The sequence below is a fragment of the Streptomyces litchfieldiae genome (assembly GCF_031845365.1).
Classification (GTDB): Bacteria; Actinomycetota; Actinomycetes; order Streptomycetales; family Streptomycetaceae; genus Streptomyces; species Streptomyces litchfieldiae.
The window spans coordinates 115,128-165,747 of record NZ_JAVREL010000017.1 but is presented as its reverse complement, the minus strand read 5'-3'; the positions used below and the strand labels follow the sequence as shown (position 1 = coordinate 165,747).

The window sequence follows — 50,620 nt, the reverse complement described above, 5'->3', positions numbered from 1 at the left end:
CAACCGCCGCCCCGTCCCGCCATCGATCCCCCACCAGACATGGATCAACAACCCCGCCAAGCGACACCAAATCGAACAACAGAGTTCATAGCATCACATTCGTTTCATTTGACTTGACAGGCACCGCAACGCCGACCACGCCCTGATGAACCAGGAGTCCCAGGCCGTCGACTCCCGCAATCTGCCGCACGCGCTGGTCTCCTACGTCCCGGGCCGATTCGGCCAGTGTGTCGCCGACTACGTCACTGGCCGCATCGCCTACGCCCGCCCGTTCCACGTGTGGCGCGACGCCTCCGGCGCCTGGCACAAGACGGAGGTGCCGGTGCCGATGAACTCCAGCCAGCGCTCCCAACTCGTGCTGGACGTCCACGACAACGCGTACGTCGTCCTGCCCTACGGCCGGATCGCCGCCGCCTCGGCCGCCAGCTCCTGGAGCGCCTGGGCGCTGCTCCACGACGGCGGCCACACGCGCAACGCGTTCGGCGAGGTCGTCGTCGACCGCACGCGGGTGGCCGTGGACGGCGTGCTGTCGTTCCTCTACCAGGAGCGCTCCAGCGGCACCACGCCGTCGGCGCTGCGTGTGGTCGACTTCCAACTGCCGCGCTGAGTCCGCCCGTTCGCCCGCGCGGTCACCGCTCCCGGCCGAACACCACCGACCAGGGCGCCGCCCCCGCGTCCGCCACCAGCGGCGGCGCCGGACGTGCCGCGCCGTCCAGTACCGCGGCGGCGATCTCGGCGAACCGCGGCGCGGCCGGGTGCGGGGAGCGCGCCGGCCAGGCGGCCCGCGTGGTCGCGCGCAACGGGTGCCCGGCCAGCGGGCGCCAGGCCACGCGCGGCTGGCGGCGGGCCGTCTCCTCCGGCAGGAACGCCACGCCGCGCCCGGCGAGCACCAGGCCCAGCAGGAAGTCCGGGTGGCGGGCGTGCCGGACGCACGGCGGCACGAAACCGCCCGCCCGGCACACCTCCACCAGCTCGTCGTACCACTCGGGCGCGGTGGCGCGCGGGAAGAGGATCAGGTCGTGGCCGGCCAGGTCGCCCATCGCCGGCTCGCGCAGCCGGGCCAGGGCCGAGTCCCGCGGCAGCACCACGCCCAGCGGCTCGGACGCCGGCGGGCCGAACCGCAGCCCGGGCTCCTCGGCGGCGCCGCCCGGGCGCAGTACCAGGCCCACGTCCAGGCGCGCCTCGGTGAGCATGCGGAGCTGCTCACCGCTGGTCAGCTCGTGCAGGTCCACCTCCAGCCCGGGCATCCGCTCGGCCAGCAGCCGCAGCAGCCCGCGCAGCGCGGTCGCGGACGTCTCCGGCGAAACCCCGGCCCGCAGCGTGCCGATCGCGCCCTCGCCGGCCTGCGCCATGACCGTGCGCATCCGCTGCTCGGCCGCGAGCAGCGCGCGGGCCTCCGCCACCAGCAGCCGCCCGGCCGCCGTCAGGGCCACGCTGCGCCGCGAACGGTCGAACAGCTCGACCGCCAGTTCGCGCTCCAGCCGCTGTATCGACTGGCTCAGCGGCGGCTGCGCCATGCCCAGCACTTCGGCGGCGCGGCCGAAGTGCAGTTCCTCGGCGACGGCCAGGAAGTGGCGCAGGTGGCGGGAGAGGTCCACGGGGAGACGATAGGACACGTGTCGAACGAACAGCATGAGGTGGCGGCCATCTTCGCCGACGCCGGCGTCGCGGGCCGGCTGCACGTACGGGATCTGGACCACGGCGGCGAGGTGGCCGTCGGGGCGGACGACCGGGTGGTGATCGCGTCCATCTTCAAGATCCTGCTGGTGCTGGAGTTCGCCCGGCAGGCCGTCGCCGGGCAGCTCGACCCGCGGGAACGGGTCCTGGTGCGGACCGGGGACCGGCTGGGCGGCTGGGGCCTGGCCGGCTGCGCGGACGACGTCGAGGTGTCGCTGCGCGACCTGGCGTACTTCACGATGTCGGTCAGCGACAACACGGCGGCCGACCTGCTGCTGCGCCGCGTCGGGCCGGACGTACTGCCGCTGCTGGCCGAGGAGTTGGGGCTGGCGGCCACGCGCGTGGTGGGCGGGCCCCGGCAGGCACTGGAGTCGATGCTGGCGGACGTCGGGGCGCGCGACGCGGACGAGTTCGCCCGGATCTACCCGACGCTGCCGGAGGAACGGCTGCGCGCGCTGCGGGTGTTCGACCCGGAGCACGCCACGTCGAGCACGCCGCGCGAGATCACCCGGCTGCTGGAGCTGATCTGGCACGACGAGGCCGGCCCGCCCGAGGCGTGCGCGCTGGTGCGGGAGTTGATGGGGCGGCAGCTCTTCTGGACCCGGCTGGCCGCGGGCTTCCCGCCCGGGGTGACGGTGGCGGCCAAGACCGGCACGCTGCCCGGCCTGCACATGGAGGCCGGCGTCGCCCGGTACCCGGACGGCGGCCGGTACGCGATCGCCGTCTTCGCGGCCGGCCGGGGGCTGGCCAGCCGCGCGATCGAGGTCGATCTGGCGCTGGGACGCGCGGCGCGGTGGGCCGTTGAACACCTCCGTGACCTGCGGTGATATGCCTTCGGATATCGGAGCGGCGAGCATGTGATCTTGGACAGGCGGGCAGGGGCGGTGATGAGCTCTGGCCTCGACACCGAACCCGACTCGGAGGAGATGCCGACATGTCCGGATCACGATTCGGCCGCCGGGGATTCCTGCGGACCGTGACCGCGGGTACCGCGCTGGCGACCACGGGCGCCGCGGTCACCGGGGCCGTCCCCGCCACCGCGACCGCCACGACCCCGGCCGCCCGGCCGGCCACCCGCGCCGGGCGCGCCACGTTCCGCTGGCTGGGCACCTCCGGCTGGCGCGTCGACACCGGCGAACGGACGCTGCTGATCGACCCGTTCCTCACCCGCTTCGCCACCGGGCTGTTCGACGGGGCCTTCGACCCGGCGACCGAGCTGACCGTGGACACGGAGGCCATCGCCGAGCACGCGGGCACGCCGGAGACCATCCTGGTGACGCACGCGCACTGGGACCACTTCAGCGATGTGCCGCACATCGCCGAGACGACCGGGGCGCGCGTCGTCGGCACCGCGACGACGTACAACCTCGGGCTCGCCTTCGGACTGGACAGCGCCCGGCTCAGCCCGGTCAAGGGCGGCGAGGTCTTCGACTTCGGCGACTGCGTCGTGGAGGTCATCGCCTCTCTGCACAGCCGCAACGCCGCCTACTCCATGGCCTTTCCGGGCGTCCGCACCAGCCCGCCGGCCACCCGGCCCACCACCATCGGCGAACTGCCGGAGGGCGACACGCTGGCCTACCAGGTGACGGTCAAGGGCGGCCCGTCGGTGTTCTTCATGGGGGCCAGCGACTTCGTCGCGCGCAACCTCACCGGACTGGCGCCCGACGTCGCCATGATCGCCATCCCGTCCTCCGACGCCGTCCACGACTACGTCCCCCGCCTCCTCGCGGCCCTGGACCGGCCGGCCACCGTGGTCCCCGTCCACTGGGACCACTTCGAGGTGCCGCTCGTCAACCCGCCCCGGGTTCCGGACGCCAAGACCCAGCGGTACCTGGACGCGTTCCTCGCGGCGGTGCGCCGGGTCGCCCCGGACACGCGGATCCTGCTGCCGGCGTACCTCACGCCGTACTCGTTCTCCGGCTGAGGGCAGCGCTCGGTCACGGCCCGGGGCGGCAACGGCCGTTCGACCGGGGCGAGATGGGGTTCCGGAATCCGATCCGGCACAGTGGGAACCAGGCGACTGCCCGTCACCGTCCGCCTCTGTGCGGGCACTTATCGCACGCACGGCGCATCCGCAGCTCACCCAGCTCCCGTCCCGTCCGCCATTCATGTGGAGGCCGACATGACCGTTCCCGGGGACGACAGACCCTCCTACCCGCCGCCACCCTCGTTCCCGCCCCCGCCGTCACCGCCGCCCTCGCCATCGCCGCCCGTGCCGCCACCGCCGAGGGATCCGCTGACCGCGGCCATCGCCGCGCTGCTCAACCTGAGCGGACTGGGGCTCGGCTACCTCTACCTGAGGCGCTGGCGGCGGGCGATACCCAGTTGGCTGGCCACCGGTGTCCTGCTGTTCGTCGCGCTGCCCGTGTCGGCCGACGGCATCTCCGGCGCCTGGGGCGTGCTGTACGCGGTGTGCCTGGTGGCCGCCGCCGTGGACGGCTGGCGGCTGGGGCGGCCCGAGACGCCCGCCACGACCGTGCCCTGGATCCCGCTCACCACCGGGGTGCTGCTGCTGGCGCTGCCGGCGGCCGGCGTGGTGTGGTTCGACGGCGCCCAGCAGCGGGCCCTGGAGCGGGAGCTCGAGGAGCGGCTGGCCGTCGCCGACCAGCGGGTCGAGGAGGCCAACGGTCAGTTCTTCGGGGAGTCGGAGGACAGTTACCGCGCCGCCCTCGCCGAGTATCTGCGAGTGCGCGGCGACCACCCCGACACGGACGCCGCCGGTGAGGTGCCCGGGCGGCTGGACTCGTTGTACGAGGGGGCCACCGCGGCGCGCGGCGGCGAGGACGTCTGCGCGGGACTGGCCCCGCTGCGGTTCTTCCAGGAACTGCCCGAGGAGTACGACGACTCCGAGGCCGAACGCCTGGCCGGCCGGGCCGGGGAGGACCTGCCGGCGCCGCTGCACGACTGCGGCCTGGCGCGCATCGACCTCGACGACATGACGGGCGCCGAGGAGTCGCTGGGTGAACTCCTGGAGAACCACGGGGAGTCCGAGTACGCCACCGGCCTCCCCGGCGAGCTCGGCGACCGGCAGCGGGCGGCCATGAACGGCATCGGCGGCGACGCGCCCTGCGACGCCCTGGCGGAACTGCGCGGCCTCAACACGCTGTTCGGCCAGCTCCCCGGTTCCGAGTTCGGCCAGCTCGCCGACGACGGCGGCGAGCCCATCCCCGAGGGCCTGTACCAGTGCGGCACCAGCCAGTTCCTCGCCGGCCAGTACGCCGAGGCGGAGACCTCGCTGACCGACCTCGTCGAGAACCACCCCGACCACCGCCGGGTGGACCGGGCCCAGGACATCCTCATCGCCGGCCAGATCGCCGTCGAGTACCCGGCCGCGGGCGAGTCGCTCCCACCGGAGCCGGGCACCACGGGCGGCGCGCCGGTGACGCTGGAGATCCTCAACGACTCGCCCAACGAACTGGAGGTGCTCTACACCGGGCCCCGGACCGGCAGCCAGACGGCGGACGCGTGCGACGGCTGCTCCGTCTACCCGACCGACCCCGGCGACACGTCCTGCTCGGAGAACCGCGACTACCCGACGGTGACCCTCGAACTCCCCGCCGGTGACTACCACTTCCTGCACCGCTCGCTCGACGACTCCACCCGGGTCCTGGCCGAGACCGAGGTGCTGGAGGAGGGCTACATCTACACGATCTGCTCCTATGTCACGGAAGACGACCTGCTCTTCCCCGACTTCGGCGATCTGGACGGCGACGGCACCGACGTCTGACCCCCGACGGCGGCGCCGCCGGGCCCGGCCCCCGGCGCCGCCTCCTGGGCAGGGCGAATCCCCGGCTCAGGACAGGGAGCCGCCGTGAGGGCCGTCGGGCAGTGGAGTCACCCTGGCGGTCCTCGCCCGGACCCGCGGTGTTCAGGCCAGCGAGATGTCCACCGACGGGCGGAGCCGGGCCGCGGCCGCGAGCGCCGTGTGCACCGGGTGCTCGGTGAACGAGGCGATGAGCCCCGGGTCCGCCGGCCCCTCGGCCGCCGGGAACGCGATCTGCTCGTACGCCGCCTGGAAACGCGGCCCCCAGCGGCGCGCCCCGAGCCGGGCCGTCCGCGAGCAGTTGTCCACCATGTACGCCACGTCGCGCGCGTGCATGTACGGCAGCAGCGAGTCCACGGCCTCGATGACCGACTCGTTGACGATCTCCGACCACGGGTGGTCGCGCGAGGCGAACTCGTCGATCTGCGCCATCATCGAGGCCACGAACGCCCCGGCCGTGAACGGGTCGACGGGCAGCTTGCGTTCGGCACGGCGGGCGCGCACCGCCGCGCCCGCCGCCCACATCGGGGAGCCGCCGATATTGGCCATCGGCCGCCCCGACAGCCGCCGTTCGGCGAGGATCACGCTGCGCAGCTCCGTGCCGTCGGCGACCTCGTCGTAGATCTCGGCGACCAGATCGCGCGCCGGGCCGTACACCGCCGAGTACGCCCGGTCGAACGTGTCCCGCCCGGCGGGATCCAACTGCTCGCGGACGGCCGCCAGTCCGGACCGCGAGATGGTGGCGGCGATCGGCCCGGTGATGTTCTCCGGCGCCCGCTCATAGGCCCGCTCCGGCCCGTCACCCGCCAGCCGCCACCGCTGGAAGAGGCTTTCGACGAGGCCGTGGACCGCGCCGAGGAGGATGGCGCGCTCGCCCACGATGTCCGACAGGTACTCGCCCCGGAGCGTGGTGCGGAACGTCCAGGGCGAGCCCAGCGCCACCGACCAGGCCAGGGCCCGGTCCACCGCGTTCCCGTCCGGGTCGGCGTGCACGGCGAAACTGCTGTTGATACCCGCGCCGTTGATGTGCGCGCCCTGCTCGTAGAGGCGGCGCACCGAGTCGCCCATGCCCTTGGGGCAGACCGCGATGACACCGTGCCCGGCGGAGAAGTCGCCGCCGGTGGTGGTGAGATGACCCAGCAGGAAGCCGTGCGAGAGGCCGATGGTGGCGCCCGGCCGCAGCGCCCCGAAGATCTTCTCGTGGTGGGCCGCCAGCGCGGCGTCGGCGATGAGCAGCAGCACCAGATCGCTCTCGGCGGCGACGGTCAGCCAGTCGCCCAGCGTGCCGTTCTCCTCGGTGAAGCCATGGGCGCGGGCGTCGGCGGCCGAGGCGGAGCCCGGGCGCAGCCCGACGACGACCCGGATGCCGCTGCCCGCGAGGGAGTCCCGCAGGTTGCGCGCCTGGGCACGGCCCTGGGGCCCCCAGCCGAGCACGCCGATCTGTTGGACGCCGGCGAACGCCCGGGGCAGGAGCGGGAAGAGGTGCCGGCCGCCGCGCAGGATCGTCTCGGCGCCGCCCGGGACGTTCATCGTCTCCACGGCGAACACGTCGGACGTGAAGTGATTCTCGTTCGGTGAGGTCATGCGTGAGTTGTAGGCTCGCGGCCGGTATTGCGGCAAGCGCAAGATGTGCAGCGGGCCGTTGCGCAAAATGAAAGGAGCTGGTGGGGCGTGCTCGACGACCACCGGGAGCTGCGGCTCTTCGTCCATCTGGCCCGCACGCTCAACTTCGGGCGGACCAGCCTGGAATGCCATGTGAGCCCGGCGACCCTCACCAGGACGGTGCAGCGCCTGGAGGCGCGCGTCGGCCACCGCCTGTTCGACCGGGGCCCGCGCGGGGTGGCGCTGACGGCGGAGGGGCAGCGCTTCCGGGAGTACGCCGAATCCGCCCTGGCGCTCTGGAACGCCTACCGCAGCGAGCGCCCCGCACTCACCGAACTGACCGGCCGCCTGGGCGTGTTCGCGACGGTGACGGCCTGTCAGGCGCTGCTGCCCGAGCTGCTGGCGCCGTTCCGCGCGGCCCACCCGCGGGTGACCATCGACCTGCGGACGGGCGACGCGGCGGCGGCGCTGGCCCGGCTCGACGAGGGGGAGGCCGACGTGGCGGTGGCCGGGATCCCGGCGCGGCTGCCGGAATCGCTGGTCAGCCGCACCGTCGCCACGACCGACCTGGTCCTGGTGACGGCCGCCGACCGGGTGGCCGACGGACCCGACGGACCGTTCGTGCTGCCGCCGCGCGGGCTGGTGCGCGAGGCGGCGCACCGGTGGTTCCGCGGCCGGGGCCAGACGCCCGAGGTGGCCGCGGAGCCGGACGGGCACGAGGCGCTGCTCACCCTGGTCGCGCTGGGCTGCGGCACGGGGATCGTGCCCCGGCTGGTGCTGGACACCAGCATGGTGCGCGACCGGCTGGCGGTCCTGCCGGCCGATCCGCCGCCGCCCCCGTTCACCATCGGCCTGTGCGTGCGCCGCGCGGACCTGCGGCGCCCCCTGGTCGCCGCGCTGTGGAGCCTCACCGAGCCCTCGAAGTCCTGACCGGGGGAGCCCGGCGGAAGGCGGCCCCCCGTCGCCGTCCTCCGCCCCCCCGTGCGGCTCGGCCGGTGAGCGCTCCGGCCGGTATCCACGGTGCTCGCCAACTGCCGTCTCTGGCAAGGGAGATCGGCTGTCCCGGACGGGCGGGCGGCATCGTCGCCGGTGAGCGGGGTGTCCGGAGGCGGGGCCGGACGGCGCCCGGTCAGGCCGCGGCGGCACTCGCGGGCGCCGCGGGCTCCGCCGCATCCGGCCCGGCTCCCTTCCCGGCCGCCCGCTCGCGGCGCACTCCGATTAGGAAGAGCAGGATGCCGCCGACCAGCCAGCAGGTCAGCACGGCCAGGTGGGGACCGCTGCCCGCGCCGTCGAAGAACGACACCGAGCGCAGCAGCGAGCCGCCCGCGCCCGGCGGCAGGTACTGGCCGAACGCGCCCCAGCCGGCGGGCAGCCACTCCGGGCCGCCGGACAGCCCGGAGAGCGGATTGCCCACGAGCACCATCAGCGCCGCGCCCAGCCCGAGGCCGGGGGCGCCGAGCACGCCGCGCAGGCCGATGATGCCCCAGCAGGTGGCGGCCAGGACGAACGTCAGGGCCAGGGCCGTCAGCGGGTAGTCGCCGCCGATGACGCCGAAGCCGTACCGCAGCAGCGCGCTGAGCGCGAACCCGGCCACCACCGCGAAGCCGAAGGCGGCGACGGCACGTTGGCGAGGGCGGGCCACCGCCATGGAGATCGCCATCGCCGCCAGATAGCCGCCGAGCACCAGGGGCAGCGCGCCCGCCGACAGCCCGGTGCCCAGCGGGTCGTCGTCCGTGGTGGGGTACAGATCGGTCACCGGGACGGCCGGCTCGGCCGCGGACCCGGCCAGTGAAGGGGTCAGCCCGCGCAGCGTGTTGGCGATCTGGGTGCTGGCCGCGCCGGCGACCAGCAGCTCCGGCCGCGGCCCGCCGACGACCACGGCGCCGTAGATGTCGCGGTCGCCCATCGCCTGGCGGGCGGCGTCCGCGTCGGCCAGCAGCCGCACGTCGAACGCGCCGGGCTGGGCCTCGTCGATGCGGTCGGCCAGCTCCTCGGCGGCCTCGCGCGGGCCGGCGACGGCGATGGGCACATCGTGCGGGCCGGAGTTGACGGCGGGCAGTACGAAGGCGGTGAGCATCAGGGCCAGCAGCGCGGTGAGACCGAGGACGAGCAGCGGTATGCGGCGGGCCGGGGGAGCGGTCGTGGTGCCGGACATGGGCGCTCCTAACGGGAGTTGCGGGGGCCGGCGGGGTCGATGGTGACGCGGCTCAGCGCCGCGCGGACGGCCTCGGCCATCGGGGTCCCGGGCCGCCGGCCGGCCCAGTGCTCGACGGCGGACCGGGTGGCGGCCAGCGCCACGGCGGCGGCCAGCCGGGGGAACGGGTCGGTGTCGGGGTCGGTGCCCACCCGTTCACCGATGGCGGTGGACAGGGTGGCGACGGCCTCCCGCTCGAACCTCAACTGCTGGGCGGCCAGCGCCGGATGCCCCATCACCAGCTTGATGTGGGCGGCGGCCACCGGGCCGATCTCGTGCTCCTCGGCGGCCATGATGCCGGCGAGCGCGTTCGTCACCGCCTCCCACAGCGGCTCCCCGGCGGGCCGGGCGGCGAGCGCGGCCCGGGCGCGCTCGGCCCGGTCGAAGCTGCCGGCGATGACGGCCTCCTCCTTGGAGGCGAAGTAGTTGTTGAACGTCCGGGTGGAGACGCCGACTTCGGCGGCGATGTCCTCCACGCGCACGGCGTCCCAGCCGCGCTCGACGGCCATCCGCATCGCTGTCCGGGTCAGCGCGCGGCGGGTCGCCTCCTTCTTCCGTTCGCGGAGTCCTGGTGCTTGGGTCACACGGCCAGCCTATAGATTTTTTTCCGAGTCAGCAAATTTTCTGAGTGGGAAAGATCGCTGGCGCACGCATGGTGCCGGCCCTCACGTGGGCATACGCCTACGATGGGCCGAGTCCGCAAGCGGAAGGGGAGAGCCGTGTCTGCCGATGTCTCCGACTGGGGTCAACTGCCCGCCGGGTTCCTGGCGCCGGGCCCGCCGTCGTTCCTCGACTTCCTGGCCCGCCATGTGCCCGAGGCGCTGCCCGCCCGGGAGGCGCTGCCCACGACCGGCGCCGCGCCCCAACTCCCGCACGGGACGACGATCGTGGCCGCCGCCTACGCCAATGGCGTGCTGCTGGCCGGCGACCGCCGCTTCACGCAGGGGAACCTCATAGCCCACCGCGACGGCGAAAAGGTCTTCCCCGCCGACGAGTTCTCCGCCGTCGGCATATCCGGCACGGTCGGCCTGGCCGTGGAGATGGTCCGGCTGTTCCAACTGGAGCTGGAGCACTACGAGAAGGTCGAGGGCGTGCCGCTGTCGATCGTCGGCAAGGCCAACCGGCTGACCGCGATGATCCGGGGCAACCTCGCCATGGCGATGCAGGGCCTGGCCGTCGTGCCCCTCTTCGCCGGCTACGACCTCAGCGCCGCCCGGGGCCGGATCTTCTCCTACGACATCAGCGGCGGCCACTCCGAGGAACGCGACTTCGCCGCCACCGGATCCGGCTCCCTCTTCGCGCGCGGCGCGCTGAAGAAGCTCTACCGGCCGGACATGTCCGAGGCCGACATCGTCGCCGCCGTCATCCAGGCGCTGTACGACGCCGCCGAGGAGGACACCGCCACCGGCGGCCCCGACCTGACCCGGCGCCTCTTCCCGGTCGTCACGGTGATCACCGGGGACGGCTACCGCAGGCTCACCCACGAGGAGACGGCCGAGGCGGCGCGCGCCGTTCTCGACCAGCGCCTCGACCGCCCCGACGGCCCCCGCGCCGAGCTGTCGTAGTCGGTGTGACCGCAGGCCTGCCCGGACCCGCGCGCCCGCCGGGTCCGGGCGGCCCGGGTCAGTCCAGCAACTCCGCGACCACCGCGGCGTGATCGGAGGGCCAGACGCCGTTCACCGGGCCATCCCCGGCCCGGCGCGCCGAACGCGCCCCCGCCAGGCGGTACGGCGTCGGCAGGCCCACCATGATGTAGTCGATCCGCGCCCGGAAGCCGGCCGGGCCGGCGACCAGCGGATTGGCCGGATCCCAAGTGGCCCACGGCATGCCCGGATCCGCCGAGCGCCAGGCGTCCACCAGCACCTGGCCCGGCACCACCGGCGCGGTCAGCGAACCGCCGAGCAGCCGCACCTCGTCCGAGTCCGGCTCGGCGTTGAAGTCGCCGGTCACCACCGGCGGATGCGCGTCGTCGCCGCCCGCGTGCGCCGCGACGAACCGCGCCAGCGCGCGGACCTGCTCACAGCGCACCGCCGAGCCGCCCTGCGCCGAGTGCAGATGCGTCGTGAAGAACGGCACCGGTGACCGCTCCGCCTCGATCAGCGCGTACAGCGCCACCCGCACCTCGTCCGGGCCGCCGGCCACCGGCAGCCGCTCGGTCGCGGACCGCGCGATGGGCCACCGGCTGAGCACCGCGTTCCCGACGCCGGGCAGTTCGCCGCCCAGCCGCGCGCGCCAGTGGGGCAGGGGCGCGCCGGGCGCCCAGGCCCAGTGCATCCCCAACTCGTCCGCCAGCCAGCCGGCGAGGTTCTCCCCGCCGTCCTCCCAGACCTCCTGAAGGCCGCAGATGTCGGGCCGTTCCTCCCGCAGCACGGACAGGATCGCCTCCCGGCGCCGCTCCCACTCGCCGAACCGCCACCACAGATTCCAGGTCAGGATGCGCACCCCACGATGCTAGGGCCTGTCCGGAGTCCCCGCCCGGGCCCGCGACGCCAGCCACGGCACCTCGCTGCTCCCCCAGCTAACGCTGGGAGGTGCCCCCAGCCGAATCGCGCAAATACGGCCAAGTATGAGCTGCGATCCGGCGCCTTGCGATGCACCCCCGTCGTGGGGGTACCCCCCAGGCCCCTGAGAGCCTGGGGGAGCCAAGGGCTGATCCGACCAGGAACTCCGGACAGGCCCTAGGCGCGTGCGCCGGGCTCACCGTGCCGGGCGGCCCGCCCCGTTCCTGCCCGGGCCCGGGGCGTCCCACCAGTTGAACAGCAGCTCCCCGAGGGTGCCCGGGCGCCAGGTGACGACCGCCGCCCGGTCGGCGGCGTCCAGCGCCTGGAGGTCCACCGCGGACAGCGGCGTGGTCAGTACCCGAGGGCTCAGCACGCGCAGCCTGTACCAGGCGAACACCTCGGCCCAGGCGGGCGGTTCGCGGTAGTGCAGCACCGCGGAGCCGGGGAACGGCGGCGGCGCCGTGAAGGCGACGAAGCCGCCCCGGGAGCGGCAGATGATCCGGTGCCGCATGGCGCTGTCGCGCATCGCCGCCGCGTGGAAGTTTGGGGCGCCGGCTGCCTCGGTCAGCTCGTAGAACGTCACGCCCGGCGTCCGGCGCGCCGCCTCGTGGCACGCCCGGCGGAACATCCCGAGCGTCGGGTCGCCCACCACCCTCCTCACCCCCTGTGCTTCTCAACTCCCAAGAAGCTTAGGGGATATGGGCGAGGTCAGTAGCAGTCAGGGCAGCTCGGGGTGTGGCCCCCGGCGGTCAGCGGCCGGGTGCGCGGATCGTCGGGCGCGAAGACCATCCGCAGCCGGCCGCAGGTGCAGCGGAGCCAGACAACGGTGCCCTCGCCGGTGGCGTGGCGGGAGAGCTCGGTGGGGGCCTCTGTGGCGTTTCGGAAGGAGTGTGTCGTGATGGTCATGCATCGAGTGTCGGCCAAGAGAACCGTGCACGTCCATTGCACGTTTCCGCGCATGTATGTGCAGAATGATTGCATGATTGACTTCCGCCGACTTGAGGTGCTGCGGGCCGTCCACCGGCATGGCACGGTCACCGCGGCGGCGGCCGCGCTGCACCTCACCCCGTCCGCCGTGTCCCACCAACTACGCGAACTCGCCCGAGAGTTGAAGGTTCAGCTCGTCGAGCCCCAGGGCCGCCGCATCCGCCTCACCGGCGCCGCGCACCTCGTCATGCGGCACGGCGACGCGCTGCTGGCCCGCTGGGAGGAGGCCGAATCCGCGCTGGCGGCCTTCCGCGCCGGCGAGGCCGGGCTGCTGCGCGTCTGCGGCTTCCCCAGCGCCGTCACCGGGCTGATCGCCCCGGCCACCGCGCTGCTGCGCAAGCGGCATCCGGGCCTGACCGTCGAGGTCACCGAGTGCGAGGCGCCCGCCGGCTTCGACCTGCTGATGTCGACCGACGCCGACATCGCCGTCCTCGCCCCGCCCGACAGCTTCCCGCCCCCGGGCGACTCCCGCTTCGACCAGCGGCCCCTGTTGGAGGAGCCCTTCGACCTGCTGCTCCCCACCGGCCACCCACTCGCCGGACGCGCGTCGGTGCACCTGGCCGAAACCGCCACCGAGGACTGGGTGTTGCCCCTGCCCGACAGTTGCGACCACAACCGGCGGGTGATGGTCTTCTGCGCCATGGCGGGCTTCACGCCCCGCATCGCGCACCACGTCCAGGAGTGGTCCGCCATCGCCGCGATGGTCTGCCACGGCCTGGGCGTCAGCCTCTACCCCCGGCTGTCCCAGATCCCGGCCGGCCTCCCCGTGACCCGCGTCCCGGTCACCGGCGAGGGCCCGATGTTCCGCCGCATCCTCACCTGCGTACGCGGCGGCAGCGCCGACCACCCGATGATCCGCCACGGCCTTGAGGCGCTCACCGAGGTGGTCGCCAGTAACCCCACGCTCACCCCCAACCGCCCGGCGGGAGCGCTCAGTTGAAGACCGGCTCAACGGCGGATGGGGCAGCTCCGGGTGGAGCGACGCCTCCGCCCGGCCCGGCCCCGACCTGGAGGGCTGGTGTCGTCCGCGAGGAGCTCGTGGGCGTCGACGGCGATGCCGTCGACGGCGAGACGGGCAGGTCCACTCGCAGCAGGCCGAGAGCCTCGGCGGCGCGGGCGTCAGGCGGGCAGTCGGTTGAGCTTGCGTAGCTGCTGGTCGAACATCCGGGAGGGGACGATGCGGCGCATGGTGTGGACGCGTCCGGTCCGTGCGCCGGCGGCGTAGCGCAGCTTCGGCTTGGAGTCGGTCGCCGCCGCGACGATCTGCCTGGCGACGACGGCGGGGTCGTCGCCGTCCCTGACGGCCCCCGCCATGTACTCCTCGAAGATGTGCCGCTGCCTGGCGTAGACCTGAAGAGGCCGGTCGGTCTGCACGCTGTTCGCCTCGAACGCGGTGCTGGTCCAAGCCGGTTCGACGAGCAGGACCCGGACGCCGTGCTCACGGACCTCGTGGTCGACGGACTCCGAGTAGCCCTCGACGGCGTGCTTGGAGGCGGCGTAGACCGCCATGTAGGGCTGCGGCACGAACCCGACGATGGACGAGATGTTGATGACGCGCCCGCCGCCCCGGGCGCGCATGTGCGGCAGGACGGCGTTCGTCATGCGGATGACGCCGAAGACGTTGATGTCGAAGACGCTCTGCGCCTGTGCCACGGAGGTCTCCTCGGCGGCGCCCGCCGAGCCGATGCCGGCGTTGTTGACCAGGACGTCGATCCGCCCGAACCGGTCGATCACCTGCTGGACCGCCGAGGCGACCGACGTGTCACTGGCCACGTCGAGGTCGACGAAGGTGACCCCTGGGCGCGGGGTGACGTTAGCCGTGTCGCGGCTGGTCCCCACCACCTCGAAGCCGGCTGCGGCCAGCGCGAGAGAGGCTGCCTCGCCAATGCCGGAGGAAGCGCCCGTCACGAGGGCTACCGGCCGTGTTGTCGTCATCGTGGGCTCCTGACTCATCGGATCGCGTTCGTCTTGCCGTGGGTGGGGCCGTGGGTACGGCGCTCCCTAAGCTGTATCTCGAATGTATCAGATTATCGAGCAGTAGAAGCATATGCGAATCAATTAATGGGTGACTCGTAGCTGATGCGTATCCTGTAGGGGGTCAGGAGCCACGAGACGGGAGACAGTCATGGGCCGAGCGCTGCGGGCCGATGCCGAGCGCAGTGTGCGCGCGATTCTGGAGGCGGCCGAGCGAGTGCTCGCCGACGACCCGGGCGCCTCCATGGAGCAGATCGCCGAGGCCGCCGGCGTGACCCGGATCACGGTGCACCGGCGGTTCGCCAATCGGCAGGCGCTCATGGAGGCGCTCGCCGTCTCCGCGATGCGACAGCTTGTCGACGCTATCGAGGACGCCCGCCCCAACGCCGCTCCCGCGTTCGTGGCGCTGCACCGCGTGACCGCGAACGCCCTACGGGTCAAGAGCGCCTGGCGGTTCGCGCTCGGCAACCCCGAGGCCGACGCCGGCGCCGCGGCCGCCATGTGGGCCGACATCAACGCCCGCGCCCTCGACCTGCTGAGCCGGGCGCGGCGCGAGGGTCTGCTCGACCCGGCCGCGGACCTGGAGTGGACGCGCCAGGTGTACTACGCCCTGCTGAGTGAGGCCCTGAAGAGGCCCGGTGTGGACCAGGATCCGGACGCGCTGGCCACACTGGTGATCGACACGCTGCTGCACGGCGCGGGACCGCGCGACTGAGTCGGCTTCGTGAGGGTGGCGACACCACCCGCGCGCCGGCGCGTTGTCAGGCTCGGGTGAGGCGCAGCAGCAGCGCCGTCGGGGTGCGGGGCAGCGTGACCGTCAGTTCGCCCCGTTTCCGGTGACCGGGCCGCCGTGTCCGGGGCCGGCGCCGGGTACAGGATCTCCGCACGCACCGGCTGCCCGGCCAACTCCGGGAGCGGCAGCGTTCGTTGGGGCTCCCCGCCGTGCCGCCACACCGTCACGCACGAGACCTCGCCCGCGCGCAGCCCGAGGGCCGGCCGGGGCATCTCCTCCACCGTGCCCGGCGCCTCCGGGAACCGCTGCGGCCAGCCGCCGTCCGCACTTCCGCCCCGGAACTGGGCGCGCAGGACGAACCCGATGGCCCGCTTCAGCGCCTGGCCGAACCGCCGGTCGCGCCGCTCCAGATACAGCCACAGCAGCAGTTGGCCCGCCGAGGACGTGCCCGCGTCGTCGAACGTGGCGTTCCCGTAGTAGTGCTGGAACTCCTCCAGCCGCCAGCCGTTCGCCCCGACGGTGGCGTACCACTCGCGCAGTGCTCCCTCGCCCGCGAAGTCGTGCACGTAGTTCCAGCCGCCGGACGGCAGTTGGGCCGCGACCAGGGCCCGCCCGGTGCGCTCCGCCGCCCGCCGGAAGGATTCCTCGCCGGTGGCGTGGTACGCGTCCAGCAGGCAGTGCCCCATCACCGGGGTGCCCGGCGGCTGCACCCAGCACATTGACCGACGGGCCGTCATCTCGCCCCAGCTCGCGGAGAGATCGGGCAGATAGCTCCAGACGTACGCGCCCCGGTAGGACACTTCCTCATCCATGAACGTGGCGGCCCGCCGCATCGCCCGCACCACCTCGTCCCGGCCGCGCGCCCGGGCGGGACGCGCCGTGGCCAGCCCCAGCCCGGCGCCCGCGACGGGCAGGGCGGCCGCACCCATGAACGTTCGTCGGCTCAGAGTCATGTCCACGTCGTACCGGCCCGAAGGGCTACTGCGGGTTCGCCAACAAGAATCTTGCTCACGTATGTGAACATGACGATCCCCCGCCCGGGAAAATCCCTGGTGGATCCCGGACCGATCGCCGATGATGCGGGGATGCCCGAGCACGCGTCCACCGGCGAGCGGACCGGTAGGCCGCTGGAAATCGCCTGCGACGAGTCCGGCTCGGACGGGGAGAATCTCACGAGCGGGAACACGGACGTGTTCGCCCACGCCGGGGTGTGGATGCCCACCGCGACGGCGGCCGGGCACCTGCTGGAGATACGGGACCGGATCCGTTCCCCCGCCGAGGAGTACAAGGCGAACCATCTGCTCCGGGAGAAGCACCGGCCGGTCCTGGAGTGGCTGCTCGACCCGGCGGGCCCGCTCGCCGGGCACGCCCGCGTCCAGTTGATCGAGAAGGCGTTCTTCGCCGTCACCCGAGTCGTCGAACTCCTCGCGGGCGGGGACGGCCAGGACACCGGGGACATCGCCCGCACCCTGTACCGGGAGGGCCGCATCGCGTACGGCCCCACGCGCTGGCGGGCGTTCCTGATCGCCTGCAACGACCTGATGCGCGGCCGGAACCGCTGGGACCCGACCACGCCCGTCGACTCGTTCTTCCACATGCTGGACCTGCTGCCCACCGCCGGTGCCCCCGGCCAACTGGGCGAGATCGCCGACCTGTTGCGGCGGGCCAGGCCCCGGGCCGAGGCGTACCGCGAGCGCATCTTCCACGTTCCGGAGCCGAGTCCGGTGCTCGATCCCCTGATCCCGGCGATCGTCCGCACCGTCGCCCACTGGAGCGCGGGCGGCCGGCCCGTCTTCCTCATCCACGACCGGCAGAACACGCTGACCGAGGAGCGCCTCGCCACGCTCGGTGAGACGCTGGGCACCGCCTATGGCCTGACCGGGCTGCGGCTGGTCGCCGCCCGCTCGGACCCCCGCGTCCAGCTCGCCGACTTCCTCGCGGGCGTGGCGCGGAAGATCGCCTCCGACGAGCTCAACTCCCGGGGCGACGCGCGGCTCACCGCGCTCCTGCGGCCCTTCGCCGACACCGGCCCGCACTGGGGCGACGAGCGCAGCGAGGCCCTGCTGACGTCCGGCGCGCCGGACGGCCCCGACGGCGCCCCGCCCACGTTGGCCGGCGATCCCCGGCGCGCGAGAGGCGGCGCGGGCGCCGGAGGCGTGTCATCATCCTCCGGGTGAGTGTGGACGCGAGTGTGGCGCACAACGCCAGGGTCTGGGACTACTGGCTGGGCGGACAGGACAACTACCTGGTGGACCGCCAGGTGGGCGACCACATTCGCGGCGTCTACCCCGAGATCGTGCAGGTCGCCCGCGCCGACCGGAGGTTCCTGGGGCGGGCCGTGCGCCACCTGGCGGGCAAGGCCGGGATCCGGCAGTTCCTCGACATCGGCACCGGGCTGCCGGCGGTCGAGAACACCCACCAGGTCGCCCAGAGCCAGGCGCCCGACGCCCGGGTCGTCTACGTGGACAACGATCCGCTGGTGCTCGCGCACGCCCGGGCGCTGCTCGTCGGCACCCAGGAGGGCGTCACCGACTACATCGACGCCGACGTGCACGATCCCGAGCCGATCCTGCGCGCTGCGAGCAAGACCCTCAACTTCGAACAGCCGGTGGCGATCATGCTGCTCGGCATACTCAACTTCGTGCTGGACACCGAGGAGGCGGTCGCCGTGGTGACCCGCCTCGTGGACGCGGTGCCCTCCGGCAGCTACCTGGTGCTCACGCATCCCACCACGGAGCTGGGCGGCGCCGCGAACGAGGAGGCCATGCGCTTCTGGAACGAGAACGCAGTCCCGCCGATCACCGCGCGCAGCGGCGCGGAGATACGCCGCCTGCTGAGCGGCGTTGAGCTGCTGGAACCGGGCCTGGTGTCCTGCTCCGAGTGGCGCGCCGAGGAGGAAGGCCCGCCGCGCGTCGCCCAGTTCGGCGCGGTGGGCCGCAAGCCCTGACCGAGTGCGGTCCGCGCGAGGTGCCGGAAGTCACCAGCGGCGGGGCCGTTCGGCAGGTGCCGATCGGCCCGAGGCCCCCCGTCGCTGTCGCTCCCGGCCGGTGCCGCCCGGCCGGACCAACCGGGAGATCGCCGCCGAGCTGTACCTCAGCGAGGGCACCGTCAAGAACTACATCTCCCGCATCCTGGGCCGCCTCGGGCTGCGCGACCGCACCCAGGCCGCACTGCGCGCCCGCGACCTCGGACTGCTGTGACACCGGCGGTGACCGTTAATCGGGGGCGGGGTGCCGCCCCGGCCCCCTACCGTTCCCCCATGTCCCAACCGAAGTACCGGATACGGGCGTCGCACACCGACGCCACCATCACCGTCTACCAGGCGTATCCGCCGGCGATCGGCCGGGCCGCGGCGCGTACGGGCCGGTTTCCCGCCACGTGGAAGCGGGACCGCATGACCTGGGTCAAGCCGTCGTTCCTGTGGATGATGTACCGCTGCGGCTGGGGCACCAAGCCCGACCAGGAGACGGTCCTGGCCGTCGAGATCACCCGGGAGGGCTTCGCCTGGGCGCTGCGCCACGCCTGTCTGTCCCACTACGTGCCCGGGACGCACGCCGATCCCGCCGACTGGCGGCGGCAGTTGGGCCGGGCACCGGCCCGCGTCCAGTGGGACCCCGAACGCGACCTGTGGCTGCGGCCGTTGGACCACCGCTCGCTGCAACTCGGCCTGTCCGGGCCGGCCGCCCACCGCTACGCCGACGAATGGATCGTCGGCATCACCGACGTCACCCCGCTCGCCCACCGGATCCACGCCCTGGTGCGGGACGGCGACCTGACCACCGCGGCCGGCCTGCTCCCGGCTGAACGGCCCTACCCGGCCGGCGACTTCCCGGCCATCCTGCTGGGCGGCCAGGCACCCCGTTCTCAGGGAGTCCGGATCCGGTAGTGGTAGGTGTGCGACGTCGTGAAGCCCAGGCCCTCGTAGAGCCCCCGGGCCGGGACGTTGTCCTCCTCGACCTGGAGGTAGAGGCGGGGCGCGCCCTGCTCCAACGACCGGCGGGCGGCGGCGGCCAGGACGGCGGTCGCCACGCCCCGGCGCCGGTGGCCGGGGTGCGTGGCCATGCAGAACAGACCCGTCCAGCCGTCTTCCGTGACCGTCAGCCCCAGGCCGGTGGTGCCGTGGGCGAGCAGCGCCGCGCCGGACTCGATGCGGCCGATGACGGTCATGCTGTCGGCGTGGCCGTTCACCGCCTCGAACAGCGCGGGCCAGCGGGATGTGTCGGCCACCCGCTCGACCCCGGCGGGGTCCCCGGCCGCGGCCAGCACGGCCTTGGCGTCGGCGGTCATGACGAGCGTTCCGGCCGTCCTGGTGTAACCGCGGTCCGCCAGGAGCGTGTCGAGCTTCCGATGATGTTCGGCGGGGCTCACCTGAACGGCCACCGGCATGGCCCGCTCCGCGTAGAAGTCCTCCAGCGCCGGGACGGAAGGGGGCGCGCCGAGGAGGGGCAGCGCCGAGTTGGAGCGCTTGCGGTTCCCCTCCGGAGTGTGGCGCAGCAGCCAGCCGTCGCGTTCCTCGACGTGCCGGGCGGGCCAGGCGCGGGCGGCGCGCCGCTCGATCCGCCACGGGCGGGACGCCTCGCACAGCCGGACCAGTTCGGGCACAAGACGCCGGAGCATCGCCTCGTCCGCCGGGTCGGCGGGCGCGTACTCGGTGATGCCCAGGCCGACGATCTCGTGCTCGGCGGCCAGCGCGGCGACCGCCTCGGTCAGCTCCCGCGGGGACATGCCGCCCGGTTCCGGGTAGCCGACCGAGGTGATGCCCTCCAGGACGTCGAGGTCCACATGGATGTACAGGACCGCGCCCTCGTCGACGGTCGACGGGCCGCCGATGCCCGTGCGCCGGATGTAGTCGGCCTCCGCCGGGTCCAGCGCGCGCGTTCCGGCCAGGGCGATCTGGTCCGGGCGCAGCGCGGGCGAGGGCACCAGGTCGGCGGGGCCGGTGCCCGTGAGCGTGCGGAGGACCATGCCGTGGAAGGCGCCGGAGGGCGAGGTGGCGGGGGAGTTGAGGTCGCCGTGGGCGTCGAACCACACGACGTTCAGCCGGTCGCCGTGCCGGCGCAGCGCGGCGGCGACCGGTTCGAGCTCGACGCCGCAGTCCCCGCCGACCGTGACGACGAGGCCGTCGGCGGGCAGCGCGCCGCGGACCCGGCGCGCCGTCTCCGCGAGGGTGCCGCCGGTGTCCACCCGGATGTGGCGCCGGGCCCCGGGAATCATCGCGGCCAGCCGGGCGGCGCCCTCGACCAGCGCGGGTGCGGTGGGTGACCCCGAGCCCTGCCACTGGGGGACCTCGACGACAGTCGGCATCCTGCCCTCCTCGCATGGAATCTTCCGGCTGGGCGGCAGTGTCGCGCGGACCGGTCGGCAACGTCCACTTAGTGTTTCTGCGGCAACCGATAAGGTCAGCTTTGTGTTTGACCCGACCAGGCTCCGCCTGCTGCGCGAGTTCGCCGAGTACGGCACGATGACCGCCGTGGGCGAGGTGTGCGGCATGACCTCGTCCGCCGTCTCGCAACAGCTCGCCACGCTGGAACGCGAGGCCGGGGTAAGGCTGTTCGAGCGCGCCGGGCGCCGGGTCCGCCTCACGGCCGAGGGGGAGCGACTCGTCCGGCACGCGCACCTCGTGCTGAACGCCTTGGACGCCGCGGAGCAGGACCTCCGCTCGGCCGCCACCCCGCGCGGCCCCGTCCGGGTCGCCTGCTTCGCCACCGCCGCCGTCCACCGCGTGCTGCCCGCGATCGCCGCCGCCCGGACCCGCCACCCGGAGCTGCGCGTGATCCTCCACGAGCTCGAACCGCGCGAGGCCGCCGAGGCACTTCGCGACGGAAGCTGCGACCTCGCGGTCACCTTCACCTACAGCCTGATCCCCGAGGACCCCCCGCCCGGCGTCCTGCGGCGAACGCTGGGCGGGGAGCCCATCCTGATCGCCCTCCCCGGAGACCACCCGGCCGCGTCCGCCGAGGTGGACCTGCGCGACCTGCGCGAGGACCACTGGATCGCCGGCTCCCGGGGCACCACCGACCACGAGATGCTCGACCGCGCCTGCGCCCTGGCCGGCTTCCGCCCCAACGTCGTTCACACGGCCGACGACTACGCGCTCGCCCTGCGCATGGTCGGCGAGGGCCTGGGCGCGAGCCTGGTCCCCGAACTGGTCGCCACGGTGGTCGGCGTCCCCGACGGCGTCGTGCTCCGCCCGATCTCCACGGTCGGGATCACACGAACCACCCACGCGTCGGCCCGCACCACGACACCGGCCGTCAGCGCGGTGCTCGACCTGCTCGGCGCGGCGGGTTAGCCCGGGGGCGGGGGTGCCGCCTCGACAAGGGCGGCCAGGGCCGCCGAACTGGCTGGCGTCGGCTCGTTCTCCGGCCAGGTCACCGCCAGATCCGCCATCGGCGGATCGGCCAGCGGCCGGAACACCACCCCGCGCCGGACCACCGCCCGCTGGGACGACGGCACAAGCGCCAGCCCCAGGCCGGCGGCGACCAGCGCCGTGATCGTCTGCATCATCACCGCCTCCTGGGCCACCCGAGGTGGCGCGCCGCCCCCGGCCCGGCAGTAGTCCACGATCAGGTCGTACAGCCAGGGGCCGCGCTCGCGCGGGAAGAGCACGAACGGTTCGCCCGCCAGATCGGCCGGCGTCAGCACCGCCCTCTCAGCGAGCGCGTGATCGCCCGGCACCGCCGCCACCAGCGGCTCCCGCGCCACCAGCCGCGTCCGCAGCCCGGGCACGGGGGGCGACGGCGGGCGCAGCAGCCCCAGATCCAGGTCGCCCCGGCGCAGCGCGGCGACCTGTTCCGAGCTGGTCATCTCCCGCAGGACCAGGCGCAGTTCGGGATGGCGGGCGCGCAGCGCCGGGAGCGCCCGCGGCAGCAGCTCATCGGTGGCTGAACCCACGAAACCGAGGATGACCCGGCCGGCCTGCCCGGCCGCCGTGCGCCGCGCGACGCGGGCGGCCCGCCCGGCGCGCGCCAGCGTCTCGCGGGCCTCCGGCAGGAACGCCGCCCCCGCCGCGCTCAGCGACACCCGCCGCGCCTCACGGGTGAGGAGGCGGGCGCCGAGGTCGTTCTCCAGCCGCTTGATCTGCTGGGACAGCGCGGGCTGGGTGATGCCCAGGCGCTCGGCGGCCCGGCCGAAGTGCAGTTCCTCGGCCACGGCGAGGAAATATCTGAGCTGCCGCAACTCCATGACCTCAACCTATAAGCGGGAGTTGGCGGGCGGCCCGTCGGCGTTGATTGTTCGGGCCGCCCGCGCTTTCTACCGTCGCCCTCATGCGCAGACGACACCTCCTCGGCGCGGGAACCGCCCTCGCGCTCGCCACCGCCGTCGCCCCCGCCGCGGCCCGGCCGTCCCCCGACGGACTGCGGCGCACCGACCTGTGGACGGGCGGCGAGGGCGGGCCGCGGATCCATGTCCGCGAGATCCTCGCCCCCGGCGCCGGCCGCGCGGCCCGGCCACTGCTGCTGGTGCACGGCGCCCGCCCGGACGGCACCAGCGCCTTCGACCTGCCCGTGCCGGGCGGCTCCCTGGCCGCCGACCTGGCGCTCGCCGACCACGCCGTCTACGTCATGGACATCCGCGGCTTCGGCTCCTCCGACTACCCGGAGGAGATGAGCCAGGAGCCGGTGGCCGGGGCGCCGCTCGTGCGGTCCAACGAGGCGGTCGCCGACATCAACGTCACCGCCGCGTTCATCCGCCGACGGCGCCGCACCGAGCGGCTGGCGGCGCTCGGCTGGGCGACCGGCGGTCACTGGCTGGGCATGTTCGCGGCGCTCCACCCCGACGCCCTCGACGCGCTGATCATCCTCAACGCGCTCTACTCCGGCACCAGTTCCTGGCCGTTGCAGGCCGAGCTCGAGGACCCCGAACGGCCCGGCCACCCCCGACCCCAACCCGGCTGGCGGGCGGTCACGGCCGACTCGCTCACCGCCCGCTGGGACAACGAGAACCCCGGCGACCGGCGCGACCCGGCGGTCGTCGACGCCTACCGCCGGGCGGCACTGGCCGCAGACCCCACCAGCGCGGCCCGTACCCCGCCGAGCTTCCGCAACCCCACCGGGCCGCTGACCGACGCGTTCTATCTGGCACAGGGCAGACAGTTCTACGACGCCAGCCTCATCCGGGCCCGCACCCTCGTGCTGCGCGGCGAGGCCGACTTCTGGTCCCGCCCGGAGGACAGCACCCGCCTCCTGGACCACCTCACCAGCGCCCCCGAGGCCCGCGCGGTCACCCTGCGAGGCGCCTCGCACTACACCCACCTGGAACGCGCGCCCCACGGCAGGGACGAACTCCTCGCCGAGGTGACGGACTTCCTCGGCGGCGGGGGACGCTGAGGGGGGCCTGCCGGCTGGGGGAAGCGCGAGGTCAGCGCCGCCGAATCGGCCCGCAGCGCCTTCAGAAATCCGGCGTGGTCACCAGCCTGGCGCCGGCCGTCACGGCGGCGGCGGCCGGGCCGGTGAGTGCGATCTTCGCGTTGTGCGGGGGGTCGAGCAGATCCACGAGGCGTTCGTATCTCTTGATCCAGTCCAGCCGCAGCACGGCGCCCGGGTCCGCGCCGGCGACCGTGAGGCTAATGCCGGGTGCCGCGGCGCCCGACAGGCTGCGGACCACGCAGACCACGCTGTCCCCGTCCGCGCTCACGACATGGTCGACACTGAGTTCAACGACATCCGGCACGTCGTGCTTCCTCCGTGAACCGGGCACCGCCCGGTTGTCAGTGGTACTCGTCGGTGTAGACATCGATGTGCTCGGGGGCGTGGCCGCTGGAGAGCGCGCTGGGCTCGTGCACCGAACCCTCCGGATCCTCCAGCCAGTACAGCGCCCCGGCGGCCACGAAACCGGTGCTCGTCCCGCCCCGGAGCCGGTAGATCCGGCGATCTCCCACGTCGCAGCCGAGCAGTTGGAGGAAGCGTTCGGCCTCCTCCTCCGTGGCCTCGGCGATGTCCAGGGAGTAGTAACTGTCCGCCACTGCGAGTGCCGCGACGTCTTTGAACTGGATATCCACCAGGGAATCGTGCCGGAGAGCGACCCCCTGGTGATATCCCTGCTGGGCGCTGCGGAAGACCAGCTCTCCATGGGAGCCTCCGGTGCCACCGAGATGGAACTTTCGGCCGGTGAAGGACACCGGGAGGGCGTGTTTTCTCAGCATTCGTGTCTCCGATTGCGGATCGCGTGCCGGGCCATTGCGCTAGGCGAAAGGAGCGTCCAGCAGATTACCATCCAGATAGAAGTCGATCTTATCGAGGACTCCGAGGTCATTCATCACCGAGAGTTCCCACTGCGTGGGGGTCGCCCGCCCGAGAACATCGGCGTGGCGGGCCTGGTTCAGGATCTCCACCGGATTTCCGCCGGGCAGGCCGTCGAGCATGAAGGAAACTCGAGCGCCCGGGTAATCGATTTGCAGCAGTTCGCCCGCTGTGAAGACCGTGCCCCGCCAGTCCCGGTCTCGTAGCAAGTGGCGCGCGCCGATGCGTTCGGCGAAATCCTCCAGGCCGTGGTACCTGCTGCCCAATGCGATATGGTCGCATTTCAGTCCGAGGGGATCGACCCACACATGCGGATTGGGCGCATAACCATAGGGATTCGCGGCCGGCAAGAGCCCCAGAGGGTCCGGGGAGGTATAACGGGCGATCGCCGGGTCATAGTGGCGATGGTAGTTGTAATGCCATCCCGTCTCCGGGTCGTGGTACTGGCCCGGGAAACGCAGCGGGGTGTCCGCCGTGCCATCGGACGAGCCGACGGCACTGCCCCAGACGGTGGTGCGGGACTGCCACGCGATCTCCCCAGTCTCATCGACAAGTTCCGTGGGGCTGCCGACGAGGTCCGTGACAATTGCGTAGAACCGGCGGTCCACCTCGCTCTGCGGCGTCAACTCCGTCTGGGCGACCGGGTGGAGGCCCCGGTAATCCCACGTGAGGGTGGTCGCGGTGCCGTGCTCGCCGCCGGTCGTCTGCTGTTCGACCAGCACATCGCCGGACCAGGTGAAGAGTGTCTGTTCGGCGATGTCGCCCGCGCCGTCGAGGCGTAGCTTGGCGATGCGACGGCCCAGCGGATCGTACTGATAGCGCCAGCGGGTGCCGTCCGGGGTGGTGAGCTCCGTGAGCCGGTCCTCGGCGTCCCAGACGTAGCGCCAGGTGTCGCGCTTCTTGGACAGACGCGACTTCTGGCGCAGGATGGTGCGCCCCGCGTCGTCGTAGGCGTAACGCACCGCCCCCGCCCGTGTGACGCGCGTGCCCGCGTACGCGCGCGGCCCGGTGGCCGGGGCATCGTCCTGCGGGTGACCGGGCCACTGGGCCGAGGCCTGGTTGCCCACCATGTCGTATGTGTAGGACTCGGTGCGGGAGCCGGAGACCTCAGTGATGCGACCTGCCGGGTCCAAGGTGAAGTCGGTCGTTCCCTCGGTGAGGTCCCTGATGGATGTGACGTGGTGGTCGGGGCTGTACGTGTAGGCCCGGTGCCGCAGCATCTGAGAGCCGCGGCTGAGGGACTGTTCCGTCAGACGGCCGGAGCTGTCCCAACTCTGGTTCAGCACCGTGTCCCCGACGCGGCGGCCGGTCTCACGGCCCGCGGGATCCTCATCGAACGTCAGGGTGTGGGCGCCGGTGATCAACGAGGCGGTGTGGCCCGCCGTGCCATAGGTCCACGTGCTGGTGTGGCCACTGGGGGTGGTGCGAGTGAGGGGGCGTCCGAGTGCGTCGTAGGTGTGGACGGTGGTGCGGCCGTTGACGCTCTCGGACAGTACGCGGCCGAGTGGGTCGCGTTCAATGGTCATCTCGGCGTCGGGGCCGGTCGCGTGAGCGAGGCGGCCGAGCAGATCGTAGCGGTACGACGTGATCCGGTCGTCGACGTGTTTCTCGATGACGCGGCCGAGGGTGTCGTGTTGGTAGGTGACGCTCTGCCCGGTGGCGTTGGTGCTCGTGGTGAGCCGGCCCGCGGCGTCATAACGGTAGGTGACGTTTCGTCCGTCGAAGTCCGACTCCGCGACGAGCCGACCGGCCGCGTCGTAGGTGTAGTTCCAGTCCACCGCTCCTGGTCTGGCGACTTGGAGGATGCGAAGCTCCGCGTCCCGCACGTACTCGTGCCGCGCGCCGTTCGGATCGACCCGGGCGTTGAGCTGGTCGAAAGGCCCGTAGACGAAGCGGCTGACGCCGCCGGTCCGGTCGGTGTGTGTCAGGCAGTTGCCCTCCGCGTCCCAGGTCCACGTCTCGGTCGCGCCGAGCGGATCGACGCGCCGCAGGAGCTTGCCCTCGGTGGACCACGTCCATGTCGTTCGGGCGCCGAGCGCGTCGGTGATCTCGGTGACGCGGCCGAAGGCGTCGCGGCTGACGGACAGAGTCTCGCCGCGCGAGTCGGTGATGGCCACCGGCAGACCGGCCGCGTTGACCCGGATACGGGTGGTGTCCCCGATGGGGTCCGTCATGGACACCAGCGCGCCATGGTCGTTGTAGGCGTAGCGTGTGCGGTTTCCGGCCGGATCGGCGAGGACAAGCTGATTTCCGTTGCCGTCGTACGCGTGCTGCCAGACCGTGCCGTCGGGCTGTGCGATTTCGGTCGGGGCGCCGAAGTCGTTGTACTGGGTGTGGATCCGGGCTCCGTCGGGTCGCGTGATGACCGTGGTGTGGGCGGCATCGTCGTAGTCGAGGCGCGTCGTGTTGCCGAGGGGATCGGTGAGGGACTGGAGTCGGTCGTAACGGTCCCAGGTCCGATACGTGGTGTTGCCAAGGGGGTCGGACTCGGAGACGAGCTGGTAGGCGTCGTTGAACTGGAAGACCGTGGTGTTGCCGAGGGAGTCGGTGAAGACGGTGCGGTGGTTCTCCGTGTCGTACTCGATGGTGCTGCTGAGGATCCCGTCGATGCCCCGGGTCTCGACGCATCGGCCGGCGTCGTCGTAGACGTAGCGGAACCAGGTGCCGTTGCGGTCTTCCCAGCCGGTGATGCGCCGGTGTTCGTCGTAGGTCAGCCGCAGTGGACGGCCGGAGGAGTTGTAGACGGCCGTCAGGTTGCCCGCGTCGTCGTATCCGTACCGGCGCAGTACGGGCTGGTCGGGGGCGCTCAGCAGCCGTAGCTCCGTGATCCGACGGCGCCGGGTCGTGACGCCGATGTGGTAGCCGCCGTCGTGGATGACGTCGGTCGGGGCCCCGGTCGCGGCGTCGTACTCGACGCGCACGCGGTTGTCGTTGCGGTCGGTGATCGCGGTGAGCGGGAGTTCCCCGCCCGGTCGGCCTGCTACCGGACCGAAGTGCAGGATGCGGTTCCGTTCGTGCTGGTGAACCGTGATCGGCGTGCCGGGCTGGCCGTCCCAGGACAGGGCCCAACGGGGTCCTTCGACGGGGAGGACGGGCTGGTCGGGGATGGGACGGGGATAGTCGAGAATCATGCCGTCCGCGGTGATCAGCCGAAGCCCGGAGGCGTCGAGGACCAGGCGTTGGTCGAGGGTGGAGGCCCAGGTGCGGCCAAAGCAAGTGCCTTCCCGCAGGCTGGTGCGGTGGTGCCTGCGGAACAGCAGGGGCAGCACGCCGGGTAGCTCGACGTCGGTGTGATCCATGACCATCTCGCCGGTGGCCATGTCGATCGGGTCCGTCCGGCACACCAGGTTGTCGCCCTGGCGTCCCATGCGGCGCAGGGCCTGGCCGAGACCGCGCACGCCCTGGCCGAGGCCGCGCAGGCCGGTGCGGGCGGCGGCCAGGCCGCCGCGGAGGCCGCGGGCGAGGCCGCCGAGGGTGGTGAGGCCCTTCATGCCCGGGATGCAGTCGAGTGCGGCGAAGGCGACGTCCCACAGGGTGGCCTGTCCGTTGGCGTATTTGACGAGGGTGTCGGCGAGGACGACGAGGGCGGCGGCGAGGACGACCCAGGCGAGGGGGCCGCCGATGATCATCACGACGATGCCGAGGACGGCGACGACGAGTTTGCAGATGTCGACGAAGGTGTCCCAGTTCTCGGTGACCCAGTTGACGGCGTCTTCCCACCAACTGCGGTTCTGGATGCCTGCGTCGGAGGCGGCGTCGATGTCCCTCGCGCATTCGCGGGCGGCTTCCTCGCGCAGTTCGCGGGCCTGGCCTGCCAGTTCGCGGGCGGCGGCGAGGCGTTGCTCGGCGGCATCCACGCGGGACTGGGCCGCACCGGCCGCAGCCTCGGCGGCCTGGTGGTCGCGCACCGCGTCACGGACCGCCTGCTCATCCGGCGGCTCGGGGGCGTTGCCCTCGTCCTGGAGGCGTTCGGCCTCGTCCCCGGCCCGGGAGACCCAGTCCTGCGCGTCCCCCAACTCGCTCTGCGCGGCGCGGAGGTCGTCCTGGGCGGCGATCGCGCTCTCCAAGGCGCGGTCGGCCATGCCCTGGGCGTTCTCCAGCCTCGGCCAGTAACGCGCCAGCGCGTCCGCCGCCATGTCATACGACGTCTGAAGTTTGGTCAGGTTCTCGGGAACCCCGTCGAACTCCGCACGGAACGCGTCCGCCGACAACCCCGCCCAGTCCGCCACCGCCCGGTCCGAGGCCATCCCCCGGATCTTCCCCAGCGCCTCGCCGACATCGTCGGCGAACTCCTGGAGGTCCTCGGCAAGTTCGCGGATCTCTTCGGGATTCCCCGGAGTCGGATCGGAGTCCATGTCCACCGGAGACCAATCGGACGCACGCGCCATACCGCACCCCCGAGCGTTCGCGCCTCGTTTGCGCGAACGTTACCGAAAGGTCGGTAATCGATCAATATCCGAATTGTCGCGGGTTGTTGACAGTGTGCGGAGCGTCCTACAGCAAAGTGAGCTGGGTCGCGCCGGGTTCGGGCTCCGGTTCGGGTTCGGGCTCGCGCAGGGCGCGGTGCGCGCCGCGAGGGGTGGGGCCCATGCCGTATTCGGCCGCCAGCTCGTGGACCTGGCCGGTGATGCGGCGCTGGTACCACTTGGGCGCGTAGGCGCCGTCCGCGTACAGCACCTGGTAGCGGCGCACGAGGTGCGGGTGGTGCGTGGCCAGCCAGCCCATGAACCACTCGCGCGCCCCGGGGCGCAGGTGCAGCGCGAGCGGGGTGACCGAGGTGGCGCCGGCCGCGGCGATCGCGCGGACCGTTTCGCGGAGCTGGGCGGGGGAGTCGGTGAGGTAGGGGATGACGGGCGCCATCAGCACGCCGCAGGAGACGCCGTGCTCGGCCAGGGTGCGCACCACGTCCAGGCGCCGCTCGGGGGCCGGGGTGCCGGGCTCGACCGTGCGCCACATCACCGGGTCGACGAAGCCGACCGAGACCGAGACGCCCACGTCGGTGACGTCGGCGGCCTGCCGCAGCAGGCGCAGGTCGCGCAGGATCAGGGTGCCCTTGGTGAGGATGGAGAACGGGTTGGCGTAGTCGCGCAGCGCGGAGATGATGCCGGGCATCAGCCGGTAGCGGCCCTCGGCGCGCTGGTAGCAGTCGACGTTCGTGCCCATCGCGATGTGCTCGCCCTGCCAGCGGCGGGCGCCCAGCTCGCGGCGCAACAGGTCTGGAGCGTTGACCTTGACGACGATCTGGGTGTCGAAGCCCACGCCCGTGTCCAGGTCCAGATAGCTGTGCGTCTTGCGGGCGAAGCAGTACACGCAGGCGTGGGAGCAGCCGCGATACGGGTTCACGGTCCAGACGAACGGCATCCGCGAGGCGCCCGGGACCCGGTTGACGATGGAGCGGGCGCGCACCTCGTGGAAGGTGATGCCGCGGAACTCCGGGGTGTCGAACGTCCGGGTGACGACGTCGGTGCCGAAGAGCGCGGGGGCCGCGGCCGGGGTGTCATCGCTCAGATTGTTCCAGCGCATGGGGCCTCCTCGGTGCTGTCGTACAGAAATAGAACACATGTTCGCGGCGGGGCTGTCAAGCCGAATCCGGGCATACGGAGCGGCCCCGGGCGCCGCGTGCGCCCGGGGCCCGCGCGGAGGTGCGTCCCGGAGATGGTTAGCTTGGCCGCCAAGTACCTACGACGGCAGGAGAATCCGCATGTCCCTGGTCGAGATCGTCGCGCGGCGCGAGATCAAGGCGGAGCCCGATGACGTGTTCGACGCGCTTGCCGACTACCAGGAGGTGCACGGCCGACTGCTGCCCGAGCAGTTCACCGACTACGAGGTGCGGGAGGGGGGCGACGGCGAGGGGACCGTGCTCTTCTTCCGGTTCCACGCCACCAAGAGCCGGGTGCGCGAGTGCCTGGTGGACATCACCGAGCCCGAGGACCGCAAGCTGGTCGAGACCGACCGCAACTCCACCCTGGTCACCACCTGGACCGTGGAGCCCGCCGGGGGCGCCTCGCTGGCCACCATCCACTCGGCGTGGGAGGGGGCGGGCGGCATCGGCGGCGTGTTCGAACGGATCTTCGCGCCCCGGGCGCTCCAGAAGGTCTACCAGCAGCTCCTGGCCAATCTCGCGGCCGAGACGGAGAAGAAGTAGCCCATCGCTCAGCCGCCCCGGACGTGGAGCGCCAGACCGCTGCTGCCCGGCGTCTCCAGGCCGGGGCGCAGTTCGAGGGAGCGGGTGTAGTCGCCGTCCTTCAGCGTGCGGAACGGGATCGGCTCCGCCGTGAACAGCGTCCGCAGCCGCTCCCGGTACTCGCGCGTCGCCGCCTCGTACGCGTCCTCGCCCAGCCCGATGGCGTGCCACACCACGAACGGCTCCAGCACCTCCATCCCCGTGTAGTGCAGCAGGCCGTGCTGGAGCGGGAACAGCACCTGGTCCATCGGGCCGTGCACGCCGCGCGCCGAGAACGCCGTGTCCCGGGCGCCGACCGTCAGCGAGAGCATCGCGCGCCGCCCGGCGAGCACGCCGTCGCCGTATCGCGGCATGCGGGAGTCGCCGTAGCCGAAGCCGTAGGTGAAGACGCGGTCGATCCAGCCCTTGAGCACCGCCGGCACCGAGAACCACCACATCGGGAACTGGAGGATCACCGCGTCCGACCAGAGCAGCTTCTCCTGCTCGGCGGCGATGTCCCCGGCCAGCCGGCCCCGCTCGGTCGCGTCCCCCGAGACGGCCATCACGTCCAGCCGGTCGGCGGGGGAGTGGTCGGGGAAGTCGTCGGCGTCCACGCCGGCCTTCCACTTCATCGCGTACAGGTCCGAGGTGCGCACGTGGTGCCCGGCGCGGCGCAGCTCCTCGGCCGCGAACGACGCGAGCGAGGCGTTCAGGGAACGGGGTTCGGGATGGGCGCTGACAATCAGTACATTCTTCGTGCTCTGCTCATCGCTCTCGTTGGGGGCGCTCTTCTCGCTCATGTCTCCGTTGTGCCACGCCCCACCGGCGGCAGCCAGCACCCGCTTCATCCGTCGGCCGCGCTGTCCTGGTATTGGCAGGGCCACGCATACTGGACGGCATGGAGGACAACGGCCGCGACATGGGCGCCTTCCTGCGCGCCCGACGCGCACGCGTGGCGCCCGAGAGCGTCGGAATCCCGGGCGGGCGCCGGCGCAGGGTGCGCGGGCTGCGCCGTGAGGAGCTGGCCCAGCTCGCCGGAATCAGCGTCGACTACTACGTGCGGCTGGAGCAGGGCCGCGCCACCCAGCCGTCCGCCGAGGTGCTGGACGCGCTCGCCCGCGCCCTCGGCCTGGACGCCACCGAGCGGGACCATCTCCGCACCCTGGCCACCCGCCGCGACGGCGAGGGCAACGTCGACGGCGGCCCCCGGCCCGGCCATGTCGGCCCCGCGGTGCAGCGGATCCTGGACGGCATGCCGATGCTGCCGGCCGTCGTCATGGACTACCGCATGGACGTCGTCGGCTGGAACGGGCTGGGGTCCGAGCTGTTCGGCCGAGTCGGCGAGCGCCCGCCCGCCGAGCGCAACCACGCCCGTTACGTCTTCCTCGACCCGGCCGCCCGCGAGATCTTCCCCGACTGGGCCGAGCGGACCAGGGAGATGGTCGCGGTGCTGCGGCACGCCACGGGACGGCACCCGGGCGACACGTATCTCGCCGGGCTCGTCGCCGAGCTGACCGCCCGTGACGCCGGCTTCCGCCGCTTCTGGGCGGCCGGCGAGGTCCTGCTGTGCGGCAGCGGCACCAGGCGCTTCTGGCACCCGGCCGTCGGCGAGCTGATCCTCGACTACGAGACGCTGTGCCTGCCCGCCACCGCCGGTGAACTCGACGAACAGATGTATGTGTACAGCCCCGCCGAGGGGAGCGAGTCGGCCGGCGCACTCCGGCTTCTGGCGGAACGCGTCACCGGCGCGGCGGCGGTCGCACACGCCTAAGCGCTCCGGCGCACAATCACCCGGGCCAATCTCTCCCGCCACGCGCCCCCGGCGGCGTACCGTGAAACCGCCCGCCCGGAAGGAGAGATGGTGGCCGCCGACCCGGAACGCCCCCCTGGCTGGGCGAGAATCCCGCTGGCCGTGATCGTCGTCGACGTGGCGGGCCGCGTCTCGCACTGGAGTGACGGCGCGCGCCGGCTCTTCGGCGTCGGCCCGAAGGACGCGGTCGGCCGCCCGGCCGCCGAGCTCCTGCCCCTGTCCACCGTGCTCGACCCGGACGCCGGGGACCCGGTGGGGGAGCCCGCGCCGCCCGACCCCCTGCCGCGCGCCCGGAGCATCCCGCGCACCGAAAGCATCCTGCCCGCCGAACTCCTCCTCGGCGCCGGGACCACCTCGGGCACGGGCCCCGCGCGGCCCGCCGCGGGCCGGTTCTGGACCCGCCGCCCCGACCGCGACGGCACCGCCGGCGACGTGCTGTGGTGGGTGTACCCGCTGCGCGGCCCCGGCGCCGCCCGGGTCCTGGTGCTCGCCGGGGACGGCGCCGGCCTGCGCGCCGACGGCCTCGGCGCGCCCGACCGGAGCGTCTCGCCCGGATTCGCCACGCGCACGGGCAGCGCCGAGGCGGCCGAGCTGGCCCGGCGCCTCCCCGACGCGCTGCCCGGCATGACCCGGGCGGAGAGTGGCTACATCGCCGGCCAGTTGTGCGACCTCGGCCACCCGGTCCTGGAGGTCGGCGCCCCCGCCGCCGGCGAGACGCACCCGGGCCCGCCGTCCCCAGGCGCCGAGCCCGGCCCGGACCCGGACCGTGTCGAACTGCCGTCAAACTGGCTGGTCATCGGCCGCGACGGGTAACGTGGCACCCCATGACCAGGATCCTGATCTCGGCCGACATGGAAGGGGCCACCGGAGTCACCTGGCCCGCCGACTGCTTGCCCGGCACCCCCGAGTGGGAGCGCTTTCGCCCCCTGTTCACCTCCGACGTCAACGCCGCGATCGCCGGGTTCTTCGACGGCGGCGCCGATGAAGTCCTGGTCAACGAGGCGCACATGTCCATGCGGAACCTGCTCCTCGAACAGCTCGACGACCGCGCCCGGATGCTGACGGGCCGTCACAAGGCGCTGAGCATGGTCGAGGGCGTGCAGCACGGCGACATCGACGGCATCGCCTTCGTCGGCTACCACACCGGCGCCGGCGACGAGGGCGTCCTCGCCCACACCTATCTGGGCAACTCCCTCACCGGCGTCTTCGTCGACGGCGTCCGCGCCAGCGAGGGCCTGCTCAACTCGCTCGTCGTCGCCGAGTACGGCACCCCGGTCGTCCTGGTCACCGGCGACGACCGCACCTGCGCCGACGCCCGCGGCTACGCCCCCGACGCGCCCGCCGTGGCCGTCAAGGAGTACGTCTCCCGCTACGCCGCCGTCTGCCGCACCCCCGCCCGCACGGCGGCCGACATCCGCGCGGCCGCCGCCCGCGGCGCCGCCCTCGCGGTCCGCCACGAGCCGGCCGCGCTTGCGACCCGCACCATCGAGATCGAGTTCGACGCCGAACACCTCGCCGGCGCGGCGACCATCGTGCCCGGCGTCGAGCAGACCGGGCCGCGCCGGGTGGCGTACGAGGCGCCCACGATGTACGAGGGAATCCGCTGCTTCAAGGCGGTCACGACGCTGGTATCCGCAGCGGTGGAGGAATGGTATGGCTGAGCACATCGACGCGACGGCGCTGGACGAGGCGGTCCGGTTCACCTCCGACCTGATCAGGATCGACACCACCAACCGCGGCCAGGGCGAGGGCGTCGAGCGCCCGGCCGCCGAATACGTCGCCGAGCGCCTCGCCGAGGCCGGACTCGACCCGGTGCTGCTGGAGAAGGCCCCGGGCCGCACCAACGTGGTCGCCCGCGTGTCCGGCACCGACCCCGGTGCCGACGCGCTGCTGGTCCACGGCCACCTCGACGTCGTTCCCGCCGACCCCGCCGAGTGGAGCGTGCACCCCTTCTCCGGCGAGATCGCCGACGGCGTCGTCTGGGGCCGGGGCGCGGTGGACATGAAGGACTCCGACGCCATGGTGCTGGCCGTGGTGCGCGCCTGGGCCCGCGCCGGGGTGCGCCCCCGGCGCGACATCGTGCTCGCCTTCACCGCCGACGAGGAGGACACCGCGCAGTTCGGCTCCGGGTACCTCGTCGCCAGCCGCCCCGAGCTGTTCGACGGCTGCACCGAGGCGATCGGCGAGTCCGGCGCGTTCACCTTCCACCCCGGCGACGGACGCCGTTTCTACCCCGTGGCCGCCGGCGAACGCGGCACCGCCTGGCTGACCCTGACCGCCACCGGGCGGGCCGGCCACGGCTCCAAGATCAACCGGACCAATGCCGTCACCCGGCTGGCCGCCGCCGTCAACCGCATCGGCGAGCACACCTGGCCGGTGCGGCTCAGCCCCACCGTCCGCGCCGCCCTGACCGAACTCGCCACGCTCTACGACCTGCCGCTGCCCGACCTGGACGCCCCCGACCCCGAGGCGCTGGCCGCCGGCGTGGACGACCTGCTCGCGCGGCTCGGCCCGGCCGCCGCGCTGCTCGCCCCCACCGTCCGCAACAGCGCCAACCCCACGATGCTGGACGCCGGTTACAAGGTGAACGTGATCCCCGGCAGCGCCACCGCGCACGTCGACGGCCGCGTTGTCCCGGGCGGCGACGAGGAGTTCACCACCACCCTCGACCGGCTGACCGGCCCGGACGTCGCCTGGGACTACCTGCACCACGAGATCCCGCTCCAGGCCCCGGTGGACGCCCCGGTCTTCGCCGTCATGCGCGAGGCGCTGCTGCACTTCGACCCGGACGCGCACGTCATCCCGTACTGCATGTCCGGCGGCACCGACGCCAAGCAGTTCTCCCGGCTCGGCGTCACCGGCTATGGCTTCATGCCGCTGCGGCTGCCCGAGGGCTTCGACTACCAGGCGATGTTCCACGGCGTGGACGAACGCGTGCCGGTGGACGCGCTGCACTTCGGCACCCGCGTACTCGACCGGGCGCTGCGCGCCCTCTAGGAGGCACCGTGCCCGAGGCCCCGTACGGCAGTTGGCCCTCCCCGATCGACGCCGCGCTCGTCGCCGCGCACGACGGCCGGCCCGAGTACCTCGGCTCACTCGGCGAGGAGCTGTGGTGGACCGCGCCCCGCCCCGCCGAGGGCGGGCGCCGCGCGCTGCTGCGCCTGACTCCGGACGGCGGCGACGCGGTGTCCGTGCTGCCGCCGCCCTGGAACGTCCGAAACCGCGTCATCGAGTACGGCGGCCGGCCCTGGGCGGGCGTGGCCCGCCCGGACGGCGCGGGCCCGCTCGTCGTCTTCACCGACTTCGCCGACCAGCGCCTGTACGCGATCGAGCCGGACGCGCCGGGCGGCCCCGCGCCGCGCCCCCTCACCCCGCGCTCGTCCGTGGGCGGCGGCCTGCGCTGGTGCGACTTCCACATTCACCTGGAGCTGGGCGAAGTGTGGGGCGTGCTGGAGGAGTTCACCGGCGAGGGCCCCGGCGACGTGTGGCGGCTGCCGGTGGCCGTGCCGCTCGACGGCTCGGCCGCCGAGGACCGTTCGGCGCTCCGGGAGCTGGACACCGACCGGCACCGTTTCCTCACCGGGCCCCGGCTGTCCCCGGACGGCACCCGCGCGGTGTGGCTGGCCTGGGACCACCCCCGCATGCCCTGGGACGGCACCGAGCTGAAGATCGCCGAGGTCACCGGCGGGCCCCGGCCCCGGCTCACCGCGGTGCGCACCCTGGCCGGCGGCCCCGAGGAGGCGATCGCCCAGGTCGAGTGGGTGCCGGACGGCACCCTGCTGGCCGCCACCGACCGCACCGGCTGGTGGAACGTGCACCGCGTCGACCCCGACACCGGCCACGCCGTCAACCTCTGCCCGCGCGAGGAGGAGTTCGCCGACGCCCTGTGGCGCGTGGGCCACCGCTGGTTCGCCCCGCTGGACAACGGAACGATCGCGGTCGTGCACGGCCGGGGCACCGCCCGGCTGGGCATCCTCGACCCGGCCACCGGCGAACTGGCCGATGTCCCCGGCCCCTGGACCGAGTGGTCCCCGGCCCTCGCCACGTTCGACACCGCCGTCGCCGGCATCGCTGCCGGCCCCGGCCGCCACCACGAGATCGTGCGCCTGGACACCGCCACCGGCCACTGCCGCGTGGTCGCCCACGCCCACCGCGACGCCGTCGACCCCGCCTACTACCCCGAGCCCCGCGCCCGCGTCTTCCCCGGCCCGGACGGCCGCGAGGTCCACGCCCAGCTCTACCCGCCCGCCCACCCCGGGCTGACCGGCCCGGCCGGGACGCCGCCCCCGTTCATCATCTGGGCGCACGGCGGCCCCACCTCCCGCGCCCCGCTCGTACTCGACCTGGAGATCGCCTACTTCACCTCGCGCGGCTTCGGCGTCGCCGAGGTCAACTACGGCGGGTCCACCGGCCACGGCCGCGCCTACCGCAACAAGCTGCGCGAACGGTGGGGCGTCGTGGACGTCCAGGACTGCGCCGCCGTCGCCCGCGCGCTGGCCGCCGAGGGCGCCGCCGACCCCGACCGGCTCGCCATCCGCGGCGGCAGCGCCGGCGGCTGGACCGCCGCCGCCTCCCTCGTCTCGCCCGCCACCGCGGACGTGTACGCCTGCGGCACCATCAGCTACCCCATCCTCGATCTGACCGGCTGGGCCGTGGACGAGACCCACGACTTCGAGTCCCGCTATCTGGAGACGCTGGTCGGCCCGCTCGCCAAGGTTCCCGAGCGCTACCACGAACGCTCCCCGGTGCACCACGCCGACCGGATCACCGCGCCGTTCCTGCTGCTCCAGGGCCTGGACGACGTGATCTGCCCGCCCGTCCAGGCCGAACGCCTGCTCGCCGCCGTCGCCGGACGCGACGTGCCGCACGCCTACCTCGCCTTCCCCGGCGAGGGCCACGGCTTCCGCCGTGACGACACGATCCGGCGCGCCATTGAGGCCGAACTCGCCCTCTACCTGCGCGTGTTCGGCATCGACCGACCGGACGCGCCGGTCCTCGACCTGAACGGAGCCACCCGTTGATCACCGAGCCGCCGAAGACGCTGGGCGACCCCAAGGACCTGCTCACCGCCTACCTCGACTACTACCGCGCCGTGATCCTGGAGAAGCTGGCGGGCCTGGACGAGGACGAGCTGCGCGGCTCCCGGCTGCCGACGGGCTGGACCCCGCTCCAGCTCGTCTGGCACCTGGCGCACGTCGAGCGCCGCTGGCTGGTGTGGGGCCTGCTCGGCGAGAACGTGCCCGACCCGTGGGGCGACCGGGGCCCCGACGAGCGCTGGGCGGTCCCCGAGGGGATGACGGCGGCGGAGGTCTTCGCCCGTTTCGAGGAGCAGTGCGCCCGCTCCCGCGAGATCGTCGCGGGCGCCGAGCTGACGGATGTGCCGCCGGCGAGCAGCAAGCGGTTCGAGGAGGGCACCCCGCTGCCGGCGCTGAGCTGGATCCTGTTCCATCTGCTCCAGGAGTACGCCCGGCACGCCGGTCACCTGGACATCGTCCGGGAGCTGGCCGACGGAACGGTCCCGGAGCAGCCCGGGGCGTAGGGCCTGTCTTCCGGATCCCCGCGGGCTCGTGACTCCGCGGTGTAAGCCCGGTGGGATCGGCCGGACGGGGCCTACTCCAGCGCCCGGGAGCCGCCCACCGGCAGGTCCCACAGGTGGTCGGCGGGGCGGCCCGAGAGCCGCCAGGCGGCGCGGACCCGGTCCAGCGGCTCGGCCGGCGGCTCGGCCGACAGCAGGAACGTTGCCCAGTGCATCGGCGCCATCCGGACGGCGCCCAGGTCGCCGCAGGCACGCACGGCCTCCTCGGGGTCGGTGTGCACGGGCCGTTGCAGCCAGGGCGGGTCATAGGCGCCGATCGGCAGCAGGGCCAGGTCGATGCCCGGGAAACGGGCTCCGATCTCCAGGAAGCAGGGCCCGTAGCCGGTGTCCCCCGCGAAGTACAGGCGCCGCCCCGCGCGGTCGCTGAGCACCCAGCCGCCCCACAGCGAGCGGCAGGTGTCGGTGAGGGTGCGCTTGGACCAGTGGTGGGCGGGGACGAAGTCGAAGCGCACCGGGCCGCCGGGGGCGGGCAGTTCGGCCGCCTCCCACCAGTCCAGCTCGGTGACGCGGCGGAAGCCCCGGCGCCGGCACCAGCCGCCGAGCCCGGCCGGGACGAACAGCGCGGTGCGGCGCGGCAGTCGCTTCAGGGTGGGCGCGTCGAGGTGGTCGTAGTGGTTGTGCGAGATGACGACCGCGTCCACCGGGGGCAGGTCCTCCCAGGCCACACCGACCGGGGTGAGGCGGGCGGGGGTGGCCAGGATCCGGCGCGACCACACCGGGTCGGTGAGCACGGTCAGGCCGCCGATGCGGACCACCCAGCTCGCGTGCCCGGCCCAGGTCACCGCCAGCGTGCCCGGCCCGGCCCGGGGCAGCGGGCCCGGGGCGAACGGCAGCCCGGCGGCCTCGCGCAGCGCCGCGGCGCCGGGCCGCAGGGCGCCCCGGCGGGAGGCGCGGTACAGGGTGAACGGTCCGGGGAGCGGGGTGGTGAGCCGGTCCGCGAAGCTGCGCGGCCAGGTCCGCCGCTCGAAGAGGGGGCGCGGGGCGGCGGCGCGCGCGGGCGGTTCCGGCCGTTCGGCCTGCTCGGTCATGCGCGCACCTCCCTGCGCCCGGTCCCGGCTTCCCGTGCCCTCCAGCCCAGCACGGGCCGGGCGCCGGGCCATCCCGGGCACGGGCGGCGTTCGGCCGATGCGGTGACGTTGTCCGGATATTGAAACGATGTTGCTCGGTATGCGAGACGACCGGCAGGGTGGGGACATGCCTGAAGCCGTGTACATCCATGGACACCACGAGTCGGTGCTGCGTTCCCACCGCTGGCGCACCGCGGAGAACTCCGCGGCCTATCTGCTGCCCGAACTGCGCCCGGGCCTCGCCCTGTTGGACATCGGCTGCGGACCGGGGACGCTGACCGCGGACCTGGCCGGGCGGGTGGCCCCGGGGCCGGTCACCGCCGTGGACCACGCGGCCGGCATCCTGCCGGCGGCCCGCGCGGAGGCCGCGGCCCGGGGGCTGACGAACGTGCGGTTCGCCACGGCCGACGCGCACGCGCTGGACTTCCCCGACGACTCGTTCGACGTGGTGCACGCCCACCAGGTGCTCCAGCACCTGGCCGACCCGGTCGGCGCGCTGCGCGAGATGCGGCGGGTCTGCCGCCCGGGCGGCGTGGTCGCCGTGCGCGACGCGGACTACGCGGCGATGACCTGGTACCCGGAGGTGCCGGGGCTGGTGGAGTGGCAGCGGCTCTACCGCCGGGTGGCCCGGGCGGGCGGCGCCGAGCCGGACGCCGGGCGGCGGCTGGCGGCCTGGGCGGCGCGCGCCGGGTTCGAGGACGTCACCGCCACGGCGACGGCGTGGTGCTTCACCACCCCGGAGGAACGGGCCTGGTGGTCGGAGCTCTGGGCGGAACGCACCACCGCCTCCGACTACGCCGAACTGGCCGTGGCCGGTGGGCACGCCACGCCGGACGGCCTGGCGCGGATCGCCGAGGCGTGGCGGGACTGGGGTGCCCGGGCCGACGGCTGGTTCGCCGTGCTCAACCCCGAGGCGCTGTGCCGGGTGCCCGGCGAATCAGCGGACGGCCCTGCCCCAGAGGTGGACGCCGAGGGCGGCCAGTAGCAGGGTCACCCCGCCGAACGCACCGCGCAGCGAGTTCCACCGGGTCCAGCGCGGCGAGAACTCCACCCATGCCCGGGCCGCCCGCTCGGCGTCGTCGGGGCTGCCGAGGGCGGCGAGCGTCTCGTTCATCGGAACGTTGACGGCGGCGGTGGGCGCGATGACGCCCAGGACGTAGACGGCCGCGGCGGCGAGGAACGCCAGGCCCGCCGCCCGGTGGCCCTGCGTCAGCAGCAGCGCGCCGGTGGCCGCGGCGGCGACCGGCACGCCCAGGAAGGCGGACAGGAACACGGGGTTGAGGATCTTCTCGTTGATGCTCCGCATGGACGCCACCGCCTGCCCGGCCCCGACGGCGTCGAGACCGGGCAGCACGGACACCGAGAAGGCGAAGAAGACACCGGTGACGGCGGCGGCCAGCAGCAGGGTCACGGTCGCGGCGAGAACGGTCAGGATCACCATGGCCTCAGTCAAGCCGCGGCGAGGGGCGGGCGGCCATCGTCGGGCCGCTCACCCCCATGCGCGGAACGCTCGGCCCGCCGGAAAGGGGCTACGGCACCACCACGATCTTGCGGCCGACGCCCGCCGCGAAGCGGTCAAGGGCGGCCGGGTAGTCGTCCAGCGGCAGCCGGTCGCTGATGAACACGGCCGGGTCCAGCACCCCGGCCGCGAACAGGTCGGCCGCGCGCTCGTAGCTGTGCAGCACCGCCATCGAGCCGGTGATGGTGATCTCCCGGTTGTAGATCTTGTAGGGCTCGATCGTGGCCCGCGTCGCGTAGTCCGAGACGCCGAACTGGAGGAACGTGCCGGCCTTCGCGACCCGGCCCAGGCCGTCCTGGATGGCCGCCGCGTTGCCCGTGGCGTCGATGACGAACTCCCAGCCCTCCGGCCGGTCCAGCTCGGCCGCGCTGGCCGCCGTCGCCGAGCAGCCCAGGGTGCGGGCGGTGGCCAGCCGGTCCGGGTTGACGTCCACGACATCCACGCCGCTGGCGCCGGTGCGCTTGGCCAGCTCCAGCATCATCAGGCCCATCGTGCCCGAGCCGTAGATCAGCACCCGCGCGCCCAGCGTGGACCGCAGCACGTCGTAGCCGCGGATCGCGCAGGACAGCGGCTCGATGAGCGCCGCGTCCTGGAGGCCCACGTGGTCGGGCAGCCGGACGCAGTTGGCGGCGGGCGCGACCGCGTACTCGGCCGCGCCGCCCGCGACGCTCACCCCGATCGCCGCCCAGCGGTCGCACAGGTTGGCGTGCCCGGTGCGGCAGTAGCGGCAGGCGTGGCAGTACAGGGACGGGTCGACGGCGACCCGGTCGCCCACCGCGAGCGCATTCACCTCCCGCCCGAGCGCCACGACCTCGCCGGCGAACTCGTGGCCGGGCACCAGCGGCAGCCGGGGCGCGAACTCGCCCTCCCTGATGTGCAGATCGGTGCCGCACAGCCCGCAGGCGGCCACCTTCACCACGATGTCGGCGGGGCCCGGCGCCGGGTCGGGGACCGTGGTGACCGCGACGCTGCCGACGGATTCGATGAGGGCGGCTTTCACTTGACTGCTCCTAGCGACAGGCCCTGGACCAGCTTGTCCTGGGCGGCGAACCCCGCGGCGAGCACCGGCAGGGAGATGGCGATCGAGGCGGCGGACAGTTGGGCGAGGAACAGGCCCTGGCTGGTGATGAAGCTCGTCAGGAAGACCGGCGCGGTCTCGGCCCGCACCCCGGTCAGCACCCGGGCGAACAGCAGCTCGTTCCAACTGAAGATGAAGCAGATCAGCGCGGTGGCCGCGATGCCGGGCAGGACGATGGGGGCCACCACCTGGCGCAGCACGGCCGGCAGCCGGGCGCCGTCCAACTGGGCCGCCTCGATGACGGAGACGGGGACCTCGGCGAGGAACGACTGAAGCATCCACACCGCGATCGGCAGGTTCATGGAGGTGTAGAGGATGACCAGCAGCCAGACGTGGTCCAGGAACCCGATGTTCCGCGCGAAGAGGAAGACCGGCAGCAGCCCGGCCACCACCGGCAGCATCTTGGTGGACAGGAAGAAGAACAGCACGTCGCGCCAGGCCCGCACCGGCTTGATGGTCAGCGCGTACGCGGCGGGCAGCGCCAGCAGCAGGACGAGCAGCGTGGACGCGACCGACGCGGTGGCGGAGTTGATCAGCGGCGGCCAGGGGCCGTCCCAGATGGAGGTGCCGAAGAACTCGCGATAGCCGTCCAGGGTGAGCGGGGCGGTGAACGCGGGCGGGTTGCTGGCGGCGTCGGACTCCGAGTGGAACGAGGTCAGCACCATCCAGGCCACCGGCAGGAAGAACAGGAGCCCGGCGCACCAGGCGGCCAGACTCAGCGCCGCGCCGCGGACGTTGCGGGGCTTCGTGACGGTCATGACCGGCTCCCCTCTTCGCGGAAGAGCGAGGACACCACGCGCAGCGCGAGGGTGGCGATGAGGAGCGAGCCGACGACGACGAGCACCCCGGCCGCCGACGCCACGCCGTAGTCCTGCGCCTGGTAGAACTCCTGGTAGACGACATAGGGCAGATTGGCCGTGTCGAGGCCGCCGGCGGTGATGGTGAACACCGCGTCGAAGTGCTGGACGATGTAGATCGAGCCGAGCAGCGCGCCCAGTTCGAGGTAGCGGCGCAGGTGCGGCAGCGTGAGGTGGACGAAGATCTGCCAGGCGCCGGCGCCGTCGATGCGGGCGGCCTCGGTGAGTTCGGGCGGGCGGCTCTGGAGCCCGGCGAGCAGGATGAGCATCATGAACGGCGTCCACTGCCAGATCAGCGCCACCTCCACGGCGGCCAGCGGCATGTCGGAGATCCAGTCGGGCTGCGGCGCCGTGAAGCCGAACAGGTCCCCGAAGCGCGCCAACAGCCCGTTGAGCAGTCCGTATTCGGGGTTGAACAGCACGTGCTTCCACAGCAGCGCAGCGGCCACCGGCACCAGCAGGAACGGCGTGATCGTCATCGTGCGGACCAGGCCGCGCCCGGCGAAGCGGCGGTCGAGCAGCAGCGCGAGGCCGAGCCCGAGGACCAGGCTGACCAGCACCACGGTGGCGGTCAGCACGGCGGTGGTGAGGACGGCGCCGCGCAGGTCCGGGTCGCCGAGCACCGTGTCGTAGTTGCCGAGCCCGGTGAACGCGCGCTCGTCGGGGTAGAGGGCGTTCCAGTCCCACAGCGAAATCACCAGCGTTGCGACGAACGGCAGTTGGGTGACCACGACGAGGAAGATCAGGGCGGGCAGCAGGGGCGCGCGGGTGGCCCAGGCCCGGGCGCGGGCGCCCTTGTCCCGGGTGCGGGTCACCCGTGGGGCCGGAGCCGGCGGCGGGGCGGTGGCGGGGGAAGTGGTGGCGGTCATCGGCTCCGGTGCTCCTCCGCGACGTCCTCGGCCAGGCCCTGGGCGGTCTCCAGGGCGTCCTGAACGCTCTGCCGCCCGGCGATGGCCGCGCTGATCTCCTGGGACACCCGGGTGCCGAGGTCGGCGAACTCGGGGATGCCGACGAACTGCACGCCGGGCGCGGGGCGTTCCTGGACGCCCGGGTTCAGCGGGTCGGCCTCGGCGATGGCGTCGCGCGTCACCTCCCAGAAGGCGGCGGCGGCCCGGCGGTACCGGGGGTCGTCATAGGTGGAGGCGCGCTTGCCGGCCGGGACATGGGCCCAGCCGAGGGTCTCGCCGACCAGTTCCTCGTACTCGGCGCCGGACGCCCAGGAGATGAACTCCCAGGCCTCGTCCGCGTGCCGGCTGGCGCCCTGGACGCCCCAGGCCCAGGTGTAGAGCCAGCCGGAGCTCTCCGTCTCCGCCACCGGCGCGGGCACATACCCGATGTCGCCGCGGACCGGGGAGTCCTCGGCCTCCAGCGAGCCGGCCCCGGCGGTGGCGTCGTACCACATGGCGGTGTTGCCCTGGACCATGTTGTTGAGGCACTCGGCGTACCCGGCCTGGGCGGCGCCCGCCTCGCCGTGCTCGCGCACCAGGTCCACATAGAACTCGGTGGCCTCGACGAACTCCGGTTCGGTGAGCGCCGCCTGCCAGTCCGCGGTGAACCAGGTGCCGCCGAAGGTGTTGACGACGGTGGTCAGCGGGGCGATGACCTCGCCCCAACCGGGCAGGCCCCGCAGGCAGATGCCCCGCATGTCGGGCTCCGCCTCGTCCACCTCGGCGGCGAGGTCCGCGACTTCCCGCCAGGTGGGGCGTTCGGGCATGGTCAGCCCGTGCTCGGCGAAGACGTCCCGGCGGTACATCAGGAACGACGACTCGCCGTAGAACGGCTGCGCGTACACGTGGCCGTCGGCGCCGGTGAGGGAGCGCTGGATCGGCGGCAGGATGTCGGCCGCGTCGTAGTCGGGGTCGGCGGAGAGGTATTCGTCCAGCGGGTGGAGCCAGCCGTTGGCGGCGTAGATCGGCGTCTCGTAGTTGCTGATGGTGGCCACGTCGTACTGGCCGGCCTGGTTGGCGAAGTCCTGCCCGATCTTGTCCCGGACCTCGTTCTCGGGCAGCACCGTGAAGTTGACCTCGATGCCGGTCTCCTCGGTGAAGTGCTCCTCGGTGAGCTCCTGGAGCTGGGTCATCTGCGGGTTGTTGACCATGAGGACGTTGATGCTGTCGCCGGAGGAGCCGAGGCCCCCGGCTCCGGCACAGGCGGTGAGCAGCGCGCCCGCCGCCGTGCCGGCGGTGAGGGCTCGCGTGATGCGTCGGCTCTGACTGCGCATGGTCGAGCTCCTGGGTGGGTTTTCGGGCGCGCGCGGCCGGGCCGCGCGGGAGCGCGCGCCCGCGTGGTGTCGGGGAAGGAGCGGAACGGGCCGGTCAGACCCGGATGATCTGCGGCCCCTGGAGGGAGTAGCGGTGGGCCTCGGCGGTGCCGAGGCTGGTACTGGTGACGATCGCGTCGAAGTCGGGAACGTCGGCGAAACGGCAGAAGCTGGCCGCGCCGAACTTGGTGTGGATGCCCGCGAACACCCGCCGCCGGGAGGCGAGTACGGCCTGCCGCTTGACCTCGGCGACCGCCGGGTCTGGGGTGGTCAGGCCGTGCTCGCGGGAGATGCCGTTGGCGCCGATGAACCCGAGGTCGATGACGAACCCGGCCAGCATCTTCGCCGTCCAGTGGTCCACGGTCGCCATGGTGGCGGCCCGGACCCGGCCGCCGAGCAGCAGCACGGTGACGTTGTCGCGGGGTGTGAGCGTGGTGGCGACGGCCAGCGAGGCGGTCACCACCGTCAGGGCGCGGTCCCGGGGCAGCGACTCGGCGATGAGCTGCGGGGTGAAGCCCTCGTCGATGAAGACCGTCTCGGCCTCGCCGGTCAGCTCGGCCGCCGCCGCGGCGATGCGCCGCTTCTCCGGCACGTGCCGCGTCGCCCGCAGGGCGAGCGTCGTCTCGAAGCCGGCGCTCTCCACGGGGTAGGCCCCGCCGTGCGTGCGGCGCAGCAGGCCGTGCGCCTCCAGGACCCGCAGGTCGCGGCGGACGGTCTCCCGGGCCACGCCGAGGTCCCGGGCCAGCCGGGACACCTCGACGGAACCGGCCCGCCGGGCGGCGGTGACGATGGCGCGCTGGCGCTCTTCCGCGGTCATGGCGTGCCTCCTCGCAGCCGCTCCGGTCGGGTGCCCGCTCGGGCCCGTGTCGACTGTTCTACCGTCGCGATACGGGACTGAACAGGCGCGGCGGGGCAGAGTTCGTGCCCGGTTATGCCCGTTTCCCGGGGCCATGACCGGGCGCGGGCCCGGAAACGGTGCCCGCCCGGGCGGCGCGGGCCGCCCGTTCGGTGCCCGATTGCCGCCCGGCGGGGCTGCTGTTGATCAGGCCGGCCGCATGCGGAACTCGTACCGGTCGGGCAGCGGGTCGTCGGTCAACTCGGCCCAGGTGTCGCTCAGCGTCTCGTCGCCCTCGCGGAGATCGGCCACCTCGAACCCGGCGTCGAACACGGCCCGGGCGGCGGCCCGTTGCCCCTGCGCCAGCAGGATCCGGCAGTCCAGCAGCCGGAACCGGCCCGCCTCCCTGGTCGCCGCAGGCAGCCGGTCGAAGACGCCGCGCGCGTCGGCCGCGCGACCCGCGTCCAGCAGCAGCGGCACCGCCTCGCGGGCCAGCGCCGCCAGCGCAGGGCGCGGCACACCCGGGGTATCCAGCGCCAACTCGACGGCGACGCGGGCGAGTTCGGCCGCCCGGTCGCGGTGACCGGCCCACGCCTCCGCCAGCGCCAGACAGCGCAGCGGCCAGGGGCTCGGCCCCGCGGCCAGGGAACGCTCCCAGCTCCGCCGGGCCTGCGCGTGATCCCTGGCGTGCCACTGCGCGACGCCGAGGTGGAAGTCCGTGAGCGGCCCGCCGGGCGCGCACTCCAGCCGCTCCCGCCAGGGCGGGGAGACCGGCCCCGGGCCCGGCGGCCGACCGGGCGCCGCCGTCTCCTCGGGCAGCCGCCCGGTGTCCAGCAGGTGGACCCACGGCCGCTGGTCGGGACCGAGCGTGCCGGGGTCGAACGGGGTGCCGGGCAGCTCGTGGCCGGCGCGCGCGACCTCCAGCGCGCCCCAGCCGCTCGCGGTGTGCAGGGTCTCCTTGGGGTCGAGATCGGCGTACGGCAGCCAGGCCGCGTACGCCGCGTCCACCTCCGCCGCGGGCAGCGCCGCGCCGAGCCGCCGCTCGGTGTGCGCGGTCGCGGCGGCCCAGTCGGCGCCGTGCACCGCCGCCGGATCGGCGGCCAGCGGCCCGAACGCCTCCAGCCAGCGGAACTCGGCGCCCGGCCCCAGCGGCACGTGTTCGAGCTGGGTACGGGCCAGGCCCGCCTGGATCTCGGCGTAGCCCGGGGTGCCGTCCTCGGTCAGCCAGCGCTGCCAGCGCCGCCCGCCCGGGCCCGCCCCCCAGACGAACAGCTTGCGCCCGCGCAGCAGCGCCGTGGAGGTCTGCGCGAAACCCTGGCCGTGCTCGTCCAGCGCGGCCACCCACTTCCGCGCCCCGGGCCGCACCTCGTAGAAGTAGTCCGCCGGGAAGTCGCCGTGCAGCGGATAGCTGCGGTCGGCGCCGTCCCACTCGGGCACCGGGAAACGGCGCAGGCTGCGTTCGTAGCCGAAGTGCCACGCCTCGTCCGCCGGGGCCAGCACCCGGGTGCCGGGGCCCTCGGGGACGGCGATGTTGGTCCACCAGTAGACCGGGACGGTGTGCGCGTGCGGGTTGCGGACGCGCACACCGGCGTAGAGGAAGTCGGAGCCGTCCGGCAGCCACAGATCGACCTGGAACGGCGTGTCGCGCAGCCGTTCCCACTCCCACAGCCGCAGCATGCGCCCGCCGCCGGGGGCGGGCACCACACCGGCGTGCACCGGGGCGCACGAAAGGGTGGTGTGGCCGGTGGCGCCGATGTTCCACTCGATGCCGCCGGAGAACCAGGCGCCGTTGAGCGCGAAGTCGGCGGGCTGGAGAACGGGGTTGGTGTAGAGCAGATCGCGGCCGGTCGGCTTGTGGTAGAGGGAGTGGACGCGACCGCCGAAGTCGGGCAGCACGGTGACGCGCAGCCGGTCGTTCTCGATGACCACGGTCGTCAGTTCGGTGCGAACGCGGCGGCGGCCGTAGCCGTCGCGGAGGCGGGTGGGCAGCATGGTGGCCAGCGGCGCCCAGCCGATCTGGCGGGCCATGTCGGCGGGCAGTGCGGCGCGCTGCCGCCGGTCGATCCGGTGCGCGTCGTCGCGGGGCAGCAGCGGGGGCAGGGGGTTCTCGGGGCCGAGGGCCGCGGCGGGCAGGGTGAGCGAGCCGGGGCGTATGGTGGTCACGGTGCGTGCCATGGTCCCTCCACTGGGCAGCGGCGTGCTGACCATGGAACACGGCGGCGCGCGGGTGAACAACAGGGCCCGTTCGGGGCGTTATCTCCGGCGGCCGAAGTAGAAACCGCACAGGCCACCGATGACCGCCGTGGCGAACAACGCCAGCCACAGCGGCATCGCCACCTCGGGGATCAGCAGCCTGATCTCCGTCCGCCGGGTGTTCCCGAAGATGAAGATCAGAGTGAGGACGCCGAGCGCCGCCAGGGCGACCCGGCCGGGGGTCCAGAAGGCGGTGCCTCGCCTGCTTCTCGTACTGGAAGTCATGTCTCCAGGATGCGGGCGATCGGCGTTTCTCGCCTGGTGGGAGCCCGCGGCCGGGGCGCCGGGGCCGGGCGGCGGCCCGGGTGGGGCGCGTCAGCCGACGTCGTAGGGGATGCGGATCGACGATTGGTTACCGGTGCCCAGAGTGCTGGGGCCGTTGCCGATGGCGCTCCACACCTCGACCCGGACCCGGCCGCCGGACAGGTCGCCGTGCGTACCGGTGGCCGAGGCCAGGCCGCGGCCCTCGGTGTAGTGCTCGTAGCCGGGCAACGGGTCGGTGGCGAAGTAGTGGTACGTCTCCACCCGGTCCCAGGTGCCGTCCCCGGTGCGGTCGTAGGACACCCGGAGCTGCTGGCCGCAGGCGACGGTGCCGCCGGCGTCCACGAAGAGGTCGAACGCGGTCGAGCCGCCGTTGTACGCGCCGGTGACGCCCGAGGCCAGATACGTCTGCGGCTGGTACGGGGTGCCGTCGTGGTTGGCGCCGCCGGCCGAGGCCACGGTGACGGTGGTCGCCGAGCCGCCGGCCGTGCCGAGCCCGCCGCCCTCGCGCAGGTACAGCGTGGCGGACTCGCCGGGCGGCTCGGTGCTGCCGCCGCCGCGGGTCCAGATCGCGACGTAGTCGACCAGCATGGAGCGGCCGGGCACGGTGGCGGCGGTGGGCGTGGCGTGCCCCGCGACGCCGTTGGGGAACGCGCCGCCCATCGCCACGTTGAGCAGCAGGAAGTAGCCGGCGTGGCCGGTCATGTTGGCCCAGGTGGTCGCGTCGACGCGGTTCTCGGCGACCGTGTGGAAGAGCTGGTCGTCCACGTACCAGCGAAGCTGGTTGGGGCTCACCGAGCGGTCCCACTCGAACCGGTAGGTGTGGAAGGCTGACTGGCAGGTGGCGCCGGGGCAGGCGCGGCTGGCGCCGATGCCGTTGTTCTCGTCGCAGGGGCCGCCGGGGCTGACGCCGCAGTGCAGCACGCCCCACACGGAGTTGATGCCGTTGACGTTCTCCATCACGTCGAACTCGCCGATGCCCGGCCAGTTCCAGTAGTTGCCGCGGTAGGGGGAGCCCAGGGCCCAGAACGCGGGCCAGTAGCCGAGGGCGGCCTCGCCCGTGACGTTGGGCATCTGGATGCGGCTCTCGATCCGCAGCACGCCGCCGGCCGGGGCCTTGAAGTCGGCGCGGCGGGTCTCGATGCGGGCGGAGGTCCAGTTGCCGGCGGCGTCGCGCTGCGGCGTGATGCGCAGGTTGCCGCCGCCGTCGAGGCCGAGGTTGGCGGGCGAGTCGGTGTAGGTCTGGATCTCGCCGGTGCCCCAGTTGGCGGGGCCGCCCGGATAGCCGTGCCCGAGGTCGATCTGCCAGTTGGCGGCGGACGGCGGGGAGCCGGCGGCGCCGGTGAAGTCGTCGCTCCACTGCAGATCCCAGCCCGGCGCGGGCGGGACGGCGCCCCGGGCCGGAGAGGTCAGCAGGGCGCCTAACAGCGCGGCGAGGGCCAGGATCGCGGCCGGCCCGGTCCGCGCGGTGAGTCGTGCGGCCATGCGAAAGCGCCTTCCGTGTCGGTGGGGGTACCTGAATGAGAGCGCTCTCAGAATGAGTTGTAGAGGCAGCCGCCGAAGACGTCAATCGGCGTGGGAAGGCCGATGCCCCGGGATTTCCCGGGGCATCGGCCGAAGTCTGGGCGGGCCCGCTACGCGTAGACCCGTTCGACGAACTGGGCCAGTTGGTCGTCGGTGAGATGGTGCGCGAGATCGGCCTCGCTGATCATCCCGACCAGGCGCTTGTTCTCGTCGATCACCGGCAGCCGGCGAATCTGGTGGCTCTCCATCTCCTGGAGCACGTCCTCGACGGGTGCCACCGTGCTGATCCAGCGCGGCGTGCCCTTGCACAGGTCACCGGCGGTCGTCTGCGCCGGATCCCGGCCCGTGGCGACACATGCGACGACGATGTCGCGGTCGGTGATGATCCCGCAGAGACGTTCGTTGGCGTCGCTGACGGGGAGCGCCCCGACGTCGAGCTCGCGCATGACCTGCGCGGCCCGGTCGAGCGTCTCCGTATCGGAGATCCACTGGGCGCCCGGGTTCATGATGTCGGCGGCGGTGGTCATGACTTCCCTCCTCGGATCGGTCAGCACAATCCTCCGCAGCCATCGTCCCCCGGGCGACCGGTGTGCGCCATTCGAGTGAGTTGTCCCAGCGCCTGCCTTCGGATCGATGGGGGCCCTGGGGGCACCTCCCCGGGCGACCGTTCGCCGTTCCCTCGACTTCCGTCGGGGGTACCGGCATGAGTGCTACCGCAGGACGG

General features: G+C 73.3%; 48 protein-coding genes and 1 pseudogene. 22 read left to right on the top strand and 27 right to left on the bottom strand.

Going from position 1 to position 50,620, the window contains the following annotated elements; translation table 11 throughout:
• Positions 1-127 precede the first annotated feature (127 nt).
• A pseudogene (locus RM590_RS26010) lies at positions 128-607 on the top strand (BNR-4 repeat-containing protein); the annotation flags it as partial.
• A 22-nt stretch (positions 608-629) separates the two neighbouring features.
• Here the strand turns inward: RM590_RS26010 and RM590_RS26005 are convergent.
• Positions 630-1,634: a LysR family transcriptional regulator gene (locus RM590_RS26005; protein WP_394813973.1), complete on the bottom strand. Its 1,005-nt coding sequence runs from the start codon at positions 1,632-1,634 to the stop codon at positions 630-632.
• Positions 1,635-1,646: 12 nt separating this feature from the next.
• On the opposite strand from RM590_RS26005, the gene RM590_RS26000 reads away from it, so the two are divergent.
• The 3 genes from RM590_RS26000 (at position 1,647) to RM590_RS25990 (ending at position 5,404) form a co-directional block, all read left to right on the top strand.
• Positions 1,647-2,504, top strand: a complete 858-nt coding sequence (locus tag RM590_RS26000; protein WP_311707155.1) for a serine hydrolase — start codon at positions 1,647-1,649, stop codon at positions 2,502-2,504.
• Between the two features lie 107 nt (positions 2,505-2,611).
• On the top strand, positions 2,612-3,601 hold the full coding sequence (locus RM590_RS25995) for an MBL fold metallo-hydrolase (protein ID WP_311707149.1): 990 nt from the start codon (positions 2,612-2,614) through the stop codon (positions 3,599-3,601).
• A 198-nt stretch (positions 3,602-3,799) separates the two neighbouring features.
• Positions 3,800-5,404: a tetratricopeptide repeat protein gene (locus tag RM590_RS25990; RefSeq protein ID WP_311707148.1), complete on the top strand. Its 1,605-nt coding sequence runs from the start codon at positions 3,800-3,802 to the stop codon at positions 5,402-5,404.
• Positions 5,405-5,545: 141 nt separating this feature from the next.
• Here the strand turns inward: RM590_RS25990 and RM590_RS25985 are convergent, their stop codons facing one another.
• Positions 5,546-7,024, bottom strand: coding sequence for a ketol-acid reductoisomerase (locus tag RM590_RS25985; RefSeq protein WP_311707147.1), 1,479 nt, complete (start codon positions 7,022-7,024; stop codon positions 5,546-5,548).
• 87 nt (positions 7,025-7,111) lie between these two features.
• Between RM590_RS25985 and ilvY the strand changes: the two genes are divergently transcribed.
• A complete protein-coding gene (gene ilvY, locus RM590_RS25980; RefSeq protein ID WP_311707146.1) occupies positions 7,112-7,972 on the top strand; it encodes an HTH-type transcriptional activator IlvY in 861 nt (286 codons plus the stop codon).
• Positions 7,973-8,171: 199 nt separating this feature from the next.
• Here the strand turns inward: ilvY and RM590_RS25975 are convergent, their stop codons facing one another.
• Positions 8,172-9,197 (bottom strand): hypothetical protein, encoded by a 1,026-nt coding sequence (locus RM590_RS25975; protein ID WP_311707145.1) that lies wholly within the window; start codon positions 9,195-9,197, stop codon positions 8,172-8,174.
• Positions 9,198-9,205: 8 nt separating this feature from the next.
• A complete protein-coding gene (locus tag RM590_RS25970; protein WP_311707144.1) occupies positions 9,206-9,820 on the bottom strand; it encodes a TetR/AcrR family transcriptional regulator in 615 nt (204 codons plus the stop codon).
• A 135-nt stretch (positions 9,821-9,955) separates the two neighbouring features.
• Here RM590_RS25970 and prcB point away from each other — a divergent pair, with 135 nt between their 5' ends.
• A complete protein-coding gene (gene prcB, locus RM590_RS25965) occupies positions 9,956-10,801 on the top strand; it encodes a proteasome subunit beta (protein WP_311707143.1) in 846 nt (281 codons plus the stop codon).
• Positions 10,802-10,859: 58 nt separating this feature from the next.
• On the opposite strand, the gene RM590_RS25960 is transcribed toward prcB, so the two are convergent.
• The 3 genes from RM590_RS25960 to RM590_RS25950 all read right to left on the bottom strand — a co-directional run bounded on the left by RM590_RS25960 (position 10,860) and on the right by RM590_RS25950 (position 12,643).
• Positions 10,860-11,678 carry an endonuclease/exonuclease/phosphatase family protein gene (locus RM590_RS25960; RefSeq protein WP_311707142.1) on the bottom strand — a complete coding sequence of 273 codons (819 nt, stop codon included), beginning with the start codon at positions 11,676-11,678 and terminating at the stop codon, positions 10,860-10,862.
• A 255-nt stretch (positions 11,679-11,933) separates the two neighbouring features.
• The gene (locus RM590_RS25955; RefSeq protein ID WP_311707141.1) at positions 11,934-12,386 is read right to left on the bottom strand and encodes a hypothetical protein; all 453 of its coding nucleotides are present in this window, start codon (positions 12,384-12,386) and stop codon (positions 11,934-11,936) included.
• 59 nt (positions 12,387-12,445) lie between these two features.
• On the bottom strand, positions 12,446-12,643 hold the full coding sequence (locus tag RM590_RS25950; RefSeq protein WP_311707140.1) for a hypothetical protein: 198 nt from the start codon (positions 12,641-12,643) through the stop codon (positions 12,446-12,448).
• Positions 12,644-12,716: 73 nt separating this feature from the next.
• Here RM590_RS25950 and RM590_RS25945 point away from each other — a divergent pair, with 73 nt between their 5' ends.
• Complete coding sequence (locus RM590_RS25945) at positions 12,717-13,664, top strand: LysR family transcriptional regulator (protein ID WP_311707139.1); 948 nt, start codon at positions 12,717-12,719, stop codon at positions 13,662-13,664.
• A gap of 179 nt (positions 13,665-13,843) precedes the next feature.
• Here the strand turns inward: RM590_RS25945 and RM590_RS25940 are convergent, their stop codons facing one another.
• Positions 13,844-14,659 carry an oxidoreductase gene (locus tag RM590_RS25940; RefSeq protein ID WP_311707138.1) on the bottom strand — a complete coding sequence of 272 codons (816 nt, stop codon included), beginning with the start codon at positions 14,657-14,659 and terminating at the stop codon, positions 13,844-13,846.
• A gap of 190 nt (positions 14,660-14,849) precedes the next feature.
• On the opposite strand from RM590_RS25940, the gene RM590_RS25935 reads away from it, so the two are divergent.
• On the top strand, positions 14,850-15,413 hold the full coding sequence (locus RM590_RS25935; RefSeq protein ID WP_311707137.1) for a TetR/AcrR family transcriptional regulator: 564 nt from the start codon (positions 14,850-14,852) through the stop codon (positions 15,411-15,413).
• Here the strand turns inward: RM590_RS25935 and RM590_RS25930 are convergent.
• Positions 15,302-16,384 carry a pectate lyase gene (locus RM590_RS25930; RefSeq protein WP_311707136.1) on the bottom strand — a complete coding sequence of 361 codons (1,083 nt, stop codon included), beginning with the start codon at positions 16,382-16,384 and terminating at the stop codon, positions 15,302-15,304. The two genes, RM590_RS25935 and RM590_RS25930, sit on opposite strands and share 112 nt — an antisense overlap.
• Positions 16,385-16,516: 132 nt before the next feature.
• Between RM590_RS25930 and RM590_RS25925 the strand changes: the two genes are divergently transcribed.
• From RM590_RS25925 to RM590_RS25910, 4 genes are all read left to right on the top strand, one after another.
• Positions 16,517-17,608 (top strand): hypothetical protein, encoded by a 1,092-nt coding sequence (locus tag RM590_RS25925; protein WP_311707135.1) that lies wholly within the window; start codon positions 16,517-16,519, stop codon positions 17,606-17,608.
• Positions 17,596-18,378, top strand: a complete 783-nt coding sequence (locus RM590_RS25920; RefSeq protein WP_311707154.1) for an SAM-dependent methyltransferase — start codon at positions 17,596-17,598, stop codon at positions 18,376-18,378. The genes RM590_RS25925 and RM590_RS25920 overlap by 13 nt, the downstream gene beginning before the upstream one ends.
• Before the next feature lie 100 nt (positions 18,379-18,478).
• Entirely contained in the window at positions 18,479-18,631 is a 153-nt protein-coding gene (locus RM590_RS25915) for a response regulator transcription factor (protein ID WP_394813972.1), read from the top strand.
• Between the two features lie 59 nt (positions 18,632-18,690).
• A complete protein-coding gene (locus RM590_RS25910; protein ID WP_311707134.1) occupies positions 18,691-19,317 on the top strand; it encodes a DUF4291 domain-containing protein in 627 nt (208 codons plus the stop codon).
• On the opposite strand, the gene RM590_RS25905 is transcribed toward RM590_RS25910, so the two are convergent.
• Positions 19,296-20,735 carry a GNAT family N-acetyltransferase gene (locus tag RM590_RS25905; protein ID WP_311707133.1) on the bottom strand — a complete coding sequence of 480 codons (1,440 nt, stop codon included), beginning with the start codon at positions 20,733-20,735 and terminating at the stop codon, positions 19,296-19,298. The two genes, RM590_RS25910 and RM590_RS25905, sit on opposite strands and share 22 nt — an antisense overlap.
• A gap of 103 nt (positions 20,736-20,838) precedes the next feature.
• On the opposite strand from RM590_RS25905, the gene RM590_RS25900 reads away from it, so the two are divergent.
• Positions 20,839-21,723: a LysR family transcriptional regulator gene (locus RM590_RS25900; protein WP_311707132.1), complete on the top strand. Its 885-nt coding sequence runs from the start codon at positions 20,839-20,841 to the stop codon at positions 21,721-21,723.
• Here the strand turns inward: RM590_RS25900 and RM590_RS25895 are convergent.
• Positions 21,720-22,616 (bottom strand): LysR family transcriptional regulator, encoded by an 897-nt coding sequence (locus RM590_RS25895; protein ID WP_311707131.1) that lies wholly within the window; start codon positions 22,614-22,616, stop codon positions 21,720-21,722. The genes RM590_RS25900 and RM590_RS25895 overlap by 4 nt on opposite strands.
• 83 nt (positions 22,617-22,699) lie before the next feature.
• Here RM590_RS25895 and RM590_RS25890 point away from each other — a divergent pair, with 83 nt between their 5' ends.
• A complete protein-coding gene (locus RM590_RS25890) occupies positions 22,700-23,761 on the top strand; it encodes an alpha/beta fold hydrolase (RefSeq protein WP_311707130.1) in 1,062 nt (353 codons plus the stop codon).
• A 61-nt stretch (positions 23,762-23,822) separates the two neighbouring features.
• On the opposite strand, the gene RM590_RS25885 is transcribed toward RM590_RS25890, so the two are convergent.
• The 4 genes from RM590_RS25885 to RM590_RS25870 form a co-directional block, all read right to left on the bottom strand.
• On the bottom strand, positions 23,823-24,104 hold the full coding sequence (locus tag RM590_RS25885; protein WP_311707129.1) for a hypothetical protein: 282 nt from the start codon (positions 24,102-24,104) through the stop codon (positions 23,823-23,825).
• 37 nt (positions 24,105-24,141) lie between these two features.
• Positions 24,142-24,432 (bottom strand): hypothetical protein, encoded by a 291-nt coding sequence (locus tag RM590_RS25880; RefSeq protein ID WP_311707128.1) that lies wholly within the window; start codon positions 24,430-24,432, stop codon positions 24,142-24,144.
• Between the two features lie 183 nt (positions 24,433-24,615).
• Positions 24,616-29,028 carry an RHS repeat-associated core domain-containing protein gene (locus RM590_RS25875; RefSeq protein ID WP_311707127.1) on the bottom strand — a complete coding sequence of 1,471 codons (4,413 nt, stop codon included), beginning with the start codon at positions 29,026-29,028 and terminating at the stop codon, positions 24,616-24,618.
• A 139-nt stretch (positions 29,029-29,167) separates the two neighbouring features.
• Entirely contained in the window at positions 29,168-30,196 is a 1,029-nt protein-coding gene (locus RM590_RS25870) for an Rv2578c family radical SAM protein (RefSeq protein WP_311707126.1), read from the bottom strand.
• Between the two features lie 178 nt (positions 30,197-30,374).
• On the opposite strand from RM590_RS25870, the gene RM590_RS25865 reads away from it, so the two are divergent.
• Complete coding sequence (locus tag RM590_RS25865; protein WP_311707125.1) at positions 30,375-30,818, top strand: SRPBCC family protein; 444 nt, start codon at positions 30,375-30,377, stop codon at positions 30,816-30,818.
• A gap of 8 nt (positions 30,819-30,826) precedes the next feature.
• On the opposite strand, the gene RM590_RS25860 is transcribed toward RM590_RS25865, so the two are convergent.
• Complete coding sequence (locus RM590_RS25860) at positions 30,827-31,636, bottom strand: NAD(P)H-dependent oxidoreductase (protein ID WP_311707124.1); 810 nt, start codon at positions 31,634-31,636, stop codon at positions 30,827-30,829.
• 98 nt (positions 31,637-31,734) lie between these two features.
• Here RM590_RS25860 and RM590_RS25855 point away from each other — a divergent pair, with 98 nt between their 5' ends.
• The 6 genes from RM590_RS25855 to RM590_RS25830 all read left to right on the top strand — a co-directional run bounded on the left by RM590_RS25855 (position 31,735) and on the right by RM590_RS25830 (position 38,185).
• Positions 31,735-32,607 carry a helix-turn-helix domain-containing protein gene (locus tag RM590_RS25855; RefSeq protein WP_311707123.1) on the top strand — a complete coding sequence of 291 codons (873 nt, stop codon included), beginning with the start codon at positions 31,735-31,737 and terminating at the stop codon, positions 32,605-32,607.
• An 87-nt stretch (positions 32,608-32,694) separates the two neighbouring features.
• Positions 32,695-33,459: a PAS domain-containing protein gene (locus RM590_RS25850; protein ID WP_311707122.1), complete on the top strand. Its 765-nt coding sequence runs from the start codon at positions 32,695-32,697 to the stop codon at positions 33,457-33,459.
• 11 nt (positions 33,460-33,470) lie between these two features.
• On the top strand, positions 33,471-34,307 hold the full coding sequence (locus RM590_RS25845; protein WP_311707120.1) for a M55 family metallopeptidase: 837 nt from the start codon (positions 33,471-33,473) through the stop codon (positions 34,305-34,307).
• Positions 34,300-35,643, top strand: a complete 1,344-nt coding sequence (locus tag RM590_RS25840) for a M20/M25/M40 family metallo-hydrolase (protein ID WP_311707119.1) — start codon at positions 34,300-34,302, stop codon at positions 35,641-35,643. The genes RM590_RS25845 and RM590_RS25840 overlap by 8 nt, the downstream gene beginning before the upstream one ends.
• A gap of 8 nt (positions 35,644-35,651) precedes the next feature.
• Positions 35,652-37,667, top strand: a complete 2,016-nt coding sequence (locus tag RM590_RS25835) for a S9 family peptidase (RefSeq protein ID WP_311707118.1) — start codon at positions 35,652-35,654, stop codon at positions 37,665-37,667.
• Entirely contained in the window at positions 37,664-38,185 is a 522-nt protein-coding gene (locus tag RM590_RS25830) for a DinB family protein (protein WP_311707116.1), read from the top strand. Before RM590_RS25835 ends, RM590_RS25830 begins: the two co-directional genes overlap by 4 nt.
• Before the next feature lie 71 nt (positions 38,186-38,256).
• Here the strand turns inward: RM590_RS25830 and RM590_RS25825 are convergent, their stop codons facing one another.
• Positions 38,257-39,270, bottom strand: a complete 1,014-nt coding sequence (locus RM590_RS25825) for an MBL fold metallo-hydrolase (protein WP_311707115.1) — start codon at positions 39,268-39,270, stop codon at positions 38,257-38,259.
• Positions 39,271-39,436: 166 nt separating this feature from the next.
• On the opposite strand from RM590_RS25825, the gene RM590_RS25820 reads away from it, so the two are divergent.
• Positions 39,437-40,294, top strand: coding sequence for a methyltransferase domain-containing protein (locus RM590_RS25820; protein WP_311707114.1), 858 nt, complete (start codon positions 39,437-39,439; stop codon positions 40,292-40,294).
• Here RM590_RS25820 and RM590_RS25815 read toward each other — a convergent pair.
• From RM590_RS25815 to RM590_RS25770, 10 genes are all read right to left on the bottom strand, one after another.
• Positions 40,247-40,750 (bottom strand): anthrone oxygenase family protein, encoded by a 504-nt coding sequence (locus tag RM590_RS25815; RefSeq protein WP_311707113.1) that lies wholly within the window; start codon positions 40,748-40,750, stop codon positions 40,247-40,249. The genes RM590_RS25820 and RM590_RS25815 overlap by 48 nt on opposite strands.
• 88 nt (positions 40,751-40,838) lie before the next feature.
• Positions 40,839-41,828 (bottom strand): zinc-dependent alcohol dehydrogenase family protein, encoded by a 990-nt coding sequence (locus RM590_RS25810; RefSeq protein WP_311707112.1) that lies wholly within the window; start codon positions 41,826-41,828, stop codon positions 40,839-40,841.
• Positions 41,825-42,664 (bottom strand): carbohydrate ABC transporter permease, encoded by an 840-nt coding sequence (locus tag RM590_RS25805; protein WP_311707111.1) that lies wholly within the window; start codon positions 42,662-42,664, stop codon positions 41,825-41,827. Before RM590_RS25805 ends, RM590_RS25810 begins: the two co-directional genes overlap by 4 nt.
• Positions 42,661-43,632, bottom strand: a complete 972-nt coding sequence (locus RM590_RS25800) for a carbohydrate ABC transporter permease (protein ID WP_311707110.1) — start codon at positions 43,630-43,632, stop codon at positions 42,661-42,663. The genes RM590_RS25805 and RM590_RS25800 overlap by 4 nt, the downstream gene beginning before the upstream one ends.
• Positions 43,629-44,984: an ABC transporter substrate-binding protein gene (locus RM590_RS25795; RefSeq protein WP_311707109.1), complete on the bottom strand. Its 1,356-nt coding sequence runs from the start codon at positions 44,982-44,984 to the stop codon at positions 43,629-43,631. Before RM590_RS25795 ends, RM590_RS25800 begins: the two co-directional genes overlap by 4 nt.
• Before the next feature lie 94 nt (positions 44,985-45,078).
• On the bottom strand, positions 45,079-45,840 hold the full coding sequence (locus RM590_RS25790; protein WP_311707108.1) for a DeoR/GlpR family DNA-binding transcription regulator: 762 nt from the start codon (positions 45,838-45,840) through the stop codon (positions 45,079-45,081).
• 225 nt (positions 45,841-46,065) lie between these two features.
• Complete coding sequence (locus RM590_RS25785; protein ID WP_311707107.1) at positions 46,066-48,033, bottom strand: DUF5107 domain-containing protein; 1,968 nt, start codon at positions 48,031-48,033, stop codon at positions 46,066-46,068.
• Between the two features lie 78 nt (positions 48,034-48,111).
• Positions 48,112-48,336: a LapA family protein gene (locus RM590_RS25780; RefSeq protein ID WP_311707106.1), complete on the bottom strand. Its 225-nt coding sequence runs from the start codon at positions 48,334-48,336 to the stop codon at positions 48,112-48,114.
• 90 nt (positions 48,337-48,426) lie between these two features.
• A complete protein-coding gene (locus tag RM590_RS25775; protein WP_311707105.1) occupies positions 48,427-49,857 on the bottom strand; it encodes a glycoside hydrolase family 16 protein in 1,431 nt (476 codons plus the stop codon).
• Between the two features lie 149 nt (positions 49,858-50,006).
• A complete protein-coding gene (locus RM590_RS25770) occupies positions 50,007-50,423 on the bottom strand; it encodes a CBS domain-containing protein (protein WP_311707104.1) in 417 nt (138 codons plus the stop codon).
• Positions 50,424-50,620: the final 197 nt, after the last annotated feature.

Excerpts from the sequence above, each read along its gene's own strand:
- RM590_RS26005 (WP_394813973.1), bottom strand. The coding sequence starts at position 1,634 with ATGCTGTTCGTTCGACACGTGTCCTATCGTCTCCCCGTGGACCTCTCC.
- RM590_RS25995 (WP_311707149.1), top strand. The coding sequence starts at position 2,612 with ATGTCCGGATCACGATTCGGCCGCCGGGGATTCCTGCGGACCGTGACC.
- RM590_RS25990 (WP_311707148.1), top strand. The coding sequence starts at position 3,800 with ATGACCGTTCCCGGGGACGACAGACCCTCCTACCCGCCGCCACCCTCG.
- RM590_RS25985 (WP_311707147.1), bottom strand. The coding sequence starts at position 7,024 with ATGACCTCACCGAACGAGAATCACTTCACGTCCGACGTGTTCGCCGTG.
- RM590_RS25975 (WP_311707145.1), bottom strand. The coding sequence starts at position 9,197 with ATGTCCGGCACCACGACCGCTCCCCCGGCCCGCCGCATACCGCTGCTC.
- RM590_RS25950 (WP_311707140.1), bottom strand. The coding sequence starts at position 12,643 with ATGACCATCACGACACACTCCTTCCGAAACGCCACAGAGGCCCCCACC.
- RM590_RS25945 (WP_311707139.1), top strand. The coding sequence starts at position 12,717 with ATGATTGACTTCCGCCGACTTGAGGTGCTGCGGGCCGTCCACCGGCAT.
- RM590_RS25940 (WP_311707138.1), bottom strand. The coding sequence starts at position 14,659 with ATGACGACAACACGGCCGGTAGCCCTCGTGACGGGCGCTTCCTCCGGC.
- RM590_RS25935 (WP_311707137.1), top strand. The coding sequence starts at position 14,850 with ATGGGCCGAGCGCTGCGGGCCGATGCCGAGCGCAGTGTGCGCGCGATT.
- RM590_RS25930 (WP_311707136.1), bottom strand. The coding sequence starts at position 16,384 with ATGACTCTGAGCCGACGAACGTTCATGGGTGCGGCCGCCCTGCCCGTC.
- RM590_RS25925 (WP_311707135.1), top strand. The coding sequence starts at position 16,517 with ATGCCCGAGCACGCGTCCACCGGCGAGCGGACCGGTAGGCCGCTGGAA.
- RM590_RS25910 (WP_311707134.1), top strand. The coding sequence starts at position 18,691 with ATGTCCCAACCGAAGTACCGGATACGGGCGTCGCACACCGACGCCACC.
- RM590_RS25905 (WP_311707133.1), bottom strand. The coding sequence starts at position 20,735 with ATGCCGACTGTCGTCGAGGTCCCCCAGTGGCAGGGCTCGGGGTCACCC.
- RM590_RS25895 (WP_311707131.1), bottom strand. The coding sequence starts at position 22,616 with ATGGAGTTGCGGCAGCTCAGATATTTCCTCGCCGTGGCCGAGGAACTG.
- RM590_RS25890 (WP_311707130.1), top strand. The coding sequence starts at position 22,700 with ATGCGCAGACGACACCTCCTCGGCGCGGGAACCGCCCTCGCGCTCGCC.
- RM590_RS25875 (WP_311707127.1), bottom strand. The coding sequence starts at position 29,028 with ATGGACTCCGATCCGACTCCGGGGAATCCCGAAGAGATCCGCGAACTT.
- RM590_RS25870 (WP_311707126.1), bottom strand. The coding sequence starts at position 30,196 with ATGCGCTGGAACAATCTGAGCGATGACACCCCGGCCGCGGCCCCCGCG.
- RM590_RS25865 (WP_311707125.1), top strand. The coding sequence starts at position 30,375 with ATGTCCCTGGTCGAGATCGTCGCGCGGCGCGAGATCAAGGCGGAGCCC.
- RM590_RS25860 (WP_311707124.1), bottom strand. The coding sequence starts at position 31,636 with ATGAGCGAGAAGAGCGCCCCCAACGAGAGCGATGAGCAGAGCACGAAG.
- RM590_RS25855 (WP_311707123.1), top strand. The coding sequence starts at position 31,735 with ATGGAGGACAACGGCCGCGACATGGGCGCCTTCCTGCGCGCCCGACGC.
- RM590_RS25850 (WP_311707122.1), top strand. The coding sequence starts at position 32,695 with ATGGTGGCCGCCGACCCGGAACGCCCCCCTGGCTGGGCGAGAATCCCG.
- RM590_RS25845 (WP_311707120.1), top strand. The coding sequence starts at position 33,471 with ATGACCAGGATCCTGATCTCGGCCGACATGGAAGGGGCCACCGGAGTC.
- RM590_RS25840 (WP_311707119.1), top strand. The coding sequence starts at position 34,300 with ATGGCTGAGCACATCGACGCGACGGCGCTGGACGAGGCGGTCCGGTTC.
- RM590_RS25825 (WP_311707115.1), bottom strand. The coding sequence starts at position 39,270 with ATGACCGAGCAGGCCGAACGGCCGGAACCGCCCGCGCGCGCCGCCGCC.
- RM590_RS25820 (WP_311707114.1), top strand. The coding sequence starts at position 39,437 with ATGCCTGAAGCCGTGTACATCCATGGACACCACGAGTCGGTGCTGCGT.
- RM590_RS25815 (WP_311707113.1), bottom strand. The coding sequence starts at position 40,750 with ATGGTGATCCTGACCGTTCTCGCCGCGACCGTGACCCTGCTGCTGGCC.
- RM590_RS25805 (WP_311707111.1), bottom strand. The coding sequence starts at position 42,664 with ATGACCGTCACGAAGCCCCGCAACGTCCGCGGCGCGGCGCTGAGTCTG.
- RM590_RS25800 (WP_311707110.1), bottom strand. The coding sequence starts at position 43,632 with ATGACCGCCACCACTTCCCCCGCCACCGCCCCGCCGCCGGCTCCGGCC.
- RM590_RS25795 (WP_311707109.1), bottom strand. The coding sequence starts at position 44,984 with ATGCGCAGTCAGAGCCGACGCATCACGCGAGCCCTCACCGCCGGCACG.
- RM590_RS25790 (WP_311707108.1), bottom strand. The coding sequence starts at position 45,840 with ATGACCGCGGAAGAGCGCCAGCGCGCCATCGTCACCGCCGCCCGGCGG.
- RM590_RS25785 (WP_311707107.1), bottom strand. The coding sequence starts at position 48,033 with ATGGCACGCACCGTGACCACCATACGCCCCGGCTCGCTCACCCTGCCC.
- RM590_RS25780 (WP_311707106.1), bottom strand. The coding sequence starts at position 48,336 with ATGACTTCCAGTACGAGAAGCAGGCGAGGCACCGCCTTCTGGACCCCC.
- RM590_RS25775 (WP_311707105.1), bottom strand. The coding sequence starts at position 49,857 with ATGGCCGCACGACTCACCGCGCGGACCGGGCCGGCCGCGATCCTGGCC.
- RM590_RS25770 (WP_311707104.1), bottom strand. The coding sequence starts at position 50,423 with ATGACCACCGCCGCCGACATCATGAACCCGGGCGCCCAGTGGATCTCC.